Annotated in this window: 49 protein-coding genes and 1 tRNA gene (1 of these 50 only partly in view); 28 read left to right on the top strand and 22 right to left on the bottom strand. The window is 53.5% G+C overall.

Translation table 11 applies throughout. The features are described from left to right. Together AC07NP_RS18215 and AC07NP_RS18210 are read left to right on the top strand one after the other, a co-directional pair. The coding region (locus AC07NP_RS18215) for a hypothetical protein (RefSeq protein WP_494661310.1) at positions 1-287 on the top strand (287 nt) is incomplete at its 5' end. Positions 288-414: 127 nt separating this feature from the next. Continuing rightward, entirely contained in the window at positions 415-693 is a 279-nt protein-coding gene (locus tag AC07NP_RS18210; protein WP_494661309.1) for an RHS repeat-associated core domain-containing protein, read from the top strand. 633 nt (positions 694-1,326) lie between these two features. Here AC07NP_RS18210 and eco read toward each other — a convergent pair. Continuing rightward, complete coding sequence (gene eco, locus AC07NP_RS18205; RefSeq protein WP_203361236.1) at positions 1,327-1,824, bottom strand: serine protease inhibitor ecotin; 498 nt, start codon at positions 1,822-1,824, stop codon at positions 1,327-1,329. A gap of 409 nt (positions 1,825-2,233) precedes the next feature. Here eco and napF point away from each other — a divergent pair, with 409 nt between their 5' ends. Genes napF through AC07NP_RS18130 form a run of 15 tightly spaced genes read left to right on the top strand, consistent with a single transcriptional unit; the run spans position 2,234 to position 14,372 of the window. Then, positions 2,234-2,725 carry a ferredoxin-type protein NapF gene (napF, locus tag AC07NP_RS18200; RefSeq protein WP_203360616.1) on the top strand — a complete coding sequence of 164 codons (492 nt, stop codon included), beginning with the start codon at positions 2,234-2,236 and terminating at the stop codon, positions 2,723-2,725. Beyond that, positions 2,715-2,978, top strand: coding sequence for a chaperone NapD (gene napD / locus AC07NP_RS18195; RefSeq protein WP_162379194.1), 264 nt, complete (start codon positions 2,715-2,717; stop codon positions 2,976-2,978). Before napF ends, napD begins: the two co-directional genes overlap by 11 nt. Next, positions 2,975-5,461 carry a nitrate reductase catalytic subunit NapA gene (gene napA / locus AC07NP_RS18190; protein WP_203360617.1) on the top strand — a complete coding sequence of 829 codons (2,487 nt, stop codon included), beginning with the start codon at positions 2,975-2,977 and terminating at the stop codon, positions 5,459-5,461. The genes napD and napA overlap by 4 nt, the downstream gene beginning before the upstream one ends. 6 nt (positions 5,462-5,467) lie before the next feature. Beyond that, a complete protein-coding gene (gene napG, locus AC07NP_RS18185; RefSeq protein ID WP_203360618.1) occupies positions 5,468-6,163 on the top strand; it encodes a ferredoxin-type protein NapG in 696 nt (231 codons plus the stop codon). Next, complete coding sequence (gene napH, locus AC07NP_RS18180; RefSeq protein ID WP_494661308.1) at positions 6,150-7,013, top strand: quinol dehydrogenase ferredoxin subunit NapH; 864 nt, start codon at positions 6,150-6,152, stop codon at positions 7,011-7,013. The genes napG and napH overlap by 14 nt, the downstream gene beginning before the upstream one ends. Continuing rightward, on the top strand, positions 7,010-7,459 hold the full coding sequence (gene napB, locus AC07NP_RS18175) for a nitrate reductase cytochrome c-type subunit (protein WP_192612842.1): 450 nt from the start codon (positions 7,010-7,012) through the stop codon (positions 7,457-7,459). Before napH ends, napB begins: the two co-directional genes overlap by 4 nt. A 9-nt stretch (positions 7,460-7,468) precedes the next feature. Next, a complete protein-coding gene (gene napC / locus AC07NP_RS18170; protein WP_494661307.1) occupies positions 7,469-8,071 on the top strand; it encodes a cytochrome c-type protein NapC in 603 nt (200 codons plus the stop codon). Positions 8,072-8,085: 14 nt separating this feature from the next. After that, positions 8,086-8,712, top strand: coding sequence for a cytochrome c biogenesis heme-transporting ATPase CcmA (ccmA, locus tag AC07NP_RS18165; protein WP_494661306.1), 627 nt, complete (start codon positions 8,086-8,088; stop codon positions 8,710-8,712). Then, the gene (gene ccmB, locus AC07NP_RS18160) at positions 8,709-9,368 is read left to right on the top strand and encodes a heme exporter protein CcmB (protein ID WP_192612840.1); all 660 of its coding nucleotides are present in this window, start codon (positions 8,709-8,711) and stop codon (positions 9,366-9,368) included. The genes ccmA and ccmB overlap by 4 nt, the downstream gene beginning before the upstream one ends. Positions 9,369-9,409: 41 nt before the next feature. Then, on the top strand, positions 9,410-10,147 hold the full coding sequence (locus tag AC07NP_RS18155; RefSeq protein WP_192612839.1) for a heme ABC transporter permease: 738 nt from the start codon (positions 9,410-9,412) through the stop codon (positions 10,145-10,147). Then, a complete protein-coding gene (gene ccmD / locus AC07NP_RS18150) occupies positions 10,144-10,356 on the top strand; it encodes a heme exporter protein CcmD (protein ID WP_192612838.1) in 213 nt (70 codons plus the stop codon). The genes AC07NP_RS18155 and ccmD overlap by 4 nt, the downstream gene beginning before the upstream one ends. Beyond that, the gene (gene ccmE, locus AC07NP_RS18145; protein WP_490470286.1) at positions 10,353-10,832 is read left to right on the top strand and encodes a cytochrome c maturation protein CcmE; all 480 of its coding nucleotides are present in this window, start codon (positions 10,353-10,355) and stop codon (positions 10,830-10,832) included. Before ccmD ends, ccmE begins: the two co-directional genes overlap by 4 nt. Then, positions 10,829-12,772, top strand: coding sequence for a heme lyase CcmF/NrfE family subunit (locus AC07NP_RS18140; protein WP_494661305.1), 1,944 nt, complete (start codon positions 10,829-10,831; stop codon positions 12,770-12,772). Before ccmE ends, AC07NP_RS18140 begins: the two co-directional genes overlap by 4 nt. Next, positions 12,769-13,326 (top strand): thiol:disulfide interchange protein DsbE, encoded by a 558-nt coding sequence (gene dsbE, locus AC07NP_RS18135; RefSeq protein WP_301698322.1) that lies wholly within the window; start codon positions 12,769-12,771, stop codon positions 13,324-13,326. The genes AC07NP_RS18140 and dsbE overlap by 4 nt, the downstream gene beginning before the upstream one ends. Continuing rightward, positions 13,323-14,372, top strand: a complete 1,050-nt coding sequence (locus tag AC07NP_RS18130; RefSeq protein WP_494661304.1) for a cytochrome c-type biogenesis protein CcmH — start codon at positions 13,323-13,325, stop codon at positions 14,370-14,372. Before dsbE ends, AC07NP_RS18130 begins: the two co-directional genes overlap by 4 nt. Before the next feature lie 44 nt (positions 14,373-14,416). Here the strand turns inward: AC07NP_RS18130 and narP are convergent, their stop codons facing one another. From narP to AC07NP_RS18110, 4 genes are all read right to left on the bottom strand, one after another. Then, positions 14,417-15,064, bottom strand: a complete 648-nt coding sequence (narP, locus tag AC07NP_RS18125) for a nitrate/nitrite response regulator protein NarP (RefSeq protein WP_494661303.1) — start codon at positions 15,062-15,064, stop codon at positions 14,417-14,419. Between the two features lie 205 nt (positions 15,065-15,269). Beyond that, positions 15,270-15,346, bottom strand: a tRNA-Pro gene (locus tag AC07NP_RS18120). Positions 15,347-15,419: 73 nt separating this feature from the next. Beyond that, complete coding sequence (gene yejM / locus AC07NP_RS18115; protein ID WP_494661302.1) at positions 15,420-17,180, bottom strand: LPS biosynthesis-modulating metalloenzyme YejM; 1,761 nt, start codon at positions 17,178-17,180, stop codon at positions 15,420-15,422. A gap of 31 nt (positions 17,181-17,211) precedes the next feature. Then, positions 17,212-17,439: a YejL family protein gene (locus tag AC07NP_RS18110; RefSeq protein ID WP_162379210.1), complete on the bottom strand. Its 228-nt coding sequence runs from the start codon at positions 17,437-17,439 to the stop codon at positions 17,212-17,214. Between the two features lie 134 nt (positions 17,440-17,573). On the opposite strand from AC07NP_RS18110, the gene yejK reads away from it, so the two are divergent. Next, positions 17,574-18,581: a nucleoid-associated protein YejK gene (gene yejK, locus AC07NP_RS18105; protein ID WP_192612831.1), complete on the top strand. Its 1,008-nt coding sequence runs from the start codon at positions 17,574-17,576 to the stop codon at positions 18,579-18,581. A gap of 103 nt (positions 18,582-18,684) precedes the next feature. On the opposite strand, the gene rplY is transcribed toward yejK, so the two are convergent. Together rplY and radD are read right to left on the bottom strand one after the other, a co-directional pair. After that, positions 18,685-18,969, bottom strand: coding sequence for a 50S ribosomal protein L25 (rplY, locus tag AC07NP_RS18100; protein WP_203360628.1), 285 nt, complete (start codon positions 18,967-18,969; stop codon positions 18,685-18,687). Positions 18,970-19,093: 124 nt separating this feature from the next. Continuing rightward, entirely contained in the window at positions 19,094-20,854 is a 1,761-nt protein-coding gene (gene radD, locus AC07NP_RS18095; protein WP_494661301.1) for a DNA repair helicase RadD, read from the bottom strand. Positions 20,855-21,004: 150 nt separating this feature from the next. Between radD and rsuA the strand changes: the two genes are divergently transcribed. From rsuA to AC07NP_RS18080, 3 genes are all read left to right on the top strand, one after another. Next, positions 21,005-21,700: a 16S rRNA pseudouridine(516) synthase RsuA gene (rsuA, locus tag AC07NP_RS18090; RefSeq protein WP_494661300.1), complete on the top strand. Its 696-nt coding sequence runs from the start codon at positions 21,005-21,007 to the stop codon at positions 21,698-21,700. Between the two features lie 51 nt (positions 21,701-21,751). Then, complete coding sequence (locus AC07NP_RS18085) at positions 21,752-22,942, top strand: Bcr/CflA family multidrug efflux MFS transporter (protein ID WP_203360631.1); 1,191 nt, start codon at positions 21,752-21,754, stop codon at positions 22,940-22,942. Positions 22,943-23,276: 334 nt separating this feature from the next. Continuing rightward, entirely contained in the window at positions 23,277-23,621 is a 345-nt protein-coding gene (locus AC07NP_RS18080) for a YejG family protein (protein WP_192612826.1), read from the top strand. A gap of 3 nt (positions 23,622-23,624) precedes the next feature. On the opposite strand, the gene yejF is transcribed toward AC07NP_RS18080, so the two are convergent. The 9 genes from yejF to AC07NP_RS18035 all read right to left on the bottom strand — a co-directional run bounded on the left by yejF (position 23,625) and on the right by AC07NP_RS18035 (position 35,314). Then, entirely contained in the window at positions 23,625-25,214 is a 1,590-nt protein-coding gene (gene yejF, locus AC07NP_RS18075; protein WP_494661299.1) for a microcin C ABC transporter ATP-binding protein YejF, read from the bottom strand. Between the two features lies 1 nt (position 25,215). Beyond that, complete coding sequence (locus AC07NP_RS18070; RefSeq protein ID WP_494661298.1) at positions 25,216-26,241, bottom strand: ABC transporter permease; 1,026 nt, start codon at positions 26,239-26,241, stop codon at positions 25,216-25,218. Further along, complete coding sequence (locus AC07NP_RS18065) at positions 26,241-27,335, bottom strand: microcin C ABC transporter permease YejB (protein ID WP_203360634.1); 1,095 nt, start codon at positions 27,333-27,335, stop codon at positions 26,241-26,243. Before AC07NP_RS18065 ends, AC07NP_RS18070 begins: the two co-directional genes overlap by 1 nt. Next, the gene (locus tag AC07NP_RS18060) at positions 27,336-29,150 is read right to left on the bottom strand and encodes an extracellular solute-binding protein (protein ID WP_494661297.1); all 1,815 of its coding nucleotides are present in this window, start codon (positions 29,148-29,150) and stop codon (positions 27,336-27,338) included. 110 nt (positions 29,151-29,260) lie between these two features. After that, on the bottom strand, positions 29,261-30,817 hold the full coding sequence (locus tag AC07NP_RS18055; protein WP_494661296.1) for a cyclic di-GMP phosphodiesterase: 1,557 nt from the start codon (positions 30,815-30,817) through the stop codon (positions 29,261-29,263). 189 nt (positions 30,818-31,006) lie between these two features. Next, entirely contained in the window at positions 31,007-31,576 is a 570-nt protein-coding gene (gene mepS, locus AC07NP_RS18050; protein ID WP_203360637.1) for a bifunctional murein DD-endopeptidase/murein LD-carboxypeptidase, read from the bottom strand. Positions 31,577-31,993: 417 nt separating this feature from the next. Then, entirely contained in the window at positions 31,994-32,707 is a 714-nt protein-coding gene (locus AC07NP_RS18045) for a phosphatase PAP2 family protein (protein ID WP_494661311.1), read from the bottom strand. A 34-nt stretch (positions 32,708-32,741) separates the two neighbouring features. Beyond that, positions 32,742-33,728 carry a CobW family GTP-binding protein gene (locus tag AC07NP_RS18040; protein WP_494661295.1) on the bottom strand — a complete coding sequence of 329 codons (987 nt, stop codon included), beginning with the start codon at positions 33,726-33,728 and terminating at the stop codon, positions 32,742-32,744. Between the two features lie 119 nt (positions 33,729-33,847). After that, entirely contained in the window at positions 33,848-35,314 is a 1,467-nt protein-coding gene (locus tag AC07NP_RS18035) for a mannitol dehydrogenase family protein (protein WP_494661294.1), read from the bottom strand. 204 nt (positions 35,315-35,518) lie between these two features. On the opposite strand from AC07NP_RS18035, the gene uxuA reads away from it, so the two are divergent. Further along, positions 35,519-36,709, top strand: a complete 1,191-nt coding sequence (gene uxuA / locus AC07NP_RS18030; RefSeq protein WP_494661293.1) for a mannonate dehydratase — start codon at positions 35,519-35,521, stop codon at positions 36,707-36,709. 66 nt (positions 36,710-36,775) lie between these two features. On the opposite strand, the gene yeiP is transcribed toward uxuA, so the two are convergent. Next, positions 36,776-37,348, bottom strand: coding sequence for an elongation factor P-like protein YeiP (gene yeiP / locus AC07NP_RS18025; protein WP_203360641.1), 573 nt, complete (start codon positions 37,346-37,348; stop codon positions 36,776-36,778). A gap of 153 nt (positions 37,349-37,501) precedes the next feature. On the opposite strand from yeiP, the gene AC07NP_RS18020 reads away from it, so the two are divergent. After that, positions 37,502-37,756 carry a YkgJ family cysteine cluster protein gene (locus tag AC07NP_RS18020; RefSeq protein ID WP_203361240.1) on the top strand — a complete coding sequence of 85 codons (255 nt, stop codon included), beginning with the start codon at positions 37,502-37,504 and terminating at the stop codon, positions 37,754-37,756. Here the strand turns inward: AC07NP_RS18020 and setB are convergent. Then, positions 37,753-38,934 carry a sugar efflux transporter SetB gene (gene setB, locus AC07NP_RS18015; protein ID WP_494661292.1) on the bottom strand — a complete coding sequence of 394 codons (1,182 nt, stop codon included), beginning with the start codon at positions 38,932-38,934 and terminating at the stop codon, positions 37,753-37,755. The genes AC07NP_RS18020 and setB overlap by 4 nt on opposite strands. Positions 38,935-39,303: 369 nt before the next feature. On the opposite strand from setB, the gene fruB reads away from it, so the two are divergent. The 3 genes from fruB to fruA are packed head-to-tail and all read left to right on the top strand — an operon-like array spanning position 39,304 to position 43,080. Then, entirely contained in the window at positions 39,304-40,434 is a 1,131-nt protein-coding gene (gene fruB / locus AC07NP_RS18010; protein WP_494661291.1) for a fused PTS fructose transporter subunit IIA/HPr protein, read from the top strand. Continuing rightward, complete coding sequence (fruK, locus tag AC07NP_RS18005; RefSeq protein ID WP_192612813.1) at positions 40,434-41,372, top strand: 1-phosphofructokinase; 939 nt, start codon at positions 40,434-40,436, stop codon at positions 41,370-41,372. Before fruB ends, fruK begins: the two co-directional genes overlap by 1 nt. Before the next feature lie 16 nt (positions 41,373-41,388). Continuing rightward, positions 41,389-43,080, top strand: coding sequence for a PTS fructose transporter subunit IIBC (fruA, locus tag AC07NP_RS18000; RefSeq protein WP_494661290.1), 1,692 nt, complete (start codon positions 41,389-41,391; stop codon positions 43,078-43,080). 75 nt (positions 43,081-43,155) lie between these two features. On the opposite strand, the gene nfo is transcribed toward fruA, so the two are convergent. After that, a complete protein-coding gene (gene nfo, locus AC07NP_RS17995) occupies positions 43,156-44,013 on the bottom strand; it encodes a deoxyribonuclease IV (RefSeq protein WP_494661289.1) in 858 nt (285 codons plus the stop codon). Positions 44,014-44,092: 79 nt separating this feature from the next. Continuing rightward, positions 44,093-45,142: a YeiH family protein gene (locus AC07NP_RS17990; RefSeq protein ID WP_494661288.1), complete on the bottom strand. Its 1,050-nt coding sequence runs from the start codon at positions 45,140-45,142 to the stop codon at positions 44,093-44,095. A 120-nt stretch (positions 45,143-45,262) separates the two neighbouring features. Here AC07NP_RS17990 and yieE point away from each other — a divergent pair, with 120 nt between their 5' ends. Further along, the gene (gene yieE / locus AC07NP_RS17985) at positions 45,263-46,141 is read left to right on the top strand and encodes a DNA-binding transcriptional regulator YeiE (protein ID WP_494661287.1); all 879 of its coding nucleotides are present in this window, start codon (positions 45,263-45,265) and stop codon (positions 46,139-46,141) included. Here yieE and AC07NP_RS17980 read toward each other — a convergent pair. Both AC07NP_RS17980 and AC07NP_RS17975 read right to left on the bottom strand, forming a co-directional pair. Next, positions 46,122-46,610: a hypothetical protein gene (locus tag AC07NP_RS17980; RefSeq protein WP_494661286.1), complete on the bottom strand. Its 489-nt coding sequence runs from the start codon at positions 46,608-46,610 to the stop codon at positions 46,122-46,124. The genes yieE and AC07NP_RS17980 overlap by 20 nt on opposite strands. Next, a complete protein-coding gene (locus AC07NP_RS17975) occupies positions 46,607-47,077 on the bottom strand; it encodes a hypothetical protein (RefSeq protein ID WP_494661285.1) in 471 nt (156 codons plus the stop codon). The genes AC07NP_RS17980 and AC07NP_RS17975 overlap by 4 nt, the downstream gene beginning before the upstream one ends. Positions 47,078-47,287: 210 nt before the next feature. On the opposite strand from AC07NP_RS17975, the gene lysP reads away from it, so the two are divergent. After that, on the top strand, positions 47,288-48,320 hold the 5' portion of the coding sequence (gene lysP / locus AC07NP_RS17970; RefSeq protein WP_203360649.1) for a lysine-specific permease. 437 nt of this gene lie beyond the right edge of the window; 1,033 of the gene's 1,470 nt are visible here — the first part of the coding sequence; its start codon is at positions 47,288-47,290; its stop codon lies off the right edge, out of view.

Here is a 48,320-nt window from a genome sequence, read left to right as displayed (position 1 = left end):
GTCGTCTAAAGGAAGCAGCTCAACAGGTAGTGGAACATCCAGATGAGAGTTTCAGTATTTATTTTGGGTTTTTTTTTTCTATCATTGCATGGGTAGCTGACAACATTACCGTCGTGAATGAAAATACATATAATATACTTTTCATTATAGCTATGCTAGCAACTATTCTTTCTGTTCTTTCGTGGCGGTATCTATCTAAAAAAAAAGGAGTGTTATGGATTTTTTCATTTCTATATCTATTAAATGGAATCGATATTTTTATTGACATATACTTCCGTCTGTTTTGACTCGTTAACAGATAGTGGTTTTATGATTTGGTAGTTATACTTTTACACTATCTGATTGTGGTTTATTTTGCAGTAATTGCCGAATTTTGTTGATTAAGATTATTGGGGATATGAATCCTGCCAACAAATGGCAGAACTAGTATTGCGGCTAAATAGCTTATATGGACACCTCCCCGATGCAAGCACGGGCGGATCTTTTTCTGACAAGAGACTACCTGGCCAGAGGTATGACGAGGAGTCGGGGGTGCACTATAACCGGCACCGGTACGATGATCCGCAGCAGGGAAGATATATCACTCAGGATCCGTTAGGGCTGACGCGGGACAGACGCCACCGGGAAGCGGAGCGGATGTTCGGGTCTAACCGGGAGCAGCAACACTATACGGCAGCAGGACAGCTTGCGTAACGCGTCACCGACAGTGAGACTCTGGACTACCGGTACGACATCCAGGGGCAACTCACCGGCACCGGTGCAGAGCGTCAGTACGGCTACGATGAAAACGGACGTTTAATCAGTGCGGTACAGCCGGGTCTCAGCGCGGTATACCGGTATGACCCGGCGGGCAACCGGGTGGACGGGGAAGGACGACAGCAATTCGACAACCGGCCGGCAAAAGACGCCGTCTGGTAGTATGAGTACGATGCGTGGGGCAACCTGATTAAAAAGAGCAATGAGCGGGAGAAATATTTTACCACTACGATCTGCTGCACCGGTTAACGGGCTACGAGAAATAGACGCCGTCGGGAGCCATCATCCGTGCGACCTACAGCTACGACCCGTTCGGCAGACGTATCAGCAAAACGGAGGTGTGCAACCACCAGAGTGACACCACGATCTACGGCTGAGACGGCGACAGGCTGATGCAGAAAGCCATTACCGTTCACTCATCAAGCCAGATCAGAAAGCATAAAAAAGCCCCATCAGAAAATAATTGATAGGGCTATTGTCGTCTGCCTGCAGGATCGTTCAACCGATCATTTTGCTTAACCGAACGGTGTTACGCCTCGGCAGGTTTTTTTTATCTCTGAGACAAACGCATTAACGCGCTACCGCGTTCTGAACGTTTTCGTCCGCTTTCCAGATACGGTATTTCACTTCCACGTTTTCAGGGGTATAGACCACGATAGGCAGTTTGCTGTTGTAGCGCAGCATCCCGGCATCACCCAAATAGGCGGTGACGAATTTTTTCTCTTTCTTGCCTTCCGGGCAGGCCATCATGGTTGAAGCAGGGCCCGTGACTTTATCGACAACGTAGTAGTTGTAGCCCCAGCCTTCCAGGGTTTTGCTTTCCAGTTGGCCGCCAAGACGATGTTGGTTGCAATCCACTTCCAGCGTTTGACCAATCAACAGTTCTACTTTGAGGGTAGATTCATCCTGCTCAGGCGTGAGTTGGATAACCTGACGTTTCATACCTTTCTCGGCCTTAGGATACGGCGCGACTTTTTCCAGTGGCTGAGAATTCGTCTCTTGCGTGGTTGCCAATGCAGAAGTACTGGCGAAAGCGGCCAACAGTACCGCAGGAACGAGGGTCTTCATTTTATTGTTCACACTATTTCCTTTTTCTCGCTTATGAACGATTTCGCGCAGCGTAACACATTCACAATTCTTATTAATCTAAATTTACTTATATTTTAAGTGTATTGATGAGTGGTTTATTCATAATCCAGATTTATATGCTGATATGAATAATTTAAATAAGATAAATCTCTGTTTTTGTGTTTACGGCTGGTGGTTGAAAGATAACCTACTGAAATGTGAGCAAAAGCACATTACCTCACGGCAATCCGACACTCTTTTGATCCGGCAACAGCATTTACCCCCATCGGGGTATGCACCTCGATCACATCCTGAAATATCGTACACGTAAAAATAACGACTCATAAAAAATGCGGTTTTTATTGTCGTTCACTCTCCTGAGTAAGCGTCGTTATGGAAGGACAATGTCATGGTTGATTTATCCCGTCGCGGCATATTGACAGGCGCCTGGCGCAAAGCCAGCAACGGGATCTGTCCGCCGTGGAGCGGGGAAGTCTCACACTTTCTGGCACATTGTATCCGTTGTGACGCCTGCATTCAGGCATGTGAGAACGGCATCCTGCAGCGAGGCCAGGGCGGCTACCCGAGCGTAAATTTCAAACAGGGCGAGTGCAGCTTTTGTTATGCCTGCGCGCAAGCCTGTACCGAATCTCTTTTTCTTCCGCGCCACACCAGGGCCTGGGATCTGAATTTTACCCTTGGGCAAGATTGCCTGGCATATCAGTCTGTTGAGTGTCATCGCTGTCAGGATAGCTGTGAACCTATGGCTATCACGTTTCGCCCCACGCTGTCGGGCATTTATCAACCGCAACTTAACAATCAGGCATGCAGTGGATGCGGGGCGTGTGTCGCCAGCTGCCCAGTGTCAGCCATTAATGCGGAGTACAACCATGCACACTAACTGGCAGGTTTGTAGCCTGGTCGTTCAGGCGAAAAGCCAGCATATCACCGATATCAGCGCGCAATTACAGCAGTTTTCTGGCTGTGAAGTCGCCCTCAGCGATGTGGAAAGCGGTCAGCTGATCGTGGTGGTAGAAGCAGAACACAGCGAAACGCTGATGCAAACAATTGAGTCGGTACGCAACGTTGCAGGCGTGCTGGCGGTGTCGCTGGTTTATCACCAGCAGGATGAGCAAGGTGAGGAAACACCATGAAACTCAGTCGTCGTAGCTTTATGAAAGCTAACGCCGTTGCGGCCGCTGCGGCGGCTGCCGGGCTAAGCGTGCCGGGCGTTGCCCGCGCCGTGGTCGGTCAGCAGGAAGCCATCAAGTGGGACAAAGCGCCGTGCCGTTTTTGCGGAACGGGCTGCGGCGTGCTGGTGGGGACTCAGCAGGGGCGCGTTGTCGCGTGTCAGGGTGATCCTGAAGCGCCGGTTAACCGCGGGCTTAACTGCATCAAGGGTTACTTTCTGCCGAAAATCATGTACGGAAAAGACCGTTTAACGCAGCCGATGCTGCGTATGAAAGACGGCAAGTACAATAAAGAAGGTGAGTTTACCCCGATTAGCTGGGACCAGGCCTTTGACATCATGGAAGAGAAATTCAAAACCTCTCTGAAAGAGAAAGGGCCAGAAGCGATAGGCATGTTTGGTTCCGGTCAGTGGACCGTCTGGGAAGGTTACGCGGCGGCGAAACTGTTCAAAGCCGGTTTCCGCTCTAATAACATCGATCCGAATGCGCGTCACTGCATGGCGTCGGCGGTGGTGGGCTTTATGCGTACCTTCGGTATGGATGAGCCGATGGGCTGCTATGACGATATCGAACAGGCCGACGCGTTTGTGCTTTGGGGCGCCAATATGGCGGAGATGCACCCGATTCTGTGGTCGCGCATTACCAACCGTCGTTTGTCCGATCCCAATGTGAGCGTGGCCGTGCTCTCCACCTTCCAGCATCGTAGTTTTGAGCTGGCCGATAACGGTATGGTGTTCACACCGCAAACCGATCTGGTGATCCTCAACTACATCGCGAATTACATTATTCAGAACGACGCCATTAATCAGGATTTCTTCAGCAAACACGTCAACTTGCGCAAAGGGGCGACGGACATCGGCTACGGTTTGCGTCCTACCCATCCGCTGGAGAAAGCGGCGAAAAACCCGGGTTCCGACGCCTCTGAGCCGATTAGCTTTGACGAGTACAAAGCGTTCGTCGCGGAGTACACGCTGGAAAAAACCGCTGAAATGACCGGCGTGCCGAAAGATCAGCTGGAACAACTGGCGCAGCTGTATGCCGATCCGAAGAAGAAAGTCATCTCCTACTGGACGATGGGCTTTAACCAGCACACGCGCGGCGTGTGGGCCAACAACCTGGTCTACAACCTGCACCTGCTGACCGGAAAAATTTCGCAACCTGGCTGCGGTCCGTTCTCTCTGACCGGTCAGCCTTCTGCCTGTGGTACCGCCCGTGAAGTGGGGACCTTCTCCCACCGTCTGCCTGCGGATATGGTGGTGACCAATGAGAAACACCGTGATATCTGTGAGAAACACTGGCAGATCCCGGCGGGCACCATTCCGGCCAAAATCGGTTTGCACGCGGTGGCGCAGGACCGTGCGTTGAAAGACGGCAAGCTGAACGTCTACTGGACGATGTGTACCAACAACATGCAGGCCGGACCGAACATCAACGAAGAGCGTATGCCGGGCTGGCGCGATCCGCGTAACTTCATCATCGTCTCCGATCCTTACCCGACCGTCAGCGCGCTGGCTGCTGACCTGATCCTGCCGACGGCGATGTGGGTCGAAAAAGAAGGGGCTTATGGCAACGCCGAGCGCCGTACTCAGTTCTGGCGTCAGCAGATTAAAGCGCCGGGTGAAGCGAAATCTGACCTGTGGCAACTGGTACAGTTCGCACGTCGTTTCAAAACCGAAGAGGTCTGGCCGGAAGCGCTGCTGGCGCAGAAACCGGAACTGCGCGGTAAAACGTTGTATGACGTGCTGTTCGCTACCCCCGCGGTAAGCAAATTCCCACTGACAGAGCTGGCAGAAGATCAACTCAACGATGAATCCCGCGAGCTGGGTTTCTACCTGCAAAAAGGGTTGTTTGAAGAGTACGCCTGGTTTGGTCGCGGACACGGTCACGATCTCGCCCCGTTCGATGATTATCACAAAGCGCGCGGTATACGCTGGCCGGTGGTCGATGGGAAAGAGACGCTGTGGCGTTACAGCGAAGGCCACGATCCGTACGTGAAAGCGGGTGAAGGCTACAAGTTTTACGGCAAGCCGGATGGCAAAGCGGTGATCTTCGCGCTGCCGTTTGAACCCGCAGCGGAAGCACCGGATAAAGAGTACGACCTGTGGCTTTCTACCGGTCGTGTGCTGGAACACTGGCACACCGGCAGTATGACGCGTCGTGTGCCTGAGCTGCACCGTGCGTTCCCGGAGTCGGTGCTGTTCATTCATCCGCTGGATGCGAAAGCCCGTGATCTGCGCCGTGGCGACAAAGTGAAAGTCGTCTCCCGTCGTGGTGAGGTGATTTCGATTGTCGAAACGCGTGGACGTAACCGTCCGCCGCAGGGACTGGTGTATATGCCGTTCTTTGATGCCGCACAGTTGGTGAATAACCTGACGCTGGATGCGACGGATCCTCTCTCCAAAGAGACGGATTTCAAGAAGTGCGCAGTGAAACTGGCGAAGGTGTAATTCGGTATGTCCCGGTCAGCGAAATCGCAAAATGGCCGCCGCCGCTTTCTGCGCGATATGGTTCGCGCAGCGGGCGGGTTGGCTGCTGTTGGCGTGGTGCTGGGGTTACAGCAGCAAACCGCACGCGCAACGGGCGTGCGGTTGCGACCACCGGGCGCCATTGCTGAAAACGCGTTTGCCAGCGCCTGTGTGCGGTGCGGGCAGTGCGTTCAGGCGTGTCCGTATGACACGCTAAAACTGGCGACGCTGGCCTCCGGGCTGGCCGCCGGGACGCCGTATTTCGTCGCCCGCGATATCCCCTGCGAAATGTGTGAAGACATTCCGTGCGCCAAAGTGTGCCCGAGTGGGGCACTGGACCGGGAGATTCGCTCAATTGATGATTCCCGCATGGGGCTGGCGGTATTGCTGGACCAGGAAAACTGCCTCAACTTTCAGGGATTGCGTTGCGACGTCTGCTATCGCGAATGCCCGAAAATCGATGAGGCGATTACCCTGGAACTGGAGCGCAATATGCGCACAGGCAAGCATGCGCGTTTCCTTCCTACCGTTCACAGCGACGCCTGCACGGGCTGCGGTAAGTGCGAAAAAGTCTGTGTCCTGGAGCAACCGGCAATAAAAGTATTGCCGCTGTCGCTGGCGAAAGGGGAGTTGGGTCACCACTACCGCTTCGGCTGGCTGGAGGGGAACGATGGCAAATCGTAAACGTGATGCCGGACGTGAAGCCCGGGTGAAAAAAGGCTGGTGGCGCAGTCATCGCTGGTTGGTTTTCCGTCGCGTGAGTCAACTGCTGGTGCTGGGAATGTTTCTGAGCGGCCCGTGGTTGGGCGTGTGGATCCTCCACGGCAACTACAGCAGCAGTTTGCTGTTCGACGCCATCCCGTTGACCGACCCGCTGATAGCCTTGCAAAGCCTGGCCAGCGGACATTTGCCCGCCACGGTTGCGCTGACCGGGGCGGTGATCATTACGGTGCTGTATGCCTTTGCTGGAAAGCGATTATTTTGCAGTTGGGTCTGCCCTCTGAACCCCGTTACCGATTTAGCTAACTGGCTACGCAGAAGGTTTGACCTGAATCAGTCCGCGAGCCTTCCTCGTCATATACGGTACGTGCTTCTGGTTGTGGTGCTGGTCGGATCGGCTCTGACGGGAACGCTACTGTGGGAATGGATTAACCCGGTTTCTCTGCTGGGACGAAGCCTGGTGATGGGATTTGGTAGTGGCGCACTGCTGATTATCGCTCTGTTTTTATTTGATTTACTGGTCGTTGAACACGGCTGGTGCGGGCATCTCTGCCCTTTAGGCGCACTGTATGGCGTGCTGGGAAGCAAAGGCGCGCTGACCGTTGCGGCGAAAGACAGACAGAAATGTAACCGCTGTATGGATTGTTTTCATGTTTGCCCGGAACCGCATGTGCTACGTGCGCCGGTGCTGGATGAGCAAAGCCCGGTGCAGGTCACCAGCCGCGACTGCATGACCTGCGGTCGTTGCGTGGATGTCTGTTCTGAGGACGTTTTTACAATAACAACACGATGGAGTTCGGGAGCGAAATCATGAAAAGCCATGACCTGATTAAAGCGCTGTGTCAGTGGACGGCCGGGCTGGCCCTGGTGGTCAGTAGTGCGGTTTGGGCAGCAAACGGAGTAGATCTGAGCCAGTCGCCAGAAGTGTCTGGGACGCAGGAAGGGGCGATTCGTATGCCTAAAGAGCAGGAACGCCTGCCGCTGAACTATGTCAATCAGCCCCCTATGGTTCCACACAGCGTGGACGGATACCAGGTAACCACCAACACCAACCGCTGTCTGCAATGTCACGGTGTAGAAAGCTATCGCACCACGGGGGCGCCGCGTATCAGCCCGACGCACTTTATGGATAGCGACGGCAAAGTATCAGGTGAAGTCGCGCCGCGCCGCTATTTCTGTTTGCAGTGCCACGTACCGCAGGCAGACGCAGCGCCGATTGTTGAAAATACGTTTACGCCCTCGAAAGGTTACGGGAAATAAGAGGTCATTATGGAAAATTCTAACCGTAAACCGGGTGTCATTAAGCGCGTCTGGCAATGGTGGCGTCGACCCAGCCGTCTGGCGCTGGGCACGTTACTGTTAATCGGTTTTGTCGGCGGCATTATTTTCTGGGGCGGTTTCAACACCGGTATGGAAAAAGCCAACACCGAAGAGTTCTGCATTAGCTGCCACGAAATGCGTAATACGGTTTATCAGGAGTATATGGAAACCGTACACTACAACAACCGCAGCGGCGTGCGGGCAACGTGTCCTGATTGCCACGTCCCACACGAGTGGGGTCCGAAAATGATCCGTAAGATCAAGGCCAGTAAAGAGCTGTATGCAAAGGCATTTGGTCTCATCGACACCCCGCAGAAGTTTGAAGATCACCGACTGACCATGGCGCAAAATGAGTGGCTGCGGATGAAAGACAACAACTCGCAAGAGTGTCGCAATTGCCACAACTTCGAGTTTATGGATTTAACGGCCCAGAAAGGCGTTGCGGCTAAAATGCACGACCAGGCCGTGAAAGAAGGGCAAACCTGTATCGATTGTCACAAAGGTATAGCGCATAAACTCCCGGATATGCGCGACGTTAAACCAGGCTTTTAACAGGATGTTGATGAGTGGGAATACTTGAAGCCAGAGAACTCCTCTGCGAGCGAGACGACAGAATTTTGTTCAGCGGACTGTCGTTTCGCGTGAAGGCCGGGGAATGGGTACAAATTACCGGAGGCAACGGTGCAGGGAAAACCACGCTCCTGCGCTTGCTTACCGGGCTGGCTCGCCCTGATGCCGGGGAGGTCTACTGGCAAGAGCAACCATTACGCAACGTGCGGGACAGCTATCATCAGGATCTGCTGTGGATCGGACATCAGCCGGGGATCAAAACCCGGCTTTCGGCGTTGGAAAACCTGCGTTTTTTTCATCAGGATGGCGATGTCGCACAGTGCCTGGAAGCTCTCGCGCAGGCCGGACTGGCTGGCTACGAAGACATTCCCGTTAATCAACTTTCTGCCGGACAGCAGCGCCGCGTCGCGCTGGCGCGTCTCTGGCTCACCCGGGCCAAACTCTGGATCCTCGACGAACCTTTTACCGCCATTGATGTGAACGGCGTGGAACGCCTGACGCAGCGGATGGCGCATCATACCGGGCAGGGTGGGATTGTGATTCTGACCACCCATCAGCCGATGAATGTCGACACCGACAGGATCCGCCGTATTGCGCTGACCGGTGAGAGGGTAGGGCAATGATGTGGCGAATTTTCCGTCTCGAACTGCGGGTTGCGTTCCGTCATAGTGCGGAAATTGCCAATCCATTATGGTTCTTTCTGATCGTCATCACCCTGTTCCCGTTGAGTATTGGCCCGGAGCCGCAGCTGCTGGCGCGCATTGCGCCTGGCATTATTTGGGTGGCTGCGTTGCTCTCTTCGCTGTTGGCGCTGGAGCGCTTATTCCGCGACGACTTACAGGATGGCAGCCTTGAACAGCTGATGCTGCTGCCGTTGCCGTTACCGGCGGTGGTGCTGGCCAAAGTGATGGCGCACTGGATGGTGACGGGACTTCCGTTGCTGATCCTCTCCCCCCTGGTGGCGTTGCTGTTGGGAATGGACATCTACGGCTGGAAAATCATGGCGCTGACGTTACTGCTGGGGACGCCGACGCTGAGCTTTCTCGGCGCACCGGGGGTGGGGCTGACGGTAGGACTCAAGCGCGGCGGCGTGCTGCTGAGCGTGCTGGTGCTGCCGCTGACGATCCCATTATTAATTTTTGCAACCGCCGCGATGGATGCGGCATCCATGCATTTACCTGTTGAGGGATACATGGCGATCCTCGGCGCGCTGCTGGCAGGCAGTGCGACGTTAAGTCCTTTTGCGACGGCGGCAGCGTTACGCATCAGTATGCAGTAACGCAGTTTTTCTCTGTTTTGTTTGAGTCTGGTGACTGAATTATGTGGAAAACACTTCATCAACTTGCGATCCCGCCACGGCTCTATCAGATCTGTGGCTATTTTGTTCCGTGGCTGGCTATCGCCACCGTGGTGGCCCTGGCGACGGGATGGATCTGGGGATTCGGCTTTGCTCCGGCGGATTATCAGCAGGGACAGAGCTACCGGATTATTTATCTGCATGTGCCTGCGGCGATCTGGTCGATGGGGATCTATGCCTCAATGGCGGTTGCCGCGTTTATCGGCCTGGTCTGGCAGATGAAAATGGCCAACCTGGCGGTGGCTGCGATGGCGCCGATTGGTGCCGTGTTTACCTTTATTGCGCTGGTCACCGGTTCCGCATGGGGCAAACCGATGTGGGGAACCTGGTGGGTATGGGATGCCCGACTCACCTCAGAGCTGGTGCTGCTGTTTCTCTATGTTGGTGTTATTGCGCTGTGGCATGCGTTTGACGATCGCCGTCTGGCCGGGCGTGCGGCAGGTATTTTGGTACTGATTGGCGTGGTTAACTTACCGATTATTCATTACTCGGTGGAGTGGTGGAACACGCTGCATCAAGGTTCGACGCGCATGCAACAAAGTATTGATCCGGCGATGCGTTCCCCGCTTCGTCTGGCGATTGTGGGTTATCTGCTGCTGTTTATGACTCTGGCGTTGATGCGTATGCGCAACCTGATTCTGATGATGGAAAAACGCCGCCCGTGGGTGAGCGAACTGATATTAAAAAGAGGCCGCCAATGACCAGCGCATTTGCATCCTGGAGTGATTTCTTCGCGATGGGCGGTTACGCCTTTTATGTCTGGCTGGCGGTAGTGATGACGCTGATTTCGCTGGGGGGACTGGTGCTACATACCGTCTTACAACACCGGGCGATTTTACGCGGCGTGGCGCAACAGAACGCGCGCGAAGCCCGAATGCAGGCGGTGCGGACGCAACAGGAGGTCGCGTGAATATTCGACGTAAAAATCGGTTGTGGATAGCCGTTGCCGTACTGGGCGGTCTGGCGCTGACCATCACGCTGGTGCTGTATGCGCTGCGTTCCAACATCGACCTGTTTTACACGCCGGGCGAGATTATTTACGGCAAGCGTGAAACGCAACAGTTGCCGGAGGTTGGCCAGCGCTTGCGTGTCGGCGGAATGGTCATGCCGGGAAGTGTGAAACGCGCCCCGGATTCGCTCAAAGTTAACTTCAGCATTTATGACGCCGAAGGCGTGGTGGATGTTACATACGAAGGCATTCTGCCGGATCTGTTCCGCGAAGGGCAGGGGGTCGTGGTACAGGGAACGTTGGGGGCAAACAATCATGTTCAGGCAAAAGAGGTGCTGGCCAAACATGATGAAAACTACACGCCGCCAGAGGTTGAAAAAGCGATGCAGGAAAACCATCGCCGCCCGGAAAGCGTCTACAAGGATAAAGCATCATGATGCCTGAGATTGGCAACGCGCTGCTGTGCCTGGCGCTTGGCGTGGCGTTATTGCTCTCGATTTACCCGCTGTGGGGTGTGGCGCGCGGTGATGTGCGGATGATGGCGTCATCGCGACCTTTCGCATGGCTCCTGTTTATTTGCGTCATGGGCGCTTTCATGGTGCTGGTGAATGCGTTCGTGGTGAACGATTTTACCGTGACCTACGTGGCCAGTAATTCCAACACCCAACTGCCGGTCTGGTATCGGGTGGCGGCCACCTGGGGCGCGCATGAAGGTTCGCTGCTGCTGTGGGTGTTGTTGATGAGCGGCTGGACGTTTGCGGTGGCGCTGTTCAGCCAGCGGATGCCGCTGGATATCGTCGCTCGCGTGCTGGCGGTTATGGGCATGGTTAGCGTCGGTTTTCTGCTGTTTATTCTGTTCACCTCGAATCCTTTCGCCCGTACATTACCGGACTTCCCCATTGAAGGGCGCGATCTAAACCCGCTGTTGCAGGACCCGGGCCTCATTTTCCATCCACCGCTGTTATATATGGGCTACGTGGGTTTCTCGGTAGCGTTTGCTTTTGCTATCGCCTCGTTGATGAGCGGGCGTCTGGACAGCACTTTTGCTCGCTTCTCCCGCCCCTGGACGCTGGCCGCGTGGGTTTTCCTGACGCTCGGCATTGTGCTGGGCTCCGCGTGGGCGTATTACGAACTGGGCTGGGGCGGTTGGTGGTTCTGGGATCCGGTAGAAAACGCCTCATTTATGCCGTGGCTGGTGGGCACCGCGCTGATGCATTCGCTGGCGGTGACGGAACAGCGCGCCAGTTTTAAAGCCTGGACGCTGTTGCTCTCGATCTGCGCTTTCTCGCTTTGTCTGCTGGGGACTTTCCTGGTGCGCTCAGGCGTACTGGTCTCTGTTCACGCGTTTGCCTCCGATCCTTCCCGCGGGATGTTCATCCTCGCCTTTATGGTGCTGGTGATTGGCGGCTCGCTGCTGCTGTTCGCCACGCGCGGACACAAGGTGCGCTCGCGGGTAAATAACGCCCTGTGGTCGCGCGAGTCACTGCTGCTGGGCAACAACGTGCTGCTTATTGCCGCCATGCTGGTGGTGTTATTGGGTACGCTGCTGCCGCTGGTGCATAAACAGTTAGGGCTGGGCAGCATTTCCATCGGAGAACCGTTCTTCAATACCATGTTTACCTGGCTGATGGCGCCATTCGCGCTGCTGCTGGGGATCGGGCCGCTGGTTCGCTGGGGCCGTGACAGACCGCGTAAAATCAAGATGTTACTTATTATCGCCTTTGTCACCACCCTGGTGCTGTCACTACTGCTACCGTGGCTGTTTGAGAACAAAATTGTCGCGATGACGGTCGTCGGACTGGCAATGGCAAGCTGGGTTTTTGTGCTGGCAATGGCGGAAGTGGCGCTGCGTATCTCGCGCGGCACAAAAATGAGCTTCAGCCATTGGGGAATGGTGGCCGGTCATGTCGGACTGGCGGTCACGCTGGTGGGGATTGCCTTTAGCCAGAACTACAGCGTTGAACGTGATGTGCGCATGAAGGCGGGTGATAGCGTGGATATTCACGAATATCGCTTTACGTTCCGTGAAGTGAAAGAGGTAACCGGGCCAAATTATCGCGGTGGTGTAGCCCTCATTGATGTGACGCGAGAGGGCAAAGCGGAAGCGACGCTCCATGCAGAGAAACGTTTTTACAACAGCAGCCGCTCGATGATGACGGAAGCGGCGATTGATGGCGGGATCACCCGTGATTTGTACGCCGCGCTGGGTGAAGAGCTGGAAAATGGCGCATGGGCTGTGCGGCTGTATTACAAACCGTTTATTCGTTGGATATGGGCGGGTGGGTTGCTGATGGCGCTGGGCGGGCTTTTCTGTCTGTTTGACCCGCGTTATCGTAAGCGCGCTTGCTCGCGTAACACCGCGCCGGAGGCTGTATGAAGCGCAACGTACTGTTGATACCTTTTGTTATTTTCCTCGTCATCGCCGCGGCGCTGTTATGGCAACTGGCGCGTAATGCGGAGGGTGACGATCCGACCAATCTGGAGTCGGCGCTGATTGGCAAACCGGTACCGACTTTCCGGCTGGAATCGCTGGAGAATCCCGGTCAGCATTATCAGGCGGACGTATTAACGCAGGGTAAACCGGTATTGCTTAACGTCTGGGCGACCTGGTGCCCGACCTGTCGTGCGGAACATCAGTATCTGAATCAGCTTTCGGCGCAGGGCATCCGGGTGGTGGGGCTGAACTATAAAGATGACCGCCAGAAAGCGATCGTCTGGTTGAAAGAACTGGGCAACCCTTACGCGCTAAGTCTGTTTGATGGTGACGGTATGCTTGGCCTCGATCTGGGGGTGTATGGTGCGCCAGAAACATTCCTGATCGACGGTAAGGGGATCATTCGCTACCGTCATGCGGGCGATCTTAACGCGCGGGTGTGGGAAAGCGAAATCAAGCCGCTGTGGGAAAAATACAGCAAGGAGGCCGCGCAATGAGATTTTTATTGGGGGTGCTGATGCTGGTGATCTCCGGTTCGGCGCTGGCCACCATTGATGTGATGCAGTTTAAGGATGAGGCGCAGGAGCAGCAATTCCGTCAGCTCACCGAACAATTGCGTTGCCCGAAATGCCAGAACAACAGCATTGCCGATTCCAACTCGATGATTGCCACCGACCTGCGGCAAAAAGTGTACGAGCTTATGCAGGAAGGTAAAAGCCAGAAAGAGATCGTCGATTATATGGTGGCGCGTTACGGTAATTTCGTCACCTACGATCCACCGTTAACCCCGCTGACCCTGCTGCTGTGGGTACTGCCGGCAGTGGCTATCGGTGCGGGTGGCTGGATTATTTTTGCCCGTTCGCGTCGCCGTGTACGATTGAAACGGGAAGCATTTCCTGACGAACTCCCCACTGGAGAGAAGCGTGCCGGGTTTGGTATCTACATTCCTGGGATTGTGATTGCCATTGTCGTAGGGGCGGTCAGTTATTATCAGACCGGCAATTATGCACAGGTGAAAATCTGGCAACAGGCCACCGCACAAACGCCAGCTCTGCTAGAACGTGCGCTGGATCCGAAAGCTCAGCCGCTCAATGAAGAAGAGATGACGCGTCTGGCGCTGGGCTTACGTACTCGCCTGCAAAGCGATGAGGGTAATACCGAAGGCTGGATTATGCTTGGGCGCATCGGCATGGTGTTGGGAAACGCCAGCACGGCGACGCAAGCCTATGCCAACGCCTACCGGCTGGATCCTAAAAACAGTGACGCGGCGCTGGGTTATGCAGAAGCGTTAACGCGCTCTTCCGATCCTGATGATAATCGTCAGGGGGGCGAGTTGCTGCGCCAGTTGGTGAGAAGCGACCATGCTAACGTCCGCGTGCTGAGCATGTATGCGTTTAATGCTTTTGAGCAGCAGCGGTATGGTGAGGCGGTGGCGGCCTGGGAGATGATGCTGAAATTACTGCCTGCCAACGATACGCGCAGGGCGGTGCTTGAACGCAGTATTAAACAGGCGATGCAGCAACTGTCGCCCCAGGCAGAGTAATCGGCGGATTGCCGGATAAGCAGCGTTATCCGGCATGCTGCTCTTTAATGCAGGCCGCGTGTTTGCAGAAACAGAATCGTTGCCGCGACGCGTGAACGCACGTTGAGCTTACGCAACAGATTGCGAATATGCACCTTTACGGTCTGTTCTGAGATGTTCAGCACAGCGGCAATTTGCTTATTAGACAGCCCCTGAGCAAGTTCATGCAGAACATCCAGTTCACGCTCAGTCAGCATACTGAAGGGATCTTCTTCAGCGCCAAACATTTCCCGTTCACGCAGGTACTCACTGACGCGATCGCTGAAGACGTTGCCGCCGTTCGCACCCTTGCGAATAGCATCCAGCAGAACTTCAGGGTCGCTGTCTTTCAGCAAATAACCATCAGCACCTGCGTCAATCAACGCGTAAACGTCGCTGGCAGAGTCAGATACAGTGAGAATGATGATTTGCGCGGTGACGCCATCGCGACGCAACGCGTTCAGGGTATCCAGCCCACTCATGCCTTTCATATTCAGATCAAGCAGGATCAAATCGACGTCAAGACGGTTCGCCAGATCGATAGCGCTCGCGCCATCGCCCGCTTCAGCAACGACGTTAAATGCGCTATCCAGCTCCAGTAATTGACGAATGCCCCGCCGCATAAGCGGATGATCATCCACAATGAGCACCTGAAAAGGGGTTGCTTCAGGCATGCTGTTCTCCTGAGATTATTAGAATCATTATTGTTTTCAGCGTGTCAGTTTTCCAGATTCGTCGCGCTGATGAGAGCGTAAATTTTACCCTAATTTGTGCATGGGTACGTAGTAAAACCTGCGTGACTGAAAGGGCTTTGCGGGAAGAGATAAACGTCAGACATAAAAAAACCAGCCGTAAAAGGCTGGTTTTCTTGGGGAATTTTGGTCGGCACGAGAGGATTTGAACCTCCGACCCCTGACACCCCATGACAGTGCGCTACCAGGCTGCGCTACGTGCCGACTCGTGGGTGCTAATACTACCGCTTTCCACCACGAATGCAAGGGGATGTCTTGCTAACTGATTTATAATTAATCAGTTAGCAATGAATCGTTTCTCATCCGTCAGCACCTGCAACAACAGACTCAGCTGCGGTTTCTGGTCTTTTATCTTTTCACCACGCAGATCGTACGTTTGATAGTTGCCGTTATTTTTCAGCACCAGCGTCATTCCCGGCGTGGTCACCGCCAACGTGCTTCCGTCGGCAGCCGTTACCCAGTAATGGCGGCGTGTCGCATTGAAAAGATCCTGCCCCTGAGAGTACTCGTTAGCTGGCGTGCTCACGTGCAGTAACCGTTGCATCAATGTCGTCATGAGGTCGGTATGGTCAGTCAGGCTATTAATACGCTGCGCTGGCGTTCCTGGCCAGTGGATGACAAGCGGTACCTGCAGATGTCCGCGGGACCAGTCAAAATTGTTCTCTTCCTGAGTCAGAGGCACACCACGACCCGCAGTAATGATCACCACCGTGTTGTTCAGTTTACCGGCGTCTTGTAGCGCGGTAAGCACACGGTTAATTTGTGCATCGACATTTTCCGCGGCACGGGCATACCGTTTCGCAAAATTCTTCTGGTTACTGTCATCAATATTGGTGCCATTGAAGGAGACCCACGAGAACCAGCGGTTATCTTCCTGGGCGTAGCGACTCAGCCAGCTAATCCACTGACTCGCCGTTTGTGCATCAGACTGCGTCTGAACCGTCGGCATAGAGAAATCTGACAGCAGCGCCTGGCGATAGAGCGGGCTGGTAAATCCGTCGGACGAGAATAAGCCTAACTGATAGCCTTGCTGATTCAGTGCTGAAATCAGGGCTGCTGGCGTTCTGGTCGACAAAATACCGTCCATATAGCTGGGGGATACGCCATAGAACAGACCAAAAATACCGTTATCCGAGGTGTTGCCCGAACTCATATGACGGGTGAACGAAATACTCTGTTCTGCAAAACGGGCAAGCGCAGGCATCTGTTTTTCATAACGGGAATAGTTCAGACCATCCACGGTAATCAACAAAACGTTTTGCCCAGTCCCCATGTCACGGTATTGCAGATCGCTCAATGGATATTGTACGGATACCGCTTCCGGATTTCCCTGTTCTACCAGGCGACGCTGATACTCTTGCGCATCCAACAAACCGTGTTTCTCAAGAAAGCGGCGCGCCGTCATCGGATAAGAGAGCGGTAGGTTTGCGCGCTGCATGGTGATCGGGCGATAAAAGTTGGCATCGGCCCAGATGTACACCATGTGCGAAGCAATAAACGAGACAAAAAGGAAGGCGGCAAGCGGCCTGGCAAAATGGCGACGACGCGTCAGGCTGCGCAGTTTCTGCCAGCTCCAGGTCGCGAACAGCATTTCGATTAGCAGAATAATGGGCACGCTGATAAACATCAACTGCCAGTCACGCGCCATCTCGTTCTGGTCTGGGTTAATGACCAGTTCCCAGACAATGGGATTAAGATGCAGGTGGAAACGGGTGAAGACTTCGCTGTCGATCAACAGCAGCGTCATGCCCGCTGTCGCCAGTATGGCTGATAAGAAGCGCATCAGCCGCTGGGACATGACGATAAACGTCAGGGGAAACAGAATCAGCAGATAGGTGGCAAACACCAGAAAACTGAAATGCCCGACAATACTCAGGTAGGAGTAGATACGACCCGCAAGCGTTGTCGGCCAGTCTGCGACAAACAGGTAACGACTGCCAAGCACCATGGCCAACAGAATGTTGAACAGAGCAAACCAGTGCCCCCAGCTAACCATCTGAGAGACTTTTTCACGGTAGCGCTGACGATGAGTTACCATAACCTGTCGTTATTTTCCCCGGAGCCGGTTCTTAGTGCGCTTTGTCTTCGTTAACCGAGGACTTCAGGGCACGGGCAAAAGAGTCTGCAATCGCCTGGCGTTGGGCCGGGGCAATGCTGGTGTTAATCAGGTTCGTCACCATGTTTCCCAATACCATCAGGGAAAGGTCGGTCGGCGCCTTATGTTTTTCCAGTACGTTGAGCAGTTCACTCAGTAATTGTTCAACGTGTTCGTCACTGTAGCGGGAATGTTGTGGCATAAATCGACATCAGTTTGTTCATGAAAGGGCAACATATTACCGTAGCAACAGTTTTTTTTCTGCTTTTTTATCTTCTATTGCGTCACTGACCGGCAGGTGGTTGAATACCGCCCGGTCTTAAAGGAGAGTTTATCATGAGTCTGGATATCAACCAGATTGCCCTGCACCAGCTTATCAAGCGTGATGAGCAAAACCTTGAGCTGGTCCTGCGCGATTCATTACTGGAACCGACAACCACCGTTGTCGAGATGGTGGCTGAACTGCACCGGGTCTATAGCGCGAAAAACAAAGCGTATGGCCTGTTCAGCGAAGAGAGCGAACTGGCGCAAACGCTGCGGTTACAGCGTCAGGGCGAGGAAGATTTTCTTGCCTTCAGCCGTGCGGCAACCGGTCGTTTACGTGATGAGCTGGCGAAGTATCCATTTGCTGACGGCGGTATTGTGCTTTTCTGCCACTATCGTTATCTGGCGGTGGAGTATCTGCTGGTCGCGGTGCTGAACAACTTAAGCAGCATGCGTGTGAATGAAAACCTGGACATTAACCCGACGCACTACCTGGACATCAATCATGCGGATATCGTGGCGCGTATTGATTTAACCGAATGGGAAACCAATCCGGAATCTACACGATATCTGACCTTCCTGAAAGGGCGGGTAGGGCGCAAGGTTGCTGATTTCTTTATGGATTTTCTCGGTGCGAGCGAAGGGCTGAACGCGAAAGCGCAGAACCGGGGTTTGCTGCAGGCGGTGGATGACTTCACGGCAGAAGCGCAGCTGGATAAATCAGAGCGCCAGAACGTGCGTCAGCAGGTGTACAGCTACTGCAACGAGCAGCTACAGGCGGGCGAAGAAATTGAGCTTGAGTCGCTGTCGAAAGAACTTGCTGGTGTTAGTGAAGTAAGCTTCAGCGAGTTTACGGCGGATAAAGGCTATGAGCTGGAAGAGAGTTTCCCGGCCGATCGCAGTACATTACGCCAGTTGACCAAATACGCCGGTAGCGGCGGTGGGTTAACCATTAACTTTGACGCCATGCTGTTAGGCGAACGCATTTTCTGGGATCCGGCGACCGACACCTTAACCATCAAAGGCACGCCGCCGAATCTGCGTGATCAGCTGCAACGCCGGACGTCAGGCGGAAATTGATCGAATATGCCTGCTGGCGCTGCGCTCTTCAGGCATACGGTTCAATAAATGACAGAAACAAAAAACCCCGCCGAGGCGGGGTTTTTTTTCAACTTGTTGGCGATTACGCGCGAACGAAGTCGATGTGAGACAGCTTCGGCTTGTAAGCGTGACGCTGTACAGCTTGAGCTTTAACTTTAACTTCTTTACCGTCAACAACGATGGTCAGAACTTCGCTGTAAAATTCAGCTTTAGCTTGCATGTTCATGATTGAATCGTGATCCAGTTCGATAGCAATCGGGGCTTCTGCGCCACCGTAGATGATTGCCGGGAACTTGTTAGCGGCACGCAGGCGGCGGCTCGCACCCTTACCCTGCTCTTTACGTACTTCAGCATTGATAGTAAACATTTAAATCTCTCTTAAATAATTCCTGCTACAGGCGACCCAGCAACAGGTAAGTGATCTGCTTTGCGTATGCAAAAGCGGGCGGAATTCTATACTCAAATGCCCGTTACATCAATCAAAAGTACGATTATCCGCGTAATTCATGTGCCCGGCGAAAGCGTCCTTCGTAGTCAAAGACCTTTTCACGTACCTGCCAGTACTGGCCCTTCATGCGTGCGACGACAAAGTCGGGATACCGCAACAGCGGTTGTTGCGCGAGAATATCTGCGGCGGTGATCCAGCGTAACGGAACGCCTGGTGTGCGGGTGTGAGGGCGAATGAAGAGCTGCTCAAACGCGGTGCGCTGAGCGGGCGTCTGCAAGCGAAAGCGCTCGCTGACGTCGGCACCGTCCTCATCGTAATAGGTGATTTTCAGCCATTCGCCTTTTTCATCCTGTCCGTGTTGCATCGCCATGCCGCTACAGCGTAGCACCAGCGCATCTTTGAGTTTTAGCGCGGCCTTTAGCATATCGTCCGGGTCGACAAGGACGGTATCGCACTCGCGGCAGCGACGTGCCGCAATGTCGTTTTCCGCGTTGCATTGCGGGCAGTTTTTAAAGCGGAAGCGAAAATCGCACTGTTCACGATGACCCTCATCGTCTTCAAGCCACCCCTGGCAGCGACGACCAAAGTGCTCAATCAGCGTGCCGTCGGCGGTGGTTTTGCCCCAGAATGTATTGGCGAAACCACAGGCAGGGCAGAAGACCTGGACGGGCACGTTGTCGCTTTTCCCTTTCGGCGCGCCAACTTCCGGCGCGTATAAGTCATGAGGATTACCGGCATAATCGAGGATCAGACAGTCGGCCTTCCCCGGTGACAGGCGCAGGCCGCGTCCTACGATTTGCTGATAAAGGCTGACGGACTCCGTCGGGCGCAAAATGGCGATGAGATCGACATGCGGGGCGTCAAAACCGGTCGTCAGCACCGCAACGTTAACCAGAAACCGAAAGCGCTGCGCTTTGAAGTCTTCAATCAACACGTCGCGTTCAGCGCCCGGTGTGTCGCCAACGATCAGTGCGGCGTCATCGCGGGGCAGCAAGCCAACAATCTCTTTCGCATGTTCAACGGTGGCGGCGAAAATCATCACCCCTTTGCGTGTCTGGGCGAACTCAACTATCTGACTGATGATATGCGGCGTTATTCGTTGCTGTTTTTTTAGCTCGTGATTGAGGTCGGCTTCGCTAAAGAGGCCATTACTCTGTGCCTGCAAACGGCTGAAATCATACTGCACGACCGGCATGTCCAGGCGCTCCGGCGGTGTCAGATAGCCGTGTTTGATCATGTAGCGCAGCGGCAGTTCGTAAATACAGTCGCGAAAAATCGCGTTTTCGTTGCCGCGTACCATGCCATGGTAATGGAAACGGTAAATCCAGCCTTTGCCCAGGCGAAATGGCGTGGCCGTCAAACCGAGCAGACGAAGCTGGGGATTGACCTGACTCAGGTGGGCGAGGATTTGCTGATACTGGCTCTCTTCATCGTCGCCAATACGATGGCATTCATCGACGATCAGCAGGGAAAATTCACCCTGAAAATGGCCCAGATTGCGGGCGACTGACTGTACGCTGCCGAAGACCACTTTGCCGTGGCTTTCTTTACGTTTTAATCCGGCGGCGAAGATATCGGCCTCCAGACCCAACGCACAATATTTTGCGTGGTTTTGTGCGACCAGTTCTTTTACATGCGCCAGCACCAGAACGCGTCCACGCGCTACGCGCGCCAGCTCAGCGATTACCAGGCTTTTACCTGCGCCGGTTGGCAAGACAATTACCGCAGGGGAGCGATGGTGGCGAAAATGGTTGAGCGTGGCATCCACGGCTTCTTTCTGATAAGGACGAAGTGTAAAAATCATGGTCTCGCTGCGATAATGAATCCCGCGTTTAGTATGCCATGAATCATTTCCTTTGAGCGAAGTATAGACCCCGTTATACTGAGCGGATAACGGCTTCAATTCTCGGGCGAAACGCTCGATTTCCGTATTATTACAGGCAAAATCACTCTCATGCGACTTGATAAATTTATCGCTCAGCAACTCGGCGTCAGCCGTGCTATTGCCGGGCGCGAAATCCGTGCTCACCGCGTTACCGTGGATGGCGAAATCATCAGAAATACCGCGTTTAAACTGCTGCCAGAACATGCCGTAGAATATGACGGCAATTCGCTGGTTCAGCAAAATGGACCGCGCTACTTCATGCTGAATAAACCTCAGGGATATGTCTGCTCGACGGAAGATCCGGATCATCCGACCGTGCTCTATTTTCTTGATGAACCGGTTGCGCATAAATTGCATGCGGCGGGGCGTCTGGACATTGATACCACCGGACTGGTGCTGATGACGGATGATGGACAGTGGTCGCATCGGATCACATCCCCACGTCATCATTGCGAAAAAACCTACCTGGTGACGCTGGAATCACCGGTGGCAGAGGAGACTGCCGCACAATTTGCACAAGGCGTTCAGCTACATAATGAGAAAGATCTCACTAAACCTGCGATGCTTGAGGTGATCACGCCAACGCAGGTGCGTTTGACGATCAGTGAGGGGCGCTATCACCAGGTAAAACGTATGTTTGCCGCTGTCGGAAATCACGTTGTGGAACTGCACCGTGAACGTATCGGCGCGATCGTACTGGATGCTGATCTGGAGCCGGGTGAATACCGCCCTCTGACAGAAGCAGAAATTGCCAGCGTTGGCTAAACCTTGTGGCCAGGTTTTAACCTCCAGCTAACTAAATTCAGGAGTCTCTTTGTGACCACCCGACAGCACTCATCATTTGCCATTGTCTTTATCCTTGGCCTGCTGGCCATGCTGATGCCATTGTCGATTGATATGTATCTCCCTGCGCTGCCGGTTATCTCCGAACAGTTTGGCGTGCCGGCAGGTAGCGCGCAGATGACGCTCAGTACCTATATTCTGGGGTTCGCGGTGGGGCAGTTGATCTACGGCCCAATGGCGGACAGCCTTGGGCGTAAACCGGTGATCCTCGGAGGGACGCTGATCTTTGCAGCGGCGGCGGTGGCCTGCGCGCTGGCGCAAACCATTGATCAACTGATTGTCATGCGTTTCTTCCACGGTCTGGCGGCGGCAGCGGCGAGCGTGGTGATCAATGCTCTGATGCGCGACATCTACCCGAAAGAAGAGTTCTCGCGCATGATGTCGTTTGTCATGCTGGTCACCACCATTGCGCCGTTGATGGCGCCGATTGTCGGCGGGTGGGTGCTGGTGTGGTTGAGCTGGCACTACATCTTTTGGATCCTGGCGGTGGCGGCGATTCTGGCGTCCGTCATGATCTTCACGCTGATTAAAGAGACGCTTCCCGTTGAGCGCCGTCAGCCTTTCCGTCTGCGCACGACCATGGGGAACTTTGCCTCGCTATTTCGTCATAAACGCGTGCTGAGTTACATGCTGGCCAGCGGCTTTAGTTTTGCAGGGATGTTCTCCTTCCTCAGCGCCGGGCCGTTTGTCTACATCGAGGTAAATCACGTCTCTCCACAACATTTTGGCTATTACTTCGCGCTGAACATCGTGTTCTTGTTTGTGATGACGATTATTAATAGCCGATTCGTGCGCCGGGTCGGGGCATTAAACATGTTCCGTACCGGGTTATGGATCCAGTTTGTGATGGCGGGTTGGCTGGTTTTGAGCGCGCTGTTTGGGTTCGGTTTCTGGGCGCTGGTCGTGGGGGTCGCAGCGTTTGTGGGATGTGTTTCGATGGTGTCATCCAACGCGATGGCCGTCATTCTGGATGAATTCCCCCACATGGCGGGAACCGCCTCTTCACTGGCGGGGACTTTCCGTTTCGGCATCGGCGCTATTGTTGGCGCACTGCTGTCGCTGGCGACATTTAACTCGGCCTGGCCGATGATTTGGTCAATTGCATTTTGTGCAACCGGCTCGATCCTCTTCTACCTCTACGCGAGTCGCCCGAAAAAAAGGTGATAAAATGCACAACATGGGAGCTGTAAGGCTCCCTTTGTTGATGTACATCAACCTCAAATCGCTCATTCAACCCAAAGATGTTTATTTTATGTAAAATCAATTTATGTAAAAAGTCACATCATTGTAGTTAAAAAGGTTGAGTTAGATCGCAGAAACGGGTAAATATAGCCCGCAAATCTGTCCGCACCGGTCAATAATATTTTAACAATCGGCAGTATAAGCCGCACGAGTCGTGGATACCGGCGTTTTCGATCCGTTTAAGGACGGGTTGTCAATGATGTGTTAAAATGGATGTAAACAAATTGTGAAGTTATTGTGCTTCCGGGGAATAAAAGTGAATACATTACAGCTCTCAATCGTTCATCGCTTGCCACAGAACTATCGTTGGTCAGCGGGTTTTGCAGGTTCGAAAGTTGAACCGATTCCGCAGAATGGCCAGAGCACCGAAAACAGCCTGGTGGCGCTTAAATTGCTGAGCCCGGATGGCGACAGCGCGTGGCCGGTGATGCATAAACTCAGTCAGGCGCTGAGCGATATTGAAGTCCCTTGTTCTGTACTGGAATGCGAAGGCGAACCGTGCCTGTTCGTTAACCGTCAGGATGAGTTCGCCGCGACCTGTCGCCTGAAAAATTTTGGTGTTGCCATTGCCGAGCCTTTTTCAAACAACAATCCATTTTGAGCGTCAGCTTAGCGCGAGCAACTGACGCGTATACGCTTGCTGCGGTGCGGTAAACACCTGCTCGCATGGCCCTTGCTCTACAACTTCTCCTTGTCGCAGCACAATAACCTGATGGCACAATGCGCGCACAACGTGCAAGTCGTGGCTAATGAAAATATAGGCCAGGCGATGCTTTTGCTGCAGCGACTTCAATAGCGCCAGGATTTGCGCCTGGACAGTCTTATCCAGTGAAGAAGTGGGTTCGTCGAGAATGATCAGCGAGGGTTTTAAAATTAACGCCCTGGCGATAGCAATTCGCTGACGTTGGCCGCCGGAAAACTCTGCGGGGTAGCGATGACGGGTTTCGCCGTCCAGACCGACCTCCGCCATCACCGATATGACCTGCTGTTCGCGTTGTTGCGCTGAAAGCGCTGGCTGGTGGACGCGTAACCCTTCTTCGATAATTTGCAACACGCTTAGCCGTGGATTCAGGGATGAGTTCGGATCCTGAAAAACCACCTGAATGCGGTGACGCACCGGTAAAAGCTGACGGCGGCTTAAGCTATGCAACGGCTGACCATCAAACACAATGCGACCCTGCGAGGCGATTAGCCGCAACAGCGCCAGACCGGTGGTACTTTTGCCAGAGCCGGATTCACCCACCAGTCCCAGCGTTTCGCCGGGTTGCAGACTGAAACTGACGTTTTTCACCACTTCGTTTTGGTCGATAACGCGTTTTAGAATTCCTTTACGAATCGGGAAGGCGACGCGGAGTTGACTGACTTCGAGCAGCGGTGTCTGTTGGGCGGATAACGGCACCGGATCGCCAGACGGCTCGCTGTTTAATAATTTTTGCGTGTACGGATGGGTCGGGGCATTGAGCAACGGTTGTGCGCGGTTTTGCTCCACGCATTGACCGTTTTGCATAACGGCGATGGTGTCGGCCAGCTTCTTCACAATGCTCAGATTATGGGTAATAAACAGCATTCCCATATTCAACTCGCGCTGCAATTCACGTAACAGCTGCAGGATTTGCGCCTGTACCGAGACGTCCAGCGCCGTAGTCGGTTCATCGGCAATCAGCAGCTCCGGTCGGGTTAATAGCGCCATGGCGATCATCACGCGCTGACGCTCGCCGCCGGAGAGCTGGTGGGGATAATCTCCGAGCCGCCGTGCGGCGTGACGAATGCCGACGCGATCCAGACAGCTCAGGATTTCGCCTCTGGCGGCTTCCCGACGCATCCCCCGGTGTAAAGAGAGCACCTCATAGAGCTGCTTTTCCAGGGAGTGCAGGGGATTGAGTGACACCATCGGCTCCTGAAAAATCATGGCAATCTTATTCCCGCGCACACCGCGCAGGGTGTGCTCGCTGGCAGTCAGCAGCGACTCGCCATGAAAACGAATATCGCCAGCAAGGTACACGGCGGGTGGGGAAGGCAGCAGGCGTAAAATAGACAGCGCGGTGACGCTTTTCCCCGAGCCTGACTCGCCAACCAGCACCAGCGTTTCGCCTGCCTCAACGCACAGAGAGACATCGTTGACCACCGTGCGTATGATCCCTTGCTTGCTAAAACCGACCGATAAACGATCTATCGCTAACAGAGGTTGCGTCATGCTATACCGCCTTGTTGGGATCAAACGCGTCGCGCACGGCTTCGCCAATAAAAATCAGCAGCGACAGCAGCACCGCCACCGACAAGAATGCGGTGATCCCGAGCCACGGCGCCTGCAGGTTATTTTTGCCTTGCAGGAGTAATTCACCGAGAGAGGGCGATCCCAGCGGTAAACCGAACCCCAGAAAATCGAGCGATGTCAGTGTCGTAATCGAACTGCACAAAATGAAGGGGATAAAGGTCAGCGTGGCGACCATCGCGTTGGGCAGCATATGACGCAGAATGATACTGCGATCGCTGACGCCTAACGCCTGTGCAGCGCGAATGTAGTCGAAATTGCGGGTGCGTAAAAACTCCGCGCGCACCACCCCGACAAGACTCATCCAGCCAAAGATCACCGTAATCGCCAGCAGCCACCAAAAATTGGGTTGCACGACGCTTGAGAGGAGAATAATCAGAAACAGCGTTGGCATTCCAGACCAGACTTCGATTAAACGTTGCCCCCACAGATCGACTTTTCCCCCGTAGTATCCCTGCAAGGCACCGGCCAGAACCCCCATGATGCTGGAGCAAAGGGTGAGCATCAGCCCGAATAAGATGGAGATGCGCGTGCCATACAGGATCCGCGCCAGCACATCGCCGCCGTTGGCATCGGTTCCCAGCCAGTTTTGCGTAGACGGTGGCGACGGGAAGGGCTGTTGGGTCGCAAAGTTAATGCTGGTGGCGCCGAATCTGACAGGTGCCCACAGAACCCAACCCCGCTGCTCAAGCTGCTGTTGCAGCCAGGGGTCCTGATAGTCCGCCTGAGTCGCAAACGGGCCGCCAAAATCGCTTTCACTGTAATTTTTTACCAGCGGGAAATACCAGCTCTGGTCATAGCGAATCAACAGCGGTTTATCATTGGCAATGAGCTCAGAGCATAAACTCAGGCTGAAGAGCACAAGGAAAATCCACAGTGACCAGTAGCCCCGACGATTGTGGCGAAAACGCGCCCAGCGGGCCTGGTTTACAGGGCTTAATCGCGGCATTAGCGTCCCTCAAAATCAATACGTGGATCAACCAGCGTATAGCTGATATCGCTGAGGATGTTCAGCAGCAAGCCGATCAGGGTGAAAATATACAACGTGCCAAACATCACCGGGTAGTCACGGGACACGGTCGCTTCATAGCCCAGTAATCCCAGCCCGTTTAATGAGAACATCACCTCAATCAGCAGTGAGCCGGTGAAAAACATGCTGATAAATGTGGCCGGAAAACCGGCAATGACCAGCAGCATGGCGTTACGGAAAACGTGCTTCCACAAAATGTTGTTTTCGCTGACGCCTTTGGCGCGCGCCGTGACAACATACTGTTTGCGAACCTCATCGAGAAACGAGTTCTTTGTTAGCATGGTCAGGGCGGCAAAACCGCCAATCACTGTTGCCAGCACCGGCAACGCGATATGCCAGAGATAATCGGTGATTTTCTGATACCAGGGCAGCGAGTCAAAATTGGCAGAGACCAGGCCCCGCAGCGGGAAGAGGTCGTAGTAGCTGCCGCCGGCAAAGAAAACAATCAAGAGAATGGCGAACAGGAACGCGGGGATGGCGTAGCCGATGATGATAAAGGCGCTGCTCCACACGTCAAACCGGCTGCCGTTATGGACCGCTTTACGGATGCCCAGCGGTATCGACACCAGATAGATGATGAGCGTACTCCATAAGCCCAACGTGATGGAGACGGGCAGGCTGTCTTTAATGAGCGTCAACACGGAAGCGCTGCGAAACAGGCTGTCGCCAAAATCAAAGCGGACGTAGTTCCACAACATGGTGAAGTAACGTTCGTGAAGCGGTTTATCAAAGCCGTAACGCCGTGTAATTTCGGCAATCACCTCAGGGTCAAGCCCGCGACCCCCACGGTATTGGCTGTCGCTGATATTGCCAACCCCGGTCTGTGCGTGGCTGGCGCGTAAACCTTCGCCTCCGGTGCCGGGCAATGCGCCTGATTGACCGAATTCAATCGCGGCAATGGCCTGGTCAACCGGCCCTCCTGGCGCAATCTGCACGATAAAAAAGTTGATGGTAATAATGGCCCAGAGCGTGGGGATCACCAGCAACAAGCGTCGAATCAGATAGGCGCCCATTTATTCTCCTTGTCGTCTGGCCGCCGGAAGTTTCGCGGCTTTATTGACGTCATACCACCAGGTCTCCAGCCCAATGGTATAAATGGGACGGATAGCCGGATGGGAGAATTTGTCCCACCAGGCCAGTCTGTCTTCTGCCATATACCACATGGGCAGCATGTAGTAATTCCACGTCAATACCCGATCCAGCGCCCGCCCCAGCGGAACCAGTTTGGCTTTATTGCCTTGCGCGGCAATGATCTGCGCAATCAGTTTATCAATCACCGGGCTCTGCACGCCGGGAGAGTTATAGCTGGAATCAATATACTCAGAGGCCCAGGAGATTTGCAGATCGGAACTGGGCCACGGCATGGCGCGCCACAACCGCGGCATCATGTCATAGTCGCGGCTGCGCATGCGATTGGTGATTTGCGAATTGTCGACCTGGCGGATCTCCATCGTAATGCCCAGGCGTTGCAGATTGTGCTGGAAGGGCAGAACCCACTGGCTGTTTCCCCCCGCCGGAAGCAGCAGTTCAAACGCCAGCGGTTTACCGGTGGTACTGCTGATTCGCTGTTGTCCTTTTAGGATCCATCCCGCCTGAGTGAGCAGCTCTCCGGCTTTCAGCAGATTTTCACGGTTGTAGCCATCTCCACGTGACACAGGAGGATGGTAAATCTGGCTGAAGACTTCTGGCGGCAGATCGTTTTTCATCGGGGCGAGCAGGACTAACTCATCCGCATCGGGATACTGGCTGGCGGCATATTCGGTATTCTGGAAATAGCTGCTTGTGCGGCTCCAGGCATTATAAAACAATGCCTTATTCATCCATTCAAAATCAAAGGCGAGGGTGATGGCTTCACGCACACGCCTTTCCTGAAACACCGGGCGCTGAATGTTAAACGCCAGCCAGCGGGTGTCCTGCGCGGACTCATTCTTCTGTTCTTCTTTGACGATGTAATGATTGGCGAAATTTTTACCGGTGTAACGGGTTGCCCAGTTTTTAGCATCGTTTTCCAGTCGCAGGTCAAACGCTCCGGCTTTAAACGCTTCGAACGCCACATTGTCATCCAGGTAGTAGTCATAGCGAATGGTATCGAGATTCCAGCGCCCGCGGTTTACCGGCAGACTGGCCGCCCAGTAATCTTTAACGCGTGAATAGATAATATACTGGCCCATTTTCCACTGGGTGATGCGATACGGGCCGCTGGCGAGTGGAGGGGAAGAGAGCGGGTCGCTGAGTTTGTGATTTTTCCAGAATTTTTCCGGCATGATGGGTAAAGAAAACAGACTGAGCATATCTTCTTTGCCGGGTTTGGCGAGCTCAATGCGCACGGTGAGGGGCGCTATGGCTTTGACGGTCGTTCCTTTGTACACCAGACGGAACTGTGGTACCCCTTCGGTCATAAATTTGTGAAAGGTGAATGCAACGTCGCTGGCGGTGATCGGAGAGCCATCATGATAACGTGCGCGCGGATTGATGGCGATTTCCACCCATGAATAATCGTCCGCGTAACGGGCTTTTTCAGCAACCAGCGGGTAGTAGCTTCCGGGCTCGTCATCCGAGGTGGTAAACAGCGTGTCATAGAGAGAGTCGGTGCGAACGCCCGGGTTTCCACGCATCGAGTAACGATTGAAGTTATCAAATGTGCCAACGGCAGACAGCGTCATTTGGCCGCCTTTCGGTGCGGCGGGATTCACATAATCAAAGTGTTCAAAGTTGAAGGCGTATTTCGGCTCACCCAATACGGCAAAGGCGTAACTTTCTTTAATGGTCTGAGCCTGAACGCCGAAACTCAACAGGGCGACAAACAACACGATTACGCGAGTCATCATTTAGGCGTGATTTCCTCTTTTCAGCACCTGCCACTGTCCGGCAAGCGTCATGACTGAATAATAAGTGACGTAGCGCGCATTGTGAATCCATTCGACGCAGCAGGCTGTCGTTACCACCTGGGTGTAGGGGAAACGGCAAGCCAGAGTAAGAAATCGTCCAGCGGTAAAGGTCGGCTTATCCAGTATCCCTGGAGGAAATTAACACCGTGGTCGCGTAGCCATTTTGCCTGCTCAGGGGTTTCAACGCCTTCTGCAACAGTAAGCATATTCAGGCGCTTAGATAGCGTCAGGACGGCATCCAGCACCGGAGATGTGACGGTTTCCGTACCAATGGCATTGACGAAGCCCCGATCGATTTTCAGGTAGTCCAGCGTGAAACGTTCCAGATAAATAAGCGCGCTATGGCCTGTCCCGAAATCATCAATGGCAATTTCGAATCCTGCAGCATGCAGCCAATCAAACAGTTTCGTGGCTTCCTGGTGTTTGAGCATGTCGCGTTCGGTCATTTCCAGTACTACCTGAAAATGATGCCGAGGTAAGGACGCACCCAGGCGGCGAATATCTTCTTTAAAGCTCTCGCTGTGCAGATGGTCCGGGGCAATATTGATGCCAAACTTCGCGCCGACGGGGAGTACTTTTTGCAATGTAGGCGCGTCGCGGGCAATCAACTCGAACAGGTGTTGCGTCAGCGGCACAATCAATTGCTGCGCTTCTGCATAATGGATGAAGACATCAGGCGGAATTTCACCGACCGTCGGATGTCGCCAGCGTAAGAGCACTTCCAGACCGGTAACCTTCAGGGTTTTCGTCTCTACGACGGGTTGGTAAACCACATAAAACTGATTGCGCTTGATGGCCGTCAGAATCTCTTTTCCGGGGCGCATCCGGATAGAGTTGATGTAGTAGCAGAGCAAGCCTGCAACGATCCCCCCCATACACCCAAGCATCAGGGCATACCACAAGTCGGTATAGGTCCAGCTGTTGCCGTACAGGCGAATCTTCAGGGGGACGCCTTTCACCGCGGCCTCACGTGTTGGCGTGTCTGTCAGCTCGTTTAATGTCATTAAATGACTAGAAAACGTTGAGAGGGCGGTATTGCCCACAATCAGTGCGATTCCGTCAAAATCTTCCTGTCGGGAGGTGTACAGCAGGTACGGCGTCAGATTGATATTGAGTGAGGTGAATACCCCGCTTTCCGGTAACAACGGATTCTGGTACCAAATCGCCATTGCGGGTTTGTCCGGCATCATTGGGGTGCCAGGCAATAGGGCCATATCGATTTTTTTACGTGTGTCGAGGGCTGGCACCAGTGCTTTAAGCGCTGTGTTCATCGGCCCGGTGGCTGAGGAGCAGAATGCTTTATTCTCTTTGATGAGCAAAAAGGCGCGCACGTTAAGGCTAAATGCCGCGCGGGAGGTCAGATCAGCGGCGACGTGCTGACAGGAATTTAAGGTCAGCGGCTGGAGCTGGTCGGTGGTGGCTTTGAGGTCGGCAAAATAGCTCACCAGGTAGTGTTGTACATCTGAAATCAGCGTGTCGTATTTGACTTCGCGTTTGTGCCATGACATTAAAAACTGCAGGCTACTGATGAGCAAGGCGACCACAACCCCCGTCGCTACACAGGTGAACAGGATTTTTCTACCGGACGAGGAGGCGCTTGTGAACATAGTTCCTGGTTTACCTGATAGGGCCGCTTAATATTAAACTAATTGATTTACAAGACTATAGCCTGGAACACCGGTGATAGTCATACTTTTCTGCGGGGCATTACTACAGCGCAAAAAAAAAGCACTGCGTCTGCAGTGCTTTTTTTGTGTCTCGTCAGGATAGCCAAGGGATAGCTTTCAAACGAACGGTTAACTGCGGCTCAGAACCCGGCGCGCTTCGTTGTAACGTTTTTTCCAGTAAGGCTCGTTCATACTGGAGATAATCACGCCACTGCTGGTTGAAGCATGAACAAACTGGTTGTTGCCGATGTAAATACCGACATGACGACCTGTTGAACCTGCCCGGAACAGCACCAGATCGCCGGTGCGCAGATTACTGCGCGAAACGGATTTACCCGTCTCCTGTTGCTCGTAGGTTGAGCGTGGAAGCTCTAAACCAAATTGTTCGCGGAATGTACGCTGTACAAAGCTGGAACAATCAATACCTTTTTTGGTGCTGCCGCCAAGGCGGTAACGCACACCTTTCCAGTCAGCATACTGATCCATAATCCGCGATTTTACATCGAGGTTACGAACCATATTTTCAAATTCATCCTGAGAGGCTTGCAGTGAAGAGTTATCTCCATTACCCACAGCATGCGTCTCAGAATGCATATTTTTCGCGGTGTTCGTTGTCGTACATGCAGAGAGCAGAATCGCCACTGCTATCGCGGGAATTCCCCGCAAGATATATCTCAAAATCGGTTGAGATCTGACCATTTTGTTTGTTTTCCCTTGAAGTCCTTAACGATAAATATCGTTATAAAAAATGCCAAACGTGACGAGACTAATTACCTACGCATGATGAAACAATTCCTTAAGGTCAAAACTGTGGCAGAACGCACAATTTTATTCATAACGAGAATAATGACCAGGCGAGGCAAAACGAGTTCGAGATTACCCGATCACTCCTGCTATTGCGAGCGAATTTACGTGATTTTTTATAAGAAAAAGTGATACGGAAAGTGAAAAAACGGGATTGAACAAATTAAGTACAGTTGGGGTAAAAAATAGGCAATTAACTAATTTATAACGGGAATGTGATGACCCTTTGGATGATAGTTTCAGTGATGAATTATCCAGATTCACTCTCAGGAGATAAGAATATTCCCTGATGATAATGTTAATTACTGTGAGTTATTTGTTTAAAATTTGTTTGTTTTCGCCGGGGAGGTAGTGATCAAATAAGAAAATAACGCGATCGCTTAATGGCGTCATTAACCACCACGGTAATCCAATCAGTACCACCGTCAGCGAACCCACGACGATATCTGTCAGCCAGTGGGCGCCAATCATCACACGAGGAAATGCAAAAACCACAAATATAATAAGGGCGGTAATGTCTGCGGTTTTTCCGAAATATCGCAGCATGAATGCAGAAAAAATAAGCAGCATCATTCCATGATCGCCGGGAAAACTGTCTCTGGAGGCATCCTTGGTGGGAATATGCAACAGTTCACTCACGCGATAGATATTATCAAATGTGAGCGTCGGACTGGCGCGTTTAACCGGAATAAGCGTCTGACCAAGCTGATTTAGCACGACGGCAGTTAACAGCATCACCAGGCCCATAATGACGATCTGCCGACGGCCCGCTGGCGTCTCTTTCAGCCAAAAGCGCAACATCAGACACCCCATCGCCAGCAGTGAACAGCCGTCGAACGCCCGATTGTTGGTAATGGCGACCCCCCACAGGAATAGGCGATTTTCACCCAGCTTGTGGTTGAAAAAACGAAAGACCTCGACGTCGAGGGAGGCCCAGACCCAGTGATTTTCAGGCAGATACCATGATAAAAACAACGCCAGTCCAGCGAGATTCAGCAGGAATATGAGGGGATACCGGGTTTTCATCATCGTTTCGCCGTTCAAAAAATCGGGAGCAACCTTACGTGTTTTCGGCTAAACGAAGCTTCAACAATGCCGTCTGTAGCGCATTCCAGTCGGTATCCACGCTGGTAATAAGCTCAATTCGACTGTCTGGCGGCGCGACATTTTGCGTCTCAATATGCAGGTCATCCCCCTGGCGGTTAATGCGTACCAATCCTTCTTTTATACGCATCACGCCTTTGACGCGTGCAACAGGCGCAAGGCGAGCCCATTCCAGCAGACCGATGGTGTCAAATACGGTATCCGCATCGAAAATCCATCCGCAGGCCTGGTGGCCCTGACCACTGTTCAGGCTACGACGCCAGCGTTGTTGCGCCGGTAAACTCAGCGCCGCAAGCCCCTTTTTGTCAGCATGCTGGTGGGCGTGCGCGGCACTGGAGGGGAGTTCTGCCAGGTTTAGCCGGGGTAAGTCCAGCCAATGGCCCTCTATTTTCCCCTGTTCGGTATGAATCAACTGACGATGGCCGCCGTTCTGTTGCCACCAGGTGTGCAGCGCCGCCTGGCTTTCGGGCGTGGTGCGATCGGACTTGTTCGCCACAATGATATCCGCTGCCGCCAACTGATCGCGAAAGTTCTCGTTGGTCACGCTTTTTTCATCCAGTAAAAGGCGTGGATCAAGCACGCAAAGCGTGGCGCGAAGATCAATCCACGGTTCATAGACGGGGGCGGTGAGCAAATCCAGAATCTGTTTGGGATGTCCAAGCCCTGTGGGTTCAATCAGCAATCGATCGGGTTTGCCCTGACGCAGAAGGGTATTCAGCCCGACCTGCATTGGCAGACCGTTAACGCAACACATACAACCCCCCGGGATCTCTTTCAACAGCGCTCCGCTGTCGGCGAGCAGGGCGCCATCAATGCCGACTTCGCCAAACTCATTGACTAGCACTGCCCATTTTTCCGCCGGGCCTTTATTCGCTAATAGATGAAGAATGGAAGTGGTTTTTCCGCTACCGAGAAAACCGGTAATGAGGTTGGTTTTGGTCACATCTGCTCCAGAATGATTCGATACCTTAACGGTTTCCCGTCATCCTGGCGAAAAAAAGAGAAAAAGAGAAGAGGAGAGCGGGTGAAGAAACTCATCACCCGCGTTAATGGCAGAAATTGTTAATTTTTTAACGTATCGATGATGGCCTGATGTGCCCCTTGTTGCGCGATACGTTGCCAGGCGTGTTCAATCGCCTGCACAAATTGCGGATTCTGCACGAGGTCGGCCGCAAAAATTTCCTGTAATGAAAGTAACGCGGCCACTCTTTGCGTCTCGTCACTGTTTTCAACGATGGCGCGGATCTTTTCGCTCATCGGGTCGCGAACATCAATTGGCGCGCCTGCATCGTCCACCCCGCTGACATAACGCATCCAGCCAGCGATGCCCAGCGCCAGTAACGGCCAGTCAGTTTGACGTGCCAAATGCACGCGAATACCTTCCAGCATGCGTTGAGGTAGCTTTTGGCTGCCGTCCATCGCGATCTGCCAGGTTTTGTGTTTCAGCGCCGGGTTAGCAAAGCGTTCGAGCAGGCTGTCGGCATACTGCGCAAGAGAAACATTCGTGATGCGCAATGTCGGCGCCTGCTCCTGCATCATCAAACGGTATGCCGCCTCGCGAAATGCGCTGTCCTGCATGCAGTCGCTGATGTGCCGGAACCCCGCCAGATAACCGAGATAGGCCAGAAACGAGTGGCTGCCATTCAGCATGCGTAATTTCATCTGTTCCCACGGCAGAACATCCGCCACCATCTGCACGCCAGCGGCTTCCCACTGCGGGCGACCGGCGACAAAGTTGTCTTCGATTACCCACTGGATGAAAGGCTCACAGCTGATTGCGCAGGGATCCGGTACGCCCAGTTCGCGGGTAATTTCTTCCAGAGATTCGGGGGTGGCGGCAGGCACAATTCTGTCCACCATCGTGCCAGGAAAACTGACCTGTTCCGCAATCCATTTTGCCAGTTCTGTAGAACGTTTTGCCGCCATGCCCAGCACGGCGTTTTTCACTACATGGCCGTTGTCCGGGATGTTATCGCACGAAAGCACGGTAAAGGGCTTCAGCCCGCGCTCACGTCTGCGATGCAGGGCTTCAACGAGAATACCCGGTGCCGAGTGGGGTTCCGACGGGTTCTGCATATCGTGGAGAATGCGGGCGTTTGTCTCGTCCAGTGAACCGGTCGCCGGATCGATGCAGTAGCCTTTTTCGGTGATTGTCAGTGAAACGATCGCCACCTGCGGTTCACAAAATTTTTCGATAATCGCGGCGAGTGAATCCAGTTTTGCGTTCAGACACTCATTAACGGCGCCAATAATAATCGCCTGGTTGCCGTGTGCGCCTTTCTCCAGCACGGTATAGAGGTGATCTTGCGCGCGCAGATCGCTCATCAATTGATCACCGCTAAACAGGCTTACCTCACAGATTCCCCAGTCTCCGCCGTGTGAATTAAGGACCCTGTCCGTCAATAACGCCTGATGGGCACGGTGAAAAGCACCAAAACCAAAATGGACGATCCGCGTTTGCAACTGCTGGCGATCGTATTGTGGCAATAGCACATTTTCCGGAAGTCGAACGGAAGCAATAGTAGTCATTAAGCGCACACCTGATTAACCATAAATTAACAATGTCAGTGTAAAGTTATATGACAACAAATTAAATTGGTATGCCGTATTTATCCGGGTAGTGTGAGCTGGATCAATCAATCATGGGTGCTGTATTGATCATTAGCGAGATGCATGTATGGTAGTCGTCATGCAGATAAATTAATTTGGTATAACAACTTGTGAGGTGAAGCAATGGAACAAACCTGGCGTTGGTACGGACCTAACGATCCGGTATCACTTGATGATGTGCGTCAGGCTGGCGCAACGGGCGTTGTGACCGCATTGCACCACATTCCGAATGGTGAAGTGTGGCCAGTCGAAGAAATTCAAAAGCGTCAGGCGATTCTGGCGGAGAAAGGGTTGACCTGGTCGGTGGTGGAAAGTATTCCGGTACACGAAGACATCAAAACCCGCTCCGGGCAGTACCAGACGTGGATTGCAAACTATCAGCAGAGTATCCGTAACCTGGCGACGTGCGGGATTGATACTGTGTGTTACAACTTCATGCCGATCCTCGACTGGACGCGTACCGACCTTGAGTATCAGTTGCCGGACGGGTCTAAAGCGTTGCGCTTCGACCAGATTGCCTTTGCCGCGTTTGAACTGCACATTCTGAAACGTGAAGGCGCGCAGGCCGACTACACAGAAGAAGAGCAGTGCCAGGCGCTGGCGTACTTCAATGCCATGACCGCAGCGGATATTGAGAAGCTGACGCGCAATATTATCGCCGGTTTACCGGGTGCTGAGGAAGGCTACACGCTGGACCAGTTCCGCGCGCGTTTGGCGGAATATGATGGCATCAGCAAAGACGATCTGCGTGACAATATGGCGGTATTCCTGCGCGCAATCGTACCGGTTGCGGAAGAGGCGGGTGTGCGCCTGGCGGTGCATCCGGACGATCCGCCGCGCCCGATCCTGGGTCTGCCGCGTATCGTCTCTACCATTGAGGACATGCAGTGGTTGAAAGAGACGGTCGACAGCATTCACAACGGCTTTACGATGTGTACCGGTTCTTACGGTGTGCGTGCTGACAACGATCTGGTGAAAATGATTGAAACCTTCGGCGATCGTATTCATTTTACCCACCTGCGTTCCACGTGCCGCGAAGATAATCCGAAAACCTTCCATGAAGGCGCGCATCTGCAGGGCGACGTCGATATGGTTGCCGTGGTTACGGCGATTCTGACGGAAGAACAGCGTCGTAAGAAGGCGGGCGATCTGCGTCCCATTCCGATGCGCCCGGATCATGGCCATCAGATGCTTGACGATCTGCACAAGAAAACCAACCCGGGTTACTCCGCGATTGGCCGTCTGAAAGGGCTGGCTGAGGTTCGTGGGGTTGAGCTGGCGTTGAAACAAACGCAGTTCCGCGATCTGCTGTAAATCAACAATAAAAAAGGGACGGTGCTGAATGCGCCGTCCCTTTTTTGCATTTATGGTGCTGCTGACTCAGTCAGCACGGCCCATATAGCGACGTTCTTCAATATGGATGCGGATTTTTTCTCCGGCGCTCAGGTATTCAGGAACCTGAATCACCAGACCCGTGCTCAGCGTCGCGGGCTTGTTGCGGGCACTTGCTGAAGCGCCTTTAATGCCAGGTGCTGTTTCAACAATTTCCAGATCAACCGTCTGCGGCAGTTCAAGCGCCAGCAGTTGTCCATCCCAGGTCAGAACCTGCATATCAGGCATGCCGCCTTCCGGGACGAACAGCAGCTCTTCTTCAATCTGATCTTTGGTGAAGGTATACGGGGTATAGTCTTCTTTATCCATGAACACGTATTCGTTGCCATCGACGTAAGAGAAATCAACGCCGCGACGGCTCAGGGTCACGGTATCCACGATGTCGTCGCCCTTGAAACGTTCTTCGACTTTCAAGCCAGTACGCACATCGGAAAAACGCATCTTGTACAGTGTTGCAGCACCGCGGGCGGAAGGGGACTGAATATCAATATCTTTTACAATCAGCAGCTTGCCATTGTAATTCAGTACCATACCTTTTTTAATTTCGTTCGCTCTTGGCATTGAAAAAATCCTGTTGTAAAGAATGTCAAAAATATCGCGTCAAACTACTCGCGCCCGGTCATTCAGGCAAGCGGAATTCACACTTTTGCTGGTGCAAAAAAGGTGATACTGTTCGCTGCCTTCGATCCGGTGGTTAATAAAAGAGAAAACAGTATGGAATGCCGTCCGGATTGTGGAGCGTGTTGCACGGCCCCTTCGATTTCCAGCCCCATCCCAGGCATGCCTGACGGCAAGCCAGCGAATACGCCCTGTATTCAGCTTGACGACCGTCTGCGCTGTAAGATTTTTGCTTCTCCGCTGCGCCCCAAAGTCTGCGCGGGATTACAACCCAGTGCAGAAATGTGCGGGCAGTCAGCGCAGCAGGCGATGACGTTTCTGATCACGCTGGAAGCGCTTACGGCGCCTTAAACATCTTTAATACGCAGCAGACAGCCCATTGTGACGACGATCATTACCAGGGCGAACCAAAATACGGAATGAAAACTCCAGAGTTCTGCCGCAATGCCCGCCAGAGAACCGGCAATAATCCAGCCGACACGAATCGTATTGGTGTAGAGCGTGGTGGCTGATCCTGCCTGTCCCGGCATTAAATCCTGAAAATAGAGCATGCCGATCCCACCTAGTATCCCGATGTAAATGGCGTTCAGCAATTGCAAGCCGAGCAACACCGCAGGGGAGTGCGCCAGCAACATCCCCGCGTAAAAGCAGAATCCGGCAACGATAGCAATACGCATCAGCAGACGTTTGCCCAGTCGTTTAGCGAAATATCCTGCAATCAGCATTGTCGGGATCTCTAACCCCGCCGCTGTGCCCATCATGATGCCTGCCAGCTTCTCAGGCAGATGCAATTCGTTGATGATAAACAGCGGCATATTAATGATATAGAGACTGTTGGTGCCCCACATTAATGTACAAATAATAAAGAGCAGCAATGTATCGCGACGATTACGGCGGGGGGCTTCCAGGGCACCGGTCCCAAGGGGCGCTTCTTTGCGCATGGAAGGTAAAAACAGCCATACCATCACGCCACAGACAATAAACGCCACCGCCGCGCTCAGGTACATGACTGTGAAGCTGAATCCCATCGCCAGCGCATAGGCCAGCGGCGGACCTATCACCCATGCCAGCGAAACCTGCGCACGGAGTATGGAGCTGAACATCACGGCTTCACGGCCGGTCCTGTCGGCATGTTCGCGGGCAAGAGCGAACATTTGCGGGTTGGCGGTCGAGCCAAAACTACTGAGGAAAACGCCGACAAACAGCAGAATAAAGTAGTTGCGGTTCCAGGCGAACAACACACAGGCCAGCATCCCCAGCGCGCAGCAAAACACGATCAGACTTTTACGATCGCCTTTCTTATCCGAACGCCCCGCCAGAAACTGACTGACCAGAATGCCGATCACCGCGCTCCCGGTAAAAAAGAAACCAACCATTGCCGGACGGGCATGAACTTCTTCAGTCAGAAAGAGGCTGAGCGTCGGCGTCTGTAACGCACCGGCAATGCCGGTGAGAAAAGCGACGAGCAGAAACGCCCACGACGTCAGATCAAACGTTTTCGGGGTGGCGGCAACGGGGGTGTTATGCATGTTTTTATATCAATAATGTGAAGAGACGCGGAGTTTACGCTGCTCGTTAAAAAATAAACAGATACCTAAATCAAAATCGCCACGAAAAATCAAAATGGCATTTCACTCTTTTTATGCCTGGTGCTGACGTTGCTGAAATGGGGGGGTCGCTGTGGGGTTTTGCGTCAGCAATGCGTGCAACAAGGATATGGAAATGTGGTTTATATCTAACTTTTATCATCAAATGTGTAACTTTACTTGCGTGCTGACGCAGAAAGAGCAAGACTAATTGAAACGTTTCAGCGCTGTCTTGTTGTTCATGATAAACCAGATCAGCGTCTTTTTTCTCATAATGGCTGAATCGTTTCAATTCAGCAGGAGAGGAGAATCATGTTCCAGTTATCTGTTCAGGATATTCATCCGGGCAAGCAGGCCGGAAACAAAGAAGAGGCCATTCGCCAGGTTGCCGCCGCATTAGTGCAGGCGGGCAATGTGGCGGAGGGTTACGTTGCCGGCATGCTGGCGCGTGAGCAACAGACATCCACCTTCCTCGGTAATGGTATCGCCATTCCGCACGGCACCACGGATACACGCGATCAGGTGTTGAAAACCGGTGTTCAGGTGTTTCAGTTTCCGCAGGGCGTGACCTGGGGAGAAGGGCAGGTCGCTTATGTGGCGATTGGTATTGCCGCCAGCTCCGATGAACATCTCGGGTTACTGCGGCAACTGACGCACGTGCTAAGTGATGATTCCGTGGCTGAACAGCTGAAATCAGCCACGACGGCTGACGAGCTGCGCGCATTGCTGATGGGAGAAAAGCAGAGTGAACAGCTGAAGCTTGATAACGAAACCCTGATGCTGGACGTCGAGGCTCGTGATCTGCTGACGCTGCAGGCGCTCAATGCGGCGCGTCTGAAAGAAGCAGGGGCAGTGGACGCGGCATTTGTCGCGAACACGATCAACGAGCACCCCATGAACCTGGGACAGGGGATCTGGCTGAATGACAGCGCGACAGGCAATGTGCGTAGCGCTATCGCCGTCAGCCGTGCAGCCCGTGAATTTGACGTGCAGGGCGAGTCGGCGGCCATGCTGGTGACTGTCGCGATGAACGACGATCAGCCTGTCGCGGTCCTTAAGCGTCTTGGCGATCTGCTGTTGGACAACAAAGCTGACCGATTGCTGAAAGCGGACGCCGCAACAATGCTGGCGCTGCTGACCAGCGATGAAGCATTGACTGATGATGTGCTGAACGCGGAGTTTGTCGTGCGCAATGAGCACGGCTTACATGCCCGCCCTGGCACCCTGTTAGTCAATACCATTAGACAATTTAATAGTGAAATTACCGTGACAAATCTTGATGGAACCGGAAAACCGGCGAATGGACGCAGTTTGATGAAAGTGGTTGCGTTAGGTGTGAAAAAAGGCCACCGCCTGCGTTTTACCGCCCAGGGGGCAGATGCTGAACAGGCGCTGAAAGCGATTGGCGATGCCATCGCGGCAGGTCTTGGGGAGGGCGCATAATGAGCAGACGTGTTGCTACCATCACCCTGAATCCGGCATATGACCTGGTGGGTTTTTGCCCGGAAATTGAACGAGGCGAAGTGAACCTTGTCAAGACCACGGGCCTGCATGCGGCGGGTAAAGGCATCAATGTCGCCAAGGTATTGAAGGATTTAGGTATCGATGTCACGGTCGGCGGTTTCCTGGGCAAAGATAACCAGGACGGCTTTCAGCAATTGTTCAGCGAACTGGGCATTGCCAACCGTTTTCAGGTAGTACAGGGCCGTACCCGCATTAACGTCAAATTGACCGAAAAAGACGGTGAAGTGACCGATTTCAACTTCTCCGGTTTTGAAGTGACGCCAACCGACTGGGAACGTTTCGTTAATGATTCGCTAAGCTGGTTGGGTCAGTTTGACATGGTTTGCGTCAGCGGCAGCCTGCCATCCGGCGTCAGCCCTGAGGCATTCACTGACTGGATGACTCGCCTGCGTAGTCAGTGTCCATGCATTATCTTTGATAGTAGTCGTGAAGCATTAGTCGCCGGGCTGAAAGCGGCACCCTGGTTGGTAAAACCCAACCGCCGTGAGCTGGAGATTTGGGCTGGCCGTAAGCTGCCAGAAATGAAAGATGTCATCGACGCCGCACATGCCCTGCGTGAACAAGGGATCGCTCACGTAGTGATTTCGCTGGGGGCGGAAGGGGCGTTGTGGGTAAATGCGTCAGGTGAGTGGATCGCCAAACCACCATCTGTCGAGGTGGTGAGTACCGTTGGCGCGGGGGATTCGATGGTTGGCGGTCTGATTTATGGCCTGCTGATGCGCGAGTCCAGTGAACATACGTTACGTCTGGCGACAGCGGTTGCTGCCCTGGCCGTAAGCCAAAGCAATGTGGGCATCACCGATCGTCCTCAGTTGGCCGCAATGATGGCGAGGGTCGACTTACAACCGTTTAATTGACAGCAGGAGAAGCAGAATGAAAACGCTGCTGATTATTGACGCTAATCTTGGCCAGGCTCGCGCTTATATGGCGAAAACCCTGCTCGGAGCGGCGGCACGTAAAGCAAAACTGGAAATTATCGACAATCCGAATGATGCCGAACTGGCCATCGTCTTAGGCGAAACCGTGCCAAATGACAGTGCGCTGAACGGTAAAAAAGTCTGGCTGGGTGATATCGCACGCGCTGTCGCCCATCCGGAACTGTTTTTGAGCGAAGCGAAAGGTCATGCTAAACCGTACAGCGCGCCGGTAGCGGCGGCTCCTGCGGTTGCCGCCTGCGGTCCGAAACGGGTTGTGGCGGTGACCGCGTGTCCGACAGGCGTCGCCCATACGTTTATGGCGGCAGAAGCCATTGAAACCGAAGCGAAAAAACGTGGATGGTGGGTGAAAGTTGAAACCCGTGGTTCTGTTGGTGCGGGCAATGCGATCACCCCGGAAGAGGTGGCGCAGGCGGATCTGGTGATCGTGGCGGCGGATATTGAAGTTGATCTTGCCAAGTTTGCCGGAAAACCGATGTACCGTACGTCGACCGGTCTGGCGCTGAAAAAAACAGCGCAGGAACTGGATAAAGCGGTTGCTGAGGCCGTGCCGTATCAGCCCGCAGGCAATACTCAGGCGGCAGGAACGGAAGGCAAGAAAGAAGGGGCGGGGGCGTATCGTCACCTGCTGACTGGCGTGTCTTATATGTTGCCGATGGTTGTTGCGGGGGGATTGTGTATTGCGTTGTCCTTCGCATTTGGTATCGAGGCATTTAAAGAACAAGGGACGCTGGCGGCGGCGCTGATGCAGATTGGCGGCGGTTCGGCTTTCGCACTGATGGTGCCGGTTCTCGCTGGGTACATCGCCTTCTCAATTGCGGATCGCCCGGGTCTGACGCCAGGCCTTATCGGCGGTATGCTGGCCGTGAGCACCGGTTCCGGCTTTATTGGCGGGATCATTGCTGGTTTCCTGGCAGGTTACATTGCGAAGTTGATTAGCACCCGGCTGAAGCTTCCGCAGAGCATGGAAGCGCTGAAACCTATCCTGATCATTCCGTTAATTTCCAGTCTGGTGGTTGGTCTGGCGATGATCTACCTCATCGGTAAACCCGTTGCCGGTATTCTGGAAGGGCTGACGCACTGGTTACAAACGATGGGGACGGCGAACGCGGTGCTGCTGGGCGCTATCCTGGGTGGCATGATGTGTACTGATATGGGCGGTCCGGTTAACAAGGCGGCCTATGCGTTTGGCGTTGGCCTGCTCAGTACGCAAACCTATGCGCCGATGGCGGCGATTATGGCGGCAGGGATGGTTCCACCGCTGGCGCTGGGACTGGCGACGCTGGTTGCGCGGAGTAAGTTCGATATGGCCCAGCGTGAAGGGGGAAAAGCCGCGTTAGTGTTGGGGCTGTGCTTCATCACTGAAGGTGCGATTCCCTTCGCCGCCCGCGATCCGATGCGTGTTCTGCCATGCTGTATCGTCGGCGGTGCATTGACTGGTGCTATCTCTATGGCGGTAGGCGCGAAACTGATGGCGCCGCACGGCGGCCTGTTTGTTCTGCTGATTCCTGGGGCGATTACGCCGGTACTGGGATATCTGATGGCTATCGTTGCAGGTACGCTGGTGGCGGGTCTGGGATATGCTTTCCTGAAGCGCCCGGAAACAGAGGCTGTCGCAAAAGCCGCCTGATTTCCTTCGCGTAACACTCGCATAAAAAGGGCAGAGATTTCTCTGCCCTTTTTGTTATGTATTGCGTGATGGTAACTAGGCTACCGCCTTTTCAGTCTGTTGTGCTTTCAGCCAGGCAATCTCTTGTACCCAAATGTCGGGATTGATGGTTTCGAGAACCAGTGGAATACCATCAAAACGGTTGTCCTGCATGATCCAACGGAACGCATCGTGCCCAATGTTGCCTTCGCCTAAACTGTGGTGGCGGTCGACGCGGCTGCCGAAGGTGCTTTTGGCGTCATTCAGATGCATGCCGCGCAGGTATTTAAACCCGACAATGCGTTCAAACTCGGCAAACGTCTTTTCGCACTCGGCGGCGCTGCGCAGATCGTAGCCTGCGGCGAAAGCGTGGCAGGTATCAATACAAACGCCAACGCGCGACTTGTCTTCCACGCCATCGATGATGGCGGCAAGATGTTCAAACTTAAAGCCAAGATTACTGCCCTGGCCTGCCGTATTCTCAATCACCGCGGTGACGCCCTCGGTTTGCGAAAGGGCGATATTGATAGATTCCGCAATGCGCGCCAGACACTCGTCTTCCGGGATCTGCATCAGGTGGCTGCCCGGGTGGAAGTTCAGCAGCGAGAGTCCGAGCAGTTCGCAACGTTGCATTTCATCAAGAAAAGCATCGCGTGATTTTTCCAGCGCTTCGCTGACCGGGTGGCCGAGGTTGATCAGATAACTGTCGTGCGGGAGGATTTGCGCCGAGGAAAAGTGGTATTTCTCGCAGGCAGCTTTAAAGTCATCAATGGTTTCAGTCGTGAGCGGTGCTGCGCGCCATTGACGCTGATTTTTTGTGAAAAGCGCAAATGCCGTCGCCTCGATTTCAGCGGCGCGAATCGCGGCATTTGCCAGACCGCCAGCAGCGCTGACGTGCGCTCCAATATATTTCATGAAAGACTCCTGTTAACCCCACAGGGGAGAAAAAGCATTTCCCAATGATAGCGGGTTAACAGGAGGAGGATGTAGTGGTTTATGCCATCAGGCTATGGATCGCAACGTTAATCATGCCACCGCCGACGATTAACCAGATGAAAAGCACCAGCGCCATCAGTAACGGTTTGGCACCCGCTTTCTTCAACGCGCTGACGTGGGTGGTCAGACCCAGAGCCGCCATCGCCATCGCCAGCAGTATGGTATCCAGCGTCACCAGCATGCTCACGACCGCCTGCGGTAACAGGTGGAATGAGTTAAAGATGGCAACCACAATGAACAACACGGCAAACCACGGAATGGTGATTTTGCTTTTTTCTGAACCGCTGGCCAGTGACAACTGTTTCACACGGGCAGCCAGCAGAATAAGGAATGGGGCCAGCATCATCACACGGAGCATTTTCGCAATGACCGCTGCGTTTTCCGCATCCGGGTTAATTGCGTGTCCTGCCGCGACCACCTGTGCAACTTCATGCATGGTCGACCCAATATAGATACCGTACGTCTCCGGGCTGAACCAGTGCGCCAGCAGCGGATACATTGCCGGATAGAGAAAAATAGCCAACGTGCCGAAGATAACGACGGTTGCAACAGCGACGGTCACTTTACTGGCTTCGGCTTTCACGACCGGTTCGGTCGCCAGTACGGCGGCAGCGCCGCAAATGCTGCTCCCGGCGCCAATCAGCCAACTGGTGTGGCGATCCAGTCCAAAGACTTTCTGCCCCAGAAAACATGCCAGCATAAAGGTGCTGGAGAGCGTTAATACGTCAATCACAATGCCGCTGATGCCGACATCCGCAATCTGCGAAAAGGTCAGGCGAAAGCCGTAGAGAATGATCCCCAGACGCAATAAATGTTGTTTGGCAAACAGTACGCCGCCGTCGCATTGTTTCCAGATCTGCGGGTAGACCGTATTACCGATCACCATTCCCAGCAAAATGGCCAGCGTAAGGGCGCTGAATCCGGCCCCCCCGATGGCGGGAATGGAACCACCCCACAGGGCAGCCCCAGTGATTACTGCGCTCAGGGCAAGCCCTGGAAGAAAATGCCACACTGTACGACGATGATTCTGTAAGGTGAGTTCTGTCATAACCTTCTCCTTTAGTTGGAGAAAAGAGTACGGCGAACTGGTTTAAAAATAAAATTGATTATATATTTATAATTAATCTTTATAAGTGGTAAGCAGGCGCTGCCCGGGTGGAAAACGACGATGCACATCACGCTGCGACAACTCGAAGTCTTTACCGAAGTACTGAAAAGCGGCTCGACAACCCAGGCATCCGTGATGTTGTCGTTGTCGCAGTCTGCCGTGAGCGCAGCGCTGACCGATCTGGAAGGCCAGCTTGGCGTTCAGCTCTTTGACCGGGTAGGAAAGCGGCTGGTGGTTAACGAGCACGGGCGTCTGTTATATCCCCGTGCGTTGGCGTTGCTTGAGCAGACCGTCGAAATTGAGCAGCTGTTTCGCGAAGATAATGGCGCCATTCGCGTGTATGCCAGCAGCACCATTGGTAACTACATTTTACCGGCAGTCATTGCCCGCTATCGGCAGGATTTTCCCGACTTGCCGCTGGAGCTGAGTGTTGGCAACAGTCAGGACGTTATCAATGCGGTACTGGATTTTCGTGTGGACATTGGCCTTATTGAGGGCCCCTGCCACAGTACGGAAATTATCTCTGAGCCGTGGCTGGAAGATGAACTGGTGGTATTTGCCGCGCCAACGTCTCCGTTGGTTCAGGGACCGGTGACGCTGGCTCAACTGGCGGCAGCGCCCTGGATCCTGCGTGAGCGCGGCTCGGGTACGCGGGAAATTGTTGATTACCTGCTGTTATCGCATTTGCCGAGATTCCAGATGGCGATGGAATTGGGCAATTCCGAGGCGATCAAACATGCCGTACGCCACGGTCTGGGAATAAGTTGCCTGTCACGTCGGGTGATTGAAGAGCAACTGGAAAGCGGAAAACTGGTCGAAGTGCCGGTGCCATTACCGGGTTTGAACCGCATCTTGTGGCGGATTCATCATCGACAGAAACATTTGTCCAATGCGCTGCAGCGTTTTTTACGGTATTGCGTCATTCAACCGGAAAGCTAAGAAACCGGATGGGGGCGAGCCCATGCTGCATGCAGATATCGGCAGTTTTCGCGTAGTACCAGGTGGCGAACGGCATGGGTTCCCAGCAGCGCACGTAATTTTGCGGGCTGAAGAGGGTAAAGTGCAGGGTGAAAATCAGCGTGTTGGCGACGAGCAGCAGCGCCAGCGTAAGACCAAGAATAATGCGTAATACCGTTTTTTCAGCCAGTGTTGCAGTGTGCGTGAAAAAGAGTTGTTGATTAAATAACCAGCATGTAGCCATCAGTACGGGAATTGAGCAGACGAAGTTAGCCTTCAACAGCGAAACTGAAATGAAGTCTGGCGCCTGTGTTAAGAACAGTAGCGGGAAATAATCCGGCAACAGATACAACGCAAATAGCGTCAGACAGGGCATCACAACAATGGCTGTCACATACTCCATAACGTTATGTTCCTTGTCGGGAGCGATGCGTTTTTCCCTGGGTTTCATGGTGCTTTCTCCGGCGAAGGCCGTTTGACTTCATAGCCATTCACGCGACACCAGTTTGTATCCGGTACATAGATATCAATCTTATGGCCGCGAGCGCTTTTCATCTCGCAAACACCCAGTTGTGGGTTATCGTCGTAACGGGAAGTCGTGCTGAAGCGCAAACCGGTGATGACTACACTCCATATTGGGAAAAGCAGTACACACACAATGGAAAGATAAAAAATGCAGTTATGGATCCGACTGTTTTTTTTCGTACGCCAGTCGGTGAAGGTTCCCAGCAGTAAGCAAGCCGCGAAAAACAGGACACCGCTGAAAGCAGAACAGGAGGTATCGGTTAGGTGATCGGGTGTCAAACGCCAGTCTTCAATAATCTGGACACTGATATAGAGGCCAGACACAAAGAGATAGAGACAGAAAATCGACATCCCGGTAGACAGCAAGAACAACTCTTTTCGCTTTTTAGCCATTTCCTATAGCCCACTTTCCCTGTGTTACCGCCTATTTTGCGTCCAGGTGCGGCCTCTCAGCGTGCGCTTTTGTGCTACTGCGACATTACTGCTTTACTTATAACTGACCGCTCATCATGAAGGTCTCTTATAACAGCGCATTTGTGCCGGAAGGAATGTCATTCGTCTGCTACAATCGCGCCTCATTTTTTGGATGGATAGCATTTTCACATGGTTTCCGAAATTAAAACCACAGAAGCGCCCGCGTTACGTCGCGAACTTAAGGCGCGCCACCTGACGATGATCGCCATTGGTGGTTCCATCGGTACAGGTTTGTTCGTTGCATCCGGTGCAACGATTTCTCAGGCGGGCCCAGGCGGCGCGCTGTTTTCCTACATTTTGATTGGCCTGATGGTGTATTTCCTGATGACCAGTCTTGGTGAACTGGCCGCGTATATGCCGGTTTCCGGTTCGTTTTCGACTTACGGTCAGAACTACGTAGAAGAAGGCTTTGGCTTCGCGCTGGGCTGGAACTATTGGTACAACTGGGCCGTAACCATTGCGGTTGACCTTGTGGCGGCGCAACTGGTGATGAGCTGGTGGTTCCCGGACACGCCAGGCTGGATCTGGAGTGCGCTGTTCCTGTGCGTCATTTTCTTGCTGAACTACATTTCCGTGCGCGGATTTGGTGAGGCGGAATATTGGTTCTCGCTGATCAAAGTCACCACCGTGATTATCTTTATCGTGGTTGGCGTGATGATGATCATCGGTATCTTCAAAGGCGTAGAGCCGGTAGGCTGGAGTAACTGGACGACGGGCGATGCGCCGTTTGCCGGGGGCTTTGCGGCGATGATAGGTGTAGCGATGATCGTCGGCTTCTCATTCCAGGGTACCGAGCTGATTGGTATTGCTGCGGGTGAGTCAGAAGATCCGGAGAAGAACATTCCGCGCGCAGTGCGTCAGGTGTTCTGGCGTATCCTGCTGTTCTATGTGTTCGCCATCCTGATCATCAGCCTGATCATTCCGTACACTGATCCGAGTCTGCTGCGTAACGACGTGAAAGACATCAGCGTCAGCCCGTTCACACTGGTCTTCCAGCACGCGGGTCTGCTCTCTGCGGCAGCGGTAATGAACGCAGTGATCCTGACGGCGGTACTGTCGGCGGGTAACTCGGGCATGTATGCGTCTACCCGTATGCTCTACACCCTGGCGTGCGACGGCAAAGCGCCGCGTATTTTCGCGAAGCTTTCTCGTGGTGGGGTAC

It is taken from the genome of Citrobacter sp. GW821-FHT07H02 (assembly GCF_059418505.1).
Note: the sequence above shows the minus strand (reverse complement) of the source record. Positions and strands in the feature narration are given on the sequence as shown.

What these genes read in the sequence shown, in the direction of transcription:
- AC07NP_RS18210 (WP_494661309.1), top strand. Translation starts at nt 415, where the DNA reads ATGGCAGAACTAGTATTGCGGCTAAATAGCTTATATGGACACCTCCCC.
- eco (WP_203361236.1), bottom strand. Translation starts at nt 1,824, where the DNA reads ATGAAGACCCTCGTTCCTGCGGTACTGTTGGCCGCTTTCGCCAGTACT.
- napF (WP_203360616.1), top strand. Translation starts at nt 2,234, where the DNA reads ATGGTTGATTTATCCCGTCGCGGCATATTGACAGGCGCCTGGCGCAAA.
- napD (WP_162379194.1), top strand. Translation starts at nt 2,715, where the DNA reads ATGCACACTAACTGGCAGGTTTGTAGCCTGGTCGTTCAGGCGAAAAGC.
- napA (WP_203360617.1), top strand. Translation starts at nt 2,975, where the DNA reads ATGAAACTCAGTCGTCGTAGCTTTATGAAAGCTAACGCCGTTGCGGCC.
- napG (WP_203360618.1), top strand. Translation starts at nt 5,468, where the DNA reads ATGTCCCGGTCAGCGAAATCGCAAAATGGCCGCCGCCGCTTTCTGCGC.
- napH (WP_494661308.1), top strand. Translation starts at nt 6,150, where the DNA reads ATGGCAAATCGTAAACGTGATGCCGGACGTGAAGCCCGGGTGAAAAAA.
- napB (WP_192612842.1), top strand. Translation starts at nt 7,010, where the DNA reads ATGAAAAGCCATGACCTGATTAAAGCGCTGTGTCAGTGGACGGCCGGG.
- napC (WP_494661307.1), top strand. Translation starts at nt 7,469, where the DNA reads ATGGAAAATTCTAACCGTAAACCGGGTGTCATTAAGCGCGTCTGGCAA.
- ccmB (WP_192612840.1), top strand. Translation starts at nt 8,709, where the DNA reads ATGATGTGGCGAATTTTCCGTCTCGAACTGCGGGTTGCGTTCCGTCAT.
- AC07NP_RS18155 (WP_192612839.1), top strand. Translation starts at nt 9,410, where the DNA reads ATGTGGAAAACACTTCATCAACTTGCGATCCCGCCACGGCTCTATCAG.
- ccmD (WP_192612838.1), top strand. Translation starts at nt 10,144, where the DNA reads ATGACCAGCGCATTTGCATCCTGGAGTGATTTCTTCGCGATGGGCGGT.
- AC07NP_RS18140 (WP_494661305.1), top strand. Translation starts at nt 10,829, where the DNA reads ATGATGCCTGAGATTGGCAACGCGCTGCTGTGCCTGGCGCTTGGCGTG.
- dsbE (WP_301698322.1), top strand. Translation starts at nt 12,769, where the DNA reads ATGAAGCGCAACGTACTGTTGATACCTTTTGTTATTTTCCTCGTCATC.
- AC07NP_RS18130 (WP_494661304.1), top strand. Translation starts at nt 13,323, where the DNA reads ATGAGATTTTTATTGGGGGTGCTGATGCTGGTGATCTCCGGTTCGGCG.
- narP (WP_494661303.1), bottom strand. Translation starts at nt 15,064, where the DNA reads ATGCCTGAAGCAACCCCTTTTCAGGTGCTCATTGTGGATGATCATCCG.
- yejM (WP_494661302.1), bottom strand. Translation starts at nt 17,180, where the DNA reads ATGGTAACTCATCGTCAGCGCTACCGTGAAAAAGTCTCTCAGATGGTT.
- AC07NP_RS18110 (WP_162379210.1), bottom strand. Translation starts at nt 17,439, where the DNA reads ATGCCACAACATTCCCGCTACAGTGACGAACACGTTGAACAATTACTG.
- yejK (WP_192612831.1), top strand. Translation starts at nt 17,574, where the DNA reads ATGAGTCTGGATATCAACCAGATTGCCCTGCACCAGCTTATCAAGCGT.
- rplY (WP_203360628.1), bottom strand. Translation starts at nt 18,969, where the DNA reads ATGTTTACTATCAATGCTGAAGTACGTAAAGAGCAGGGTAAGGGTGCG.
- radD (WP_494661301.1), bottom strand. Translation starts at nt 20,854, where the DNA reads ATGATTTTTACACTTCGTCCTTATCAGAAAGAAGCCGTGGATGCCACG.
- rsuA (WP_494661300.1), top strand. Translation starts at nt 21,005, where the DNA reads ATGCGACTTGATAAATTTATCGCTCAGCAACTCGGCGTCAGCCGTGCT.
- yejF (WP_494661299.1), bottom strand. Translation starts at nt 25,214, where the DNA reads ATGACGCAACCTCTGTTAGCGATAGATCGTTTATCGGTCGGTTTTAGC.
- AC07NP_RS18070 (WP_494661298.1), bottom strand. Translation starts at nt 26,241, where the DNA reads ATGCCGCGATTAAGCCCTGTAAACCAGGCCCGCTGGGCGCGTTTTCGC.
- AC07NP_RS18065 (WP_203360634.1), bottom strand. Translation starts at nt 27,335, where the DNA reads ATGGGCGCCTATCTGATTCGACGCTTGTTGCTGGTGATCCCCACGCTC.
- AC07NP_RS18060 (WP_494661297.1), bottom strand. Translation starts at nt 29,150, where the DNA reads ATGATGACTCGCGTAATCGTGTTGTTTGTCGCCCTGTTGAGTTTCGGC.
- AC07NP_RS18055 (WP_494661296.1), bottom strand. Translation starts at nt 30,817, where the DNA reads ATGTTCACAAGCGCCTCCTCGTCCGGTAGAAAAATCCTGTTCACCTGT.
- mepS (WP_203360637.1), bottom strand. Translation starts at nt 31,576, where the DNA reads ATGGTCAGATCTCAACCGATTTTGAGATATATCTTGCGGGGAATTCCC.
- AC07NP_RS18045 (WP_494661311.1), bottom strand. Translation starts at nt 32,707, where the DNA reads ATGAAAACCCGGTATCCCCTCATATTCCTGCTGAATCTCGCTGGACTG.
- AC07NP_RS18035 (WP_494661294.1), bottom strand. Translation starts at nt 35,314, where the DNA reads ATGACTACTATTGCTTCCGTTCGACTTCCGGAAAATGTGCTATTGCCA.
- uxuA (WP_494661293.1), top strand. Translation starts at nt 35,519, where the DNA reads ATGGAACAAACCTGGCGTTGGTACGGACCTAACGATCCGGTATCACTT.
- yeiP (WP_203360641.1), bottom strand. Translation starts at nt 37,348, where the DNA reads ATGCCAAGAGCGAACGAAATTAAAAAAGGTATGGTACTGAATTACAAT.
- AC07NP_RS18020 (WP_203361240.1), top strand. Translation starts at nt 37,502, where the DNA reads ATGGAATGCCGTCCGGATTGTGGAGCGTGTTGCACGGCCCCTTCGATT.
- setB (WP_494661292.1), bottom strand. Translation starts at nt 38,934, where the DNA reads ATGCATAACACCCCCGTTGCCGCCACCCCGAAAACGTTTGATCTGACG.
- fruB (WP_494661291.1), top strand. Translation starts at nt 39,304, where the DNA reads ATGTTCCAGTTATCTGTTCAGGATATTCATCCGGGCAAGCAGGCCGGA.
- fruK (WP_192612813.1), top strand. Translation starts at nt 40,434, where the DNA reads ATGAGCAGACGTGTTGCTACCATCACCCTGAATCCGGCATATGACCTG.
- fruA (WP_494661290.1), top strand. Translation starts at nt 41,389, where the DNA reads ATGAAAACGCTGCTGATTATTGACGCTAATCTTGGCCAGGCTCGCGCT.
- nfo (WP_494661289.1), bottom strand. Translation starts at nt 44,013, where the DNA reads ATGAAATATATTGGAGCGCACGTCAGCGCTGCTGGCGGTCTGGCAAAT.
- AC07NP_RS17990 (WP_494661288.1), bottom strand. Translation starts at nt 45,142, where the DNA reads ATGACAGAACTCACCTTACAGAATCATCGTCGTACAGTGTGGCATTTT.
- yieE (WP_494661287.1), top strand. Translation starts at nt 45,263, where the DNA reads ATGCACATCACGCTGCGACAACTCGAAGTCTTTACCGAAGTACTGAAA.
- AC07NP_RS17980 (WP_494661286.1), bottom strand. Translation starts at nt 46,610, where the DNA reads ATGAAACCCAGGGAAAAACGCATCGCTCCCGACAAGGAACATAACGTT.
- AC07NP_RS17975 (WP_494661285.1), bottom strand. Translation starts at nt 47,077, where the DNA reads ATGGCTAAAAAGCGAAAAGAGTTGTTCTTGCTGTCTACCGGGATGTCG.